The organism is Lactiplantibacillus sp. 30.2.29 (assembly GCF_018991255.1).
In the GTDB taxonomy this organism is placed as follows: Bacteria; Bacillota; Bacilli; order Lactobacillales; family Lactobacillaceae; genus Lactiplantibacillus; species Lactiplantibacillus pentosus.
Genome location: NZ_JAGYGU010000013.1, coordinates 57,672 through 115,342, shown reverse-complemented (window position 1 = coordinate 115,342; position 57,671 = coordinate 57,672). Strand labels below are relative to the sequence as shown.

Here is a 57,671-nt window from a genome sequence, read left to right as displayed (position 1 = left end):
CTTGATGACCCGTTCGTTTTTCACGATAAAATAGGCGCAGCCAAAATTACAATACTCATATAAATAATCTTGGACCGCCCCGATCGTTTGGGCGCGCTGGACATCCTTCGCATCATCACGGAAGAATCCCTTCAACCGCAATTGCTCAAAGCCCCAATCTCCGACGATATAATCATACTTATTCAAAATCGAGCTGTAGCGCTCAACGAATTTATCAAGGTCAAAGCCCTGGCGATAATCATAAACAATTTCAAATGGGTGTTTGCTAACCTCAAAGTGGGTCTTGTCCGTCCGCAAGCCGTGATATAAGTTACGGCGGCGTTCCGCTTGTTGTTCAGCTAGTTCATCAATATGTTCGCGGTTCACATTGACACCACCTTTCTCTTAATGGATTGGCCACTGGCGCGCTAGATAGTCGCCAACGACCGTTCTTAACATTGCTTCAAATAATATTTCAGTTTGACCACTAATATTCAGGGTCGGGAAAAACGGAATAAACAGGTCGTGGTCCAACAAGGCAATCTGATAAGTTGCTTGCCGGTCAACGGGCTGACCATCGACTAATAACTGATGGTCAGCGGCTTGCCAGGCCAATCCTTGATACTGGATATAGCCAAAGACTTGCCCCCGAAAACCCATGCCCTTAATTGGAAACTTGTTTAAAAAAGGACGAACGAGTTCCATCTCGTAAACGAGTCGCCATAAGGCTTCACCAGTCAACGTGACCCGAATAACGTGCATCGCATGCGGCAACATCGTGTGTAAATCGTTGCGATTGACTCGCCCCGCCGGTAGATCTCGCATAAAGAGACCACCATTGAGCATGCCAAGGCCCGTGCCCGCATAATCCGTGATTGCCGCTAAACCGAGCGCCGTTAGCTCACTGGCATGGTGCCAATGCGGCCGCAACTGCTCTGGTACGTTGGCGATGACTTGCTGTTTTAGCAGCATTTCACCACGCGCTTGCCAACCAGCAATCAACGCCTCATCACCCGCAGCAACGGGTAAACTTGCCGTTTGAACTGTGTGGGCATCAGCAGTCGTAACGTGGTGTTGCGCATCAAGCTGGAGTTCGATGCGCCCCACATACTCGCCATATTTGCCGGCTGCAGCAATCAAGACGCCATTTTTGAGCTCACCATTCACTAATAGATGGTGGGTATGACTACCGATGATCACGTCGATTTGTGGAAAATGTTTTGCTAGCCAGCGATCAACGTTGATGCCGAGGTGCGATAAGATGACGAGCACGTCGTACTGACCGGCATACTGCGCCAGTAATTCCGGCAAACGGGTCTTGACACTGGCTGGCGTCCAACCATTTAACGGATAGGTCAACGTGAATGGGGTCGTGAAAGCGAGTAACAAGATGCGGGTGCCGCGTGCGGTCGTGATAATTTTCGCTGGCCGTGCCCATTTTGGTGGTTGGCCATCCGCCGTATTGGTTAAATTATCAAGAATCACATCAAAATTCGCATGCAGATAAAGCTTATCAAGCGCCGCATGCGTCAATCCAAGGCCCTCATTATTGCCAATCGTAACGGCATCGTAGCCAATCGCATTTAATAGGTCTACATTGGCCTGTCCCTCAGTGGCTTCAGACAACGGGTGTGCGCGGTCGACCGCGTCTCCTAAACCGACCGTGAGCACCGTACTACCGGCTTGCTGGCGCTGTGTCCGTTCCGACAACAAATAGCGCTGAACCCGCGGCCAGTTTTCAAAATGCGAATGTAAATCATTAGTATGCAAAATGGTAACTTGCTCTTGCACGGTCCTCGCTCCTTAATCGTTATCTTTGTTAATCCTAAAGCATTCCCGAAACCCGGTCAAGCACCCAATTACTGCCGTTTGGCAAAATCAATGGCCTTCCCCGTCACCATTTGCTCAATTTCCGCTAATGAGAATGGGGTTCCAAACGGCACTGGATGGTCCAAATAGTCCACTTCCGGCGTATCCACACCGACATTAATATTTTCCTTAACATTGACGGCATAGTGATGAATATGCCCATGTAAATTGATGATTTGCTTCACGATGCCCATCATCATCGGATAGTGGGTCATATAATACTGACGGTGATCGTACTTGATCAACACACCGACATCATGAAATTCAAACTTAGGTTGCCCGTTCAACTGCGGATCATGGGCCGCTAAGTATTTGAAAAAGGCCCGTGAATCATGGTTACCCTTAATAAAAATGATTCTACCATGTAGTTGTGTCAGTAATGCACAGACCCGTTCGTATGAGACCTTAGCCGGGCGTGTGAAATACAACGCTACGTCACCAAGATGATAGACCGTGTCCGAATCAGTCACGCGCGCATTCCAATGGTCAACGATGGTTTGGTTCATCGTTTCAACATCCGGAAAGGGCCGCGGCGCAAAATCATTATCGCCCAACAGATCCGCGTGGTAAAAATGTGTATCAGATGTAAAGTATTGCATCAGTTCAACCTCGATTATTAAGTTCTCTTAAATCATAGTTTTGAAACTAGTCAATTAATATTGTACCGCGCACCGCCCTAAAAGACACTAGAACAGTTTTGTCTACGAGCGAATTTATTGAGCTACGCGGATCTGATCTTAGCACCCACCTCAGTTTACGTTTGATGCACAGTGACTAGACGCAATTGCGATGCAAGACAGTCACTCTTGGGCGGCAATCCTCACCTTGACAGACGATACAAGACCTGAGGCGGCGAAGATTCATTTTTTGCTGATAAGATACAAAAATGGCTCTCAAGGTTTGCTTGAAAGCCATTTTTAACGGTGCGATTAAAATCTCACTGCTCGCAAACACTCACTGAGTATTCGCGAGGCAGCTTAGACGGTCATTATGAATTCGTGTGTCGTTGGCGAACGCGATCGCTAAAAATCTTAACGGCATAGAGGCCAAACACCCAGATTGCGGAAACAATCAACGCAATTAACGTCTCAAACTTCAAGCACAGGACAACTGCGATGAAGGCCAAGAACACCAGAATGAAGTAATCTGACAATGGGAATAGTGGCATCTTGAACTTCACTTTATCTCGCGAGCCAGCTTGACGGCGATACTTGATGTGTGCAACCACGATTGCACCCCAGATAAAAATAAAGCAGGTCGTCGATACACTGGCAATTAGTGAAAAGACCTTACCAGGCATTAATAAGTTCAGGATAACTGACAAGCCAATCACCAGGGTTGAAAACCACAAGGCGTTGCGTGGCACTTGGCGCGTGGACAGTTTACCCATCCGCTTAGAAAATTTACTCTGCCCATCATACGTCAATGAGAACAACATCCGTCCGGTACTGAACAGCGCACTATTACAGCTCGAAGCCGCAGCAGTCAGCACCACAAAGTTGATGATGGCGGCGGCGGAACGAATCCCTAAGTTAGTAAAGACTTGGACGAAGGGACTGTGGGCAGCTGAAAAGTATTGCCATGGATACATACACATTAAGAAGAATAATGAACCAACGTAGAATAGAATGATCCGGACTGGAATATCATTGATCGCCTTTGGAATCACCGTCTTCGGGTCGGCCGTTTCGGACGCGGTCATCCCCACCATTTCAATCCCAATAAAACTAAACAGGACCATTTGAAATGAGAGCACTAATCCCTTGAAGCCATTCGGCATGAAACCACCATAATTGACCAAGTTGGTCAGACTGGCATGCCCGACCGGCGTCTTGACGCTAAATAGTACCATCCCGATACCGACAGCAATCAAAGCAATGATTGCCGCAATCTTAATAATTGCAAACCAAAATTCAGTTTCCCCAAAAGCTGAAACGTTGATTGAATTTAAGGCTAATAGCAGAATTAAGATGACCAATCCTGGCAGCCACTGTGGTAACTTCGGCCACCAGAACTGCATATATTCGCCTGCAGCTGTGATTTCGGCCATCGCAATCGTGATCCAGCAGACCCAGTAAGTCCAGCCGGCCACGAAGCCGGTGCGATCGCCTAAGTATTGTTTAATGAAATCAATATATGAATGCGTATGAAGGTCAGACAGCAGTAACTCGCCTAACGCTCGCATCAACAAGAAACAAACGAGTCCAGTCACCAAATAGGCAATCAGAATCGATGGTCCCGCTAAGTGGATGGATTGACCAGCCCCTAAGAAGAGGCCAGTCCCGATGGTGCCACCAATCGCAATCAATTGTACGTGGCGGCTCTTTAACCCGCGCGAAAGTTGTTCCGTCTCGGGCTGTGAATTGTCTTTCGTCATTATTTTTGCACTCCCCTTGCCGTTATTATAGCGGGCAATTTCGTCCCATTCAAAAGGGGGCGCTTGTTAAAATCGTAAAATAGGTCTATACCGTTTTTGAATCGCGTGAGCAATTGGTTGCGACAGTAAGCGTTTGCGTATGCACTCACTCCGCCCTTTTGCTTTGTTAACTGACCAATCTAGCGATTCAGCACGCCAACGTGAATAAAGTGAACGTAACGCATAGCAACATGAATAAATTTCACTTAAATAACCAAAAATCACCCAGGTAGTCGTGGACCCTACCCAGGTGATTTTCGACAAACTTGTCAGTCGCAATGGCCATTATAGAATCAATTGCTCAGTGGGCACCATCAACACCGCACTGAAAACGTGACTTGGTTGAATCTTGACTAATAACTAACGTTTAATGTTTTGGCTGACCCAGGCATCAATTTGAGCCGTGAACGCTTGAAATGCCCGTTGATCTTCAAAGGATGGGAAGTCGCCCAGCAAGACTTTACCAGCCTGCTGTGCTTGTGGCCCATGCTTTTGTAACACAACGATCGATTTGCGTGACTTTTCATCCAAGAACAAATTAGTTGGCAAGTTGAGTAAGCCTTGCAAATAAGCCGCCGTACTCATCCATTTCAACAGGCCTTGTGCTTCTTGCGATTGAAAAATCGTTGTTGGCACGAGGAAGACACCCCAACCACCGGGTAACAGGTGTGACATGGCTTGTTCCATCATCAGATGATGGGTGTAGGAATGGCCATTGGTCGCCTTGGTCTCAAAGTTCTGAACTCGCTCGTCAAGTGGATAATAGCCGACTGGCAAATCGCCAATGGCAATACTCGTTTTAGGCATGACTAGTGGATCAATGGCATCTTGGTGGAACAGTTCCACGGCAGAGCCTTGTAGATCCATACTCATCGCGGCGATGGCTAACTGATTGTCATCGTTATCAACCCCATAGCCTTGAATTGGCTGAGGCCGATCAGTTTGCAGTTGATTAATAACCGTCGTTAATAAGTTCCCAGTTCCAACCGCAATATCTAAAATCGACAGGTCCGTTGTTGGTCCCACCAGTTTGGCAATCAAATATGCCGTCAATAGACCGATTGAATCGGGCGTCATCTGATGATTAGGATCGACACGGTCATTATGAATCGCCTTCAACAAGGCTAGCTGAATTGCACGCCGAATCGTTTCTGCATCGAACTGCTTTAAATCGACACTTTGATACAACTTCTCTAAAGCTTCGACTTGTTGTTGACTCGGCTTGCCATCCTCAACGTGAACCGTCCCACTTAATAAGTTATCACCAGTCTCGATGAGTGCATCTACGTATGAGACGGATAGTTGCTGCATCAAGACCTGCACTGATTGATCTAAGACCTGAAATAGCGTCTCAGTTTCTGCTTGTGCCAGAATACTCACCCCTTCACAAAATCTGTAATCCTTAACCATATTACTGATTTTATGACCCAAGTTCAAGTCACGGGGTTCGACCACCGCTTATCGATGCGGTTTGGCCTGATAAGGATGGTCATAAGATTCCAGTATCAGATAATGCAAGTGTTGTCTGGCCCGAAAATTCATGTAACGTTGCGTCTCGAATGCCCCGCCAATCATCAGTAAACTAATCACTGACAGCAGAATCGTCCCGCGGTGTTTCTTCATCTGGTGCGTGCCTCCTATCGGGTAAAAGTAGTCGGGCTTTAAAATGAATACCATGATCAGTCGTCATGGTTAACGTCATGTCCGGCTCGATGTGAAACTGACTGACGCCTCTCATCATGATTATTCGGCCGCCACCTTTGTGCATTAACACAATCTGATGAAGCACATGAAAATAGGTCAAACGATATTCTTTGTCCTTGGCCTCATTCACAATGACAGCACTGTGGTCCTCGTCGAAGCCAGCTGCATTGGAAATCGCTGTGAATACAAAATGATGATCCGGATTTTCAAGTTCATGGAGCATCAAGTACCAGTCTACGGTCGGTAAATCGACCTGAGTACGGCGGGCAAGATTACGTTGGCCTTGAAACAAAGTCGCCATGACGACCGCCACGATTCCTAATGAAAATACCACTTCAATGAGGGTAAAACCCGCACGCTTAATCATTGGGCACGGCCAACTGTGGCGCGTTCAATAATTCAATGGCATAAGTCTCATACGTGCTACGAGCAGCTTGAATCGCTTGTAACGTCTGAGCCTCACGATGCTGCATCATTATCTCGAGGCTCTCGAACCCAATTAGGCCGCTCATTAACAGGCCCAATGCGGTAATCGTCTCAATCATCATAAAACCACTGTGCGTCTTTAACATTGGTAACTCGATAAGCCCCCCACCCCATTAGTGCGTTTAATTTGATCTTCTGCTTTGGTCGCAGCGCTGATTTAAAAATGACGACCGCTAATTGCGGATGACCATTCTTCCAAATCTGAATATCGCGCCCGCGTTCCGTCTTCAACGTCGCCGGTAATGCTAGGTGCCACTGTTGTTTTGGTATCGGATGACCCTGTTTGCCGGTCCAACTGACGACCTCCGTCCCCCGAAAACTGACGACTTGCGGATGGCCAGTCACACTCGCTTCAAAAGTCTGCTGTTGCCACATCGTCTGTAAATCACGCCAAAACGCTTGTTCATCGGCTACTTGTCGCTGCCGCGTCGGAAACCGATGGACGGTGATCACGGCCATACTGGTCACGATTGCAAGTACGGTGACCGTTTCAATTAACGTGAAACCATGGCGGCTAGCCATTTATGCTTTGGGCTTGGTGGGCCGAATTGGATTAATAGCCTGGTCCGTCGCTTGCTTGGCTTGTTTGTCATTGAGGTAACCAGCCTCCTTCATCTTGTCAATCGTCGCTTCCTCGCCAGTATCGCTGGTGTACATTTCAGCCTGATTTTGAACAACTTCCGTCAGTGCTTCCTGTTGATGACCTGCAGCACGCTGACGTTGATCATTCAAGTTTGGCACCACGATCAACATTAGCAAACTAATAATGGCCAACACGATCACCATTTCAATCAACGTAAACCCGCGTTGCGGCGCAGTCGTTTTCTTCATCAAGCGTTTCATTAATAATGTCATTTTAAAATCTCCCCCATTGATTGGTACATCGGTAGCAACAAACTCAAATACGTGCCCACGACCACGAGCGCAATGACCCCAAACATGATGGGTTGAATCCAACCAATCATCCGATTAAGTTGGCGAATCAGCCGCTCATACTGCATGGTCGCAAAATACAGTAACTCCTGACTCAACTGTTCAGCTGGGCTCTCTTTGCCGACTAATAAAGCTAGTTCATCCGGCAATAAGCGGTCGGCCTGAATAATTGCCATTAGTGACGTTCCCTGCAGCAAAGCCCGCTCCACCACTTTCCCCTGTTGGTGAATAAAAGCTTTGGCCTGAAACTGCTGGCTGACCTCACAAATACCCCGAATCCCTAATCCACCCGCGAGTAGCATCCCAGCATTTAAACTCAAATAGTAGCCACAATAACTCTTGATCAGCTTGCCAATCAAGGGCATTTTGACCAACCAATGATACCGCTGCCTGATTGGTAGCTGCTGAAAGCGCCAGCCACACCAACCGAGTGCAGTAACAACGACCAGTATTCCAATCGAGATTAGTTGCCAGGGTAATGCCGCCTGGTGACCGACACTGGCCTGGGCACCTAAGCTCGGTAGAATTGCAGCCTTCACTAACCCGAGCGTCCCCAATAGCAGGACCAATAATAAACATGGATACTGCAATAACCGTCGAATCTGTCGGCCCTGTTCCGCACGGGCGCGCATCAACTGGCCAGCCTGCGTCAACGTGTGTCGAAGCTCCCCATGCGTCTCCGCAATTAAAAATTGATAATATAGATCGACCGCAATATATGGACGTAACGCCGTGGACAAGTCATCACCCGCAGCTAGGCGCACGAGGACGGGCTGCAGGACTTGAAACGCTGGTCCCTGTACATCCACAGCAAATTGAAAGGCCTGTTGGAATGAAAAGCCGTTGCCCAATAGGTCCGCCACAGTTTCAAATAACGTCGCTTGCATCGCAATTGGAAGTCGCTTACGCTTTCTTAAGTTGATGGGCCGTCGCATGATCAAGGCGACCCGCTGCCAGTTGTTCATCAATTAATTGTCCCCACCTCTCCGTCATCATTTGCGTCGTCTTCGGGCGCTCATGTGGCATAACCACCGTATCAAATAAGGTCGCCATACTGCCATCCGTCACCGGGACTAATCGCTGATACGACATGGCCGTTACGGCTTGTTCGAGAACGGCTGGTTCCACGCCTAATTGTGCTAACCGCGGAATAATCCCATAAACACCCCGTGCATGCAACGTACTCAACACCAGATGGCCACTCAAGGCAGCTTGAATCGCGATTCTGGCGGTTTCCGCATCCCGAATCTCCCCAATGATAAACACATCCGGGTGATGCCTAAGTCCGACCTTTAATAAATCCGCATAGGCCATCTGAGCGGGTGGGTTAACTTGTAACTGCAAAAAATCTGGTTCGTAGATCTCAACTGGATCTTCAATGGTCATCACTAATCGTTGTCCCCGCAGTTGACGCACTAGGTCATACATGGTCGACGTTTTTCCAGCGCCCATCGGTCCAGAAAAGACGATCAACCCAGTATGGTGCATGAGCTGACTCAACTGTTCACGCTGACTGGGAATCAAATATTGGAGGTTCTGGGATTCACCCTCGTACAATATCCGAATGACCAGCGATTCGCGGTCTAAAAAATCACCAACGACTGAGATGCGCAGGTTTAAGGTCTGCTCATCCAGCGTTAGCATCATAGCGCCAAGTTGCGGCCGCCGATGGTCACTAATGGCCATATTACTTCGATATTTGATGTGATTAATGAGCTGTTGCGCGAGTGTGGTACTGATTTGGGCAAGTGCGCGCAATTTTCCGGCGGCTTGAATCAGCACCTGGTAACCTTCTGTTGCTGGCATCCAATAAATATCACTGGCCCGTTGTTCAACAGCGGCTTGAATCATTTGGTTCAACTCAGTTTCAATTGACATGAAGCATTTCACACGGTGATACCAGGCAGATTGTCTGTGGCCCAGTTGCACACACAGACGGTATGACTGGCATACTTCCTTTCTTGATTTCACAGCATCATGCTGCGTCACGCTGGCTAGTTTCTAAGTATCAGTGTTCGCAAAACCGGCTGTATTCGCTACAGTGAAGCATCAGTTTGTTGCGGTTATCCCCAACTATCACGAACAATCAATCCATTCACCCTCTCTGGGATTTATGCTTCATTAAAATCAGTTCCTGAATAGGTTTGCCGGCAATTTGTCGGCGGGTTTCTGGCCAATCGTGACGCCAATTAATCTGAAAACAGCTCGCCTCGGTGCAAAATACGGCTGATAAGGGTGCAGTCACTGTTTTGTACCACTATATTGTTCGTTTGAGATTATTTCAGTATCAAATTGTCACGGCACGATGGCTTGCTCCTTTCATACAAGTAGTTTCGTGAAATAAGGCTCATTTCCACGAAAAAAATAAATTTTTTCAGAACACATTTTGATTGAACGCCAAAAAAGCTATTCCGAAGCGATTGCGCTCCAGAATAGCTTTGAAATTTCGATGCCGATAATAAAGTCGTTGCTTTTGTTACTTAGTTTGATCCGCAGCTACAATTTCCGCCTGAGTTGGAATGGAAGGCTGCGCGCCTAATTTTTGAACTGCCAATGACGAAGCGCGATTGGCAAAACGCACGGCCTCAGCTAAGTTACTGAAATCTGGTTGCAATACAGAGCTTAACGCGCCAATGAACGTATCACCAGCTGCCGTTGTATCCACTGCGTCAACTTTAAAGGCCGGGACAAATCCGTGTTCACCACCGCGCATCCAAAAGGCACCCTTGCTACCGACCGTGATAATGACGTTGGCTACACCTAGTGCTTGTAATTTTTGCGCGCCAGCAACCATCGAAGCTTCATCCGTGATATGAACGCCAGTCAGCGTTTCCGTCTCAGTCTCATTTGGGACGATCAAATCCGTGACCGCTAATAATTCAGCTGGCACCGCGTCCGTTGCCGGTGCTGGATTAAGAATCGTCTTCTGCTTAGCGGCTCGTGCGAGCTCAAATCCGCGTTGGGTCGCAGCAATCGGTGTTTCAAACTGCGCAATTAAAAACGTGCTGTCCGCAATCACTGATTGGGCTTGCTCAACATCTTCCGCCGTGACGAGCTGGTTGGTCCCACCGTCAATTAGAATTCGGTTTTCGCTACTTGCATCCAACAGGATAAATGCGGAGCCGGTCGCAGCCGCATCACTATGCTGAACAAAGCGATCGTCGACCCCGCTCTCTGTCAGTTGTTGGACCATAAAAGTACCTTCCTGATCTTGTCCAACCTTACCAATAAAGGTCGTTTGGGCACCGGCCCGGGCAGCTGCGATTGCTTGATTTGCGCCCTTGCCACCACCTGCAACACTCTTTCCTGTCAGTGGTAAAGTCTCCCCAGGTTTTGGAAAACGTTTGAAGCGTAAAATCGAATCGACATTTAAACTGCCTAACACGGTTACTTTATTCATGATTATTCGTCCCTTCAATGTTCAACTGTCCTAATTTTAGCAAACTGCACCGGGTGATGCATCCGTTTTGCGTCAGTTATCAGCTAAAAACAAGATTTGGATGCAACCAAGACGACTCAGGCAAGTTGCGGGTCACCGCCAAAAATTACCCATCAAAAAAGCGCGGTCCTCTGACTTTCATCAAAGAACCGCGCTAAGACTGATTAGTCTGGGAAGTTAGCAGCTTCGTATACTTCTGATACGTCGTCGTTATCTTCTAATTCATCAATCATGTGTTGTAACTTTTCAACTTTATCGGCTGGAACGTCAGTCAAGTTTTCTGGAATCATGGTCAATTCGGCCGTTTCCAACTTGTAACCACTGGCTTCAAGCGCATCCCGTACAGCAGCTAATTGCTTAGGATCCGTGTAGATTTCGAATGCTTCGTCGCTTGATTGTAAATCATCACCACCAGCATCCAAAACATCCATCAGCATCGTATCTTCATCCGTGTCTAAATCTTCACGACTGATAACGATGTAACCCTTACGATCGAACATGTAGCTAACGGCACCCGTTGCAGCCAATGCACCACCATGATGCGTGAATGCTGAACGAACGGCCGCAGCAGTCCGGTTTTTGTTGTCAGTTAATGCGTGAACCAGAACGGCGATACCACCAGGGCCGTAGCCTTCGTAAGTAACTTCTTCGTAGTTCTCCGCACCGGAGCCACTACCTTTATCAACCGCCCGTTTAATATTATCTTTAGGCATGTTGGCAGCTTTGGCCTTATCCATAACTAACCGCAATTGCGCGTTAGAATCTGGATCAGGACCCCCGGCTTTAACAGCCATATATAGTTCACGGGAAATCTTTTGGAAAACTTTCCCACGTTTAGCATCTTGGGCGTTCTTACGTCCTTGAATGTTATGCCATTTTGAATGTCCTGACATGTGTGACTCCTTCTTTCATATTTATTTTCAGTTTAGTAGATAAACATACGTAAAGTATGATAGCAAAAAAAGCGAGCGATTTCAAGCGCTAGACCCGCCTGTACTCACTTTAATTGAACCTGTATGTTGCTGAGGCTTAAATCAAGGCGCCAAAAGTTTAATAATCGATCAAGGGCGCTGTTTCGATTTTGTCAGTAACATATATTTGCGCCCATTGACCTTTGGTTGCTTTTTCAAAAGTTGATTTAGTTCATCAATTGTTAAATGATGCATGCCACCCCAGTTGGCAGGGTCTATTGATTTCTCTATACTTTTGATCAGTTTCTTCTCTGAGTCAGTGATTTTGCACACTCCAATCTCTTAAACCAATCAGCTTGTCTAACTCCCAGCAGTAACAACACCCATCTCACGATAGATTCTTATCACTCCAAAATCACATTCACCTATGGCCGCAAATAAGCATAGCCCGCATCCTGTAAATCCACCAGGCGCACAACGCCCGCTGGAACCACGGTGACCCCGTCCGGAAGCTGGTCGGCTTGAATATGATGGCTCGCCATCGCGTTATGGCAGGCATCCACCTCAACTTGTGGCAGGTCCTGTAACATGTCATTCCAGGCCGGGGTCGTCAACGTGGTGATGGCGGGCCCGTTGACCACGATCACGACCGTACTGGTTGGACGTAGGTCTAAGAAATTGCGAACGTTACTAATCGCCATCGACACTTTTTCTGGTTCATCGACATGGACGACTAAATTGGTCATTTGATTGGACTCCCTTCAAGTGAACGCACTTCTAACGCCCGTAAATAATGATAACTACTCAACATATTACCGCAAGTGGCATCCGTTTCATCCGGCACTTCATAAATCATCGTTGCGCGGGGGTTCAACACCGGCAGTACACGCTGCCAATCGATTAACCCCTGCCCGAGTGGCAAGCTGTCGTGACGCTGCCCCATCGAATCGACAAGGTGATAGTGCTGAATCAGCGGTGCTAAGCGTTTTAAGGCCAGCATCGTCAGGTCCATATCGCCATGTAAAGCAATGAAAACGTGGCTCAAATCACAGACCAGCGGATAGTGATGCTGAATGATGCGCTCATCGAGCTGTGGATCACCGTACATGAAGCTGGCCGTGACCCCATTTTCAATCATCACGTGCCCACTCCCCTGACGTACCAGCTCGTCTAGGCGTTCAAACACGACATCCCGGGCGACACTTAACGACTCATATTCATTGATCAACGGAACACTGTCGCTGCCGTAGCCGCCATGAACCAGCACCTTGACGTCCAGTTCCGTCGCTAAACCGAGTAAGGCTGCCGTACTGTCATGCAAAAATTGATAGGCCGCAGCTTCGCGCTTGGGGTCCAACAATTGGTCCAAGTGAACGCCATGATAACTCATCGGGTGGTGAATCACGATCTGCTCGGTGACATTTTCTTTCACAAATAACACTGCCGCCTTCAATGCAGCAAACGCCGCTGAGTCAAAATCTGCTTCACTGGTAAAAAATTCAAATACTTGCGGTCGGTATTGTAATCGGTTCATTAATTGTGCCGGTGTTTGGGAAGCTTTCAGACCTAACTGAATCTTCCCAGGACGCCGCCGTAACGCTAATTGGGTCATCTGCACCACTCATCCTTCCAATAAATTCCAGCCAAATAAAAAGGTTTGGAATCAGATTCCAAACCTAGTATACCGCTATCGTTCCGTTGATTGTCAACCAGACTTCCCGACACCGGCGTCTCATTAGTCAGCCGACTTAGTTGAACCACGACGAACGATCCCGTATGGTAATGTGACCGTCTTTTCGTCAAGTTCCTTATCGTTCATCAGCTTAGTGAGCATCCGCATCGCAACGGCACCGATATCATAAAGTGGTTGCGTGATTGAGGTGATGGCTGGACGCGTAATCTGCGTGATGATCGTATCGTTACTCGTAACGACTTCCAAATCATCAGGCACATTGATGCCAGTTTCCATGCTTGCATTGATAATGCCGGCAGCCATTTCATCGTCACCAACAAAGACGGCAGTCGCACCGCTATCAGCAATGACCGGTTGTAACTTACGGCCGGCATCGTATGAGTAGCCCGCTTCATAAACCAGCGCATCATCAAATGGAATCTTAGCCTTCGTCAACGCCCGCTTGTAACCAGTCAACCGGTATTCAGCGTTGATTGATTGTGAGAGTGAACCGAGTGCCAAAGCAATCTTCTTGTGACCACGGCCAATTAAGTTCGTGACCGCTTCTTCAACGGCAGCTGCATAGTCAATGTTAACGCTAGGCGTTTCGTTGTTAGGATCAACTGTCCCAGCCAACACAACGGGTGCCTTAGCCCGTTTGAATTCTGCACGGAGCTTATCATCGATATGGTTCCCCATAAAAATAACCCCATCGACTTGCTTAGCCATCAACGTATTTAACACGTTGACTTCTTGTTCCCCAGCATCGTCTGAGTTGGTCAAAATGATGTTATACTTGTACATCATCGCAATGTCATCGATCCCACGTGCCAGTGAGGCGAAGTAAATGTTCGTGACATCTGGGATAATGACGCCGACCGTCGTTGAGCGCTTACTTGCTAGTCCACGTGCAACGGCATTTGGCCGATAGTCCAACCGTTCAATGACGGCTAAAACTTTCTTCCGCGTTGCTGGTTTAACGTTAGGATTCCCATTAACCACCCGTGAAACCGTGGCCATTGAAACCGCCGCTTCACGCGCCACATCATAAATTGTTACTGTTTGCTTTTCCATATAAAAATAGCCCTTTCTTGCTTGGTATCATATGTTTTCATCCGTTTTCATGCAACATCAACCAATATAGCAAAATTACGGTCTCAATGCAACTTAAGAATGCTATTGAAATCGCTTTCATGAAAATAATACCCTATCTGTTTTCAAAATGCAAGATTTACCACACGGAGATTGTTATTTTTCACTAACGATTCTCAGCTTTTTATCATCAAGAGCGCTATACTAGTATTATCATATCTAAAGGAGTGTTTTGAATTGGCAGATTATACGAAACTGCAACAAGTCCGTCAGTGGACGCAAGATAACCACGTTGACGTGACCTACATTAGTAATTTCCACACCATTTCATATTTGACTGGGTTTGAAAGCAATCCCTACGAACGGACACTGGGATTGTTCGTGTTCGCAGATGCTGAACCGTTCCTCTTCGCCCCTGCGCTGGAAGTTGAAGCCATCAAGGAAATGGGCTGGCCATACAAGGTCTTCGGTTACTTGGATCACGAAGATCCATATGCTTTGATTGCAACGCATATCCAAGAACAGCTCACTGATCCTAAGTCGTGGGCACTTGAAGCGGGCAACTTGACGCTTGACCGGTTTAATGCCCTCAAGGCGCAATTCCCAGCTGCCCACTTCGACAAGGATTTATCACCATATATCCAACAACTGCGGCTCGTCAAAACGGCGGATGAACTCGAAAAGTTGAACATTGCCGGTAAATGGGCTGACTTTGCTTTCGAACAAGGATTTGCCGCTGTCAAAGCTGGTCGGACTGAGCAACAAATTGCCGCTGAACTCCAATACGCCTTGATGAAAAAAGGCATCATGGAAATGAGTTTTGATACTTTGGTCCAAGCTGGTGAACACGCTGCTAATCCACATGGTGCAACCAACGAAACTCAGGTTAAACCTAACGAACTGGTCTTGTTCGACCTCGGTGTGATGTATGAAGGCTACGCATCAGACGCGTCACGGACGATTGCCTATGGTCAGCCAACCGACAAGCAAAAAGAAATCTTCGATGTTTGTCTGGAAGCTAACTTGACCGCCCAAGCAGCCATCAAACCAGGTATGGCCGCTGAAGACGTCGATAAGATTGCACGCGACATCATCACTAAAGCTGGCTATGGCGAATACTTCATTCACCGCCTCGGCCACGGAATCGGTCAAACCGACCACGAATTTCCGTCCATCATGGCTGGAAACCACATGCCTTTAGTTGAAGGAATGTGCTTCTCAGTTGAACCTGGGATTTACATTCCAGGCGTGGCTGGTGTCCGGATTGAAGACTGTGGTGTGGTGACAAAGGAAGGCTTCAAGCCATTCACGCACACACCAAAAGAAATGAAAGTTTTGGATCTCTAGTCTAAACGGCTCGTATTCTCGATTAAATGAATAATCCGCCCCATCGTGCTTATCAGGATGGGGCGGATTTTTTTGTCCCAGTACAAGGAATCGCCAGCAATCTAAAAAAACAGGACTTGACGGTTCTCCCCCAATCTTCCTCGCCAACTTAAAATCATTCGATTAACGCAAGTGACCGCTTTACTAATCGTGGTTGCTTGTCATAGAATAAGTCTACTAGCGCGCTCACCTGATTAGCAGCGCTAAGACCATCTTCAAGGAGGTTTGCCCGCTTGTTTACCCTATTCATCTTACTTTTACAGCGACTCGGGATTATTCTTGCCCTAGCTTTTATTCTCGTGAACGTGCGTTTTTTCCGTCGCCTGATTAACCAAAATACGTGGCAGGCCAAATTCGCACTAATCATCATTTTCGCCATTTTCACGGTCATCTCCAACTTGACCGGTGTTGAAATCACGCATGACAGCGCGCTGATTCAAAGCACTTTTTTGACCACGTTGCCCCAGTCCGATTCCATCGCGAATACGCGCACCCTGACGATTACGGTTGCCGGAATTATCGGCGGACCCTTTGTTGGAACCGCGGTCGGCTTTTTAGGTGGCCTGCACCGGGTCATTCAAGGCAGTCTCTCTGACTTCTTCTACATTCCCAGTTCAATGCTGGTTGGCCTCTTTTCAGGCGTCGCGGGACGATACTTCAAGCGCAACGACACCTATGCCGGTCCTTGGATTACCGCACTGCTTGGCATCTGCTCCGAAGGGATTCAAATGATTTTTATTGGCATTTTCAGCGGTTTGGCGTTATTAAAGCTCATTTTCATTCCAATGATGGGGCTCAATAGTATCGGCGCCTTCGTGTTCGTCTCGATCATTAACGCCTATATTACCAATGAACAACAACTGAAAGCCGTGCAGACGCATGATGTCCTCAATCTGACGGACAAGACCCTGCCCTACTTTCGCCAAGGACTCAACGTTCAGTCCGCTGCTAAGGTCTGCCAGATCATCAAGCAGTATACGAATTTTGATGCAGTCGGAATTACCGACCGGGTCAATGTACTCGCACACGTTGGCGCTGGTCAGGACCACCATCTCCCCAACCAAACGGTGATGACTGACCTCTCCAAGCACGTTATCACCAGTGGCACCGCTCGTTTTGCTTATCACAAAGCCGAAATTGGTTGTCCCAACGCCAACTGTCCACTCGAGTCAGCAATCGTGCTACCACTCAAGGTCAATGACCGAACGATTGGTGCACTCAAGATGTATTTCGTTGAAGCTGAACGGCTCACACCAGTTGAAGAAAACTTAGCACTGGGACTGGCCTCGATTTTTTCAAGTCAATTGGCCTTGGGAATTGCTGAAGAACAATCCAAACTAGCGAGTGATGCCAAGATCAAAGCCTTACAAGCACAAATCAACCCGCACTTCTTCTTCAATGCCATTAATACCATCAGTGCGCTGATGCGAACGAACGTGGAACAGGCCCGCACCGCATTACTGCAACTAAGCACGTTTTTTCGGTCGACATTACAAGGTGTTCGTGAGACTGAAATCCCACTGCAGCAAGAGTGTGAGCATGTCAACTCGTACATTGCCCTTGAGCAGACCCGCTTTCCCGATAAGTATCGCGTCACTTACGATATTGCGCCAGATGCTCAGATCAAGGTTCCACCCTTCTGCCTGCAAGTCTTAGTAGAAAACGCGGTCAAACACGCCTTTACTGGTCGTTCGTCAAATAATCAGATTAATATTAGCGTTCAACAATCGGCCGACACCGTCCTGCTGGAGGTCAGCGATAATGGCAACGGAATCGCACCAGCACTACTTCCCCAGTTGGGTGAGGTCGCAATCGATTCTAAATCAGGAACTGGGACCGCACTCTTTAATCTCAATCAACGCCTAATTGGCTTATACGGTCCGGCAAGTCAACTACAGATTCAGAGTACGACAGCCGGAACCACGATTAAAATGGCGATTCCAAGGCGCTCAGCCAATCACACGAAATAGCTGGCGATGGCCGCCCATCAATCTGCGATAGTCCAAAATAGTTCTCGTATCACCCACGCCGACAGTTGATCGGAAACAGAACTATTTTCGGTTAATCTAAACGCAAAATTGGAACGCTGACCACTCGTTTCTGGCCTGTTCCTTGCAAATCGGTTGCTCAATCACAACCAAGTAACACTCACACGAGGTGAATTTCAATGAATATTTTAGTTCTGGATGACGAGCCACTCGCACGGCAAGAACTCGAGTACTTACTCAAACAAAATCCGCAAGTTGAGGCTGTATTTCAAGCAGCCAGCATCGCTGAAGGCCTTCAGCTACTTATTAGCAAAAAGATCGACCTACTCTTCTTAGATATCGACCTCAACGATGAGAATGGCTTCACGTTGGCCAAAGATCTCGATCAACTGGCGAACCCACCCCTGGTCATTTTTGCCACAGCTTATGACAGTTATGCCGTCGATGCGTTTAATATTGACGCCATCGACTACGTTTTGAAGCCATTCGAACAGGCACGCGTCGATCAAGCGGTCGAGAAAGCCAACTCACTCCTGAAGACGCCGGTTGAACCGTCAACCACCACGCCGACCGCAACGGTGATTACGATTACGCAGGATGAAAAGACTCGGGTTATTCAAATGACTGATATCCGTTATGCGGTAATTAATAATGGCGAACTCACGATTACGACCCACGACGACCAGCTCATGACCCGTGAAACACTCAACTGGCTAAAAGCACGTTTGAATCCTGAACAATTTATTCAGGTCCATCGCAGTGTTTTAGTCAACGTTGCTGACATACACGAAATTCAGCCTTGGTTTAACCATACTTATCAATTAACCATGAGTGATGGGCAAAAACTCCCGGTTGGTCGCTCATTCATCAAGCCTCTCAGAGAGAAACTCCGCATGTAGTTGGTAAACCATTCGGCAGTCAATTAGGGCAGTTTACGGCCAATATTTTGTTATTCGGCTAAAAAAGCGCTTAAACGCGCTTTTTTTCGTTATGATAATCTCGAAAAACAAGGAAAGAAGGATGATTGTCATGTCGAACCCCAACCCAACACCTAAAACAGCCTCAGCACCATTTCTCGTTCAAATCGGAATCTATACGGCAGTCCTATTTATTGCGAATGGCCTCTCGGGACTCTTCCCAGCTAATTTTCCAGTTCCCGCACCAGTGATTGGCCTCATCTTATTATATTTAGCGCTAACATTACACATCGTTAAACTCGAATGGGTCGACTCGGTTGGCAGCTTCCTGATTAGCATTATCGGCTTTCTGTTTGTCCCTTCCGGCATTTCACTAGCTGCTAACTTGAAAATCATGCAGCAACAAGGCCTTCAACTGGCAATTGTCATCATTTGTGCCACGATTATTTTGCTGGTTGTGACGACCTATACTACCAAGGGATTGATTTGGGTGCACCAATTACTCAAAACAGGCTTCAGTCGGCCGACCAGCTCAGCAACCAATCTGACCCGGGCCGTGTCCCCAGAAGATAAGGAGCGTGATTAATATGTCGACACTCATTACGACCCCCTTTTTCGGCATCGTCTTGTCCATTGGGGTTTACCTGATTGGGCAATGGTTATTCAAGAAAAGTCACGGTCTGTTCATTTTTCAACCGCTATTTGTCGCGATGGTTCTGGGAATCGCCATCTTAGTACTACTCGCAACAGTCTTAGGCACCAGCACCGCTAAACTTTACACAACCGCCTATAAGCCAGGCGGCGACCTGATCTTCTGGTTCTTAAGTCCGGCGACGATCGCATTCGCAATCCCACTCTATAAGCGTAATGATATTATCAAAAAATATTGGTTAGACATTCTGGCCTCGCTAGTTATCGGTGCTAATATTTCACTAGTCGCCATCGTTGGCATCTCAAAATTAATGGGCCTCAGCGAAGTGGCGACTAAATCAATGTTACCGCAAGCCGCAACGACCGCGATTGCCTTACCGATTGCAACCTCAATTGGTGGCAACAGCGCTGTGACCGCCATGGCTTGTATTCTAAACGCCGTTATCATCTATGCACTTGGTGACTGGTTGGTCAAAACGTTCCGGCTCAATCGTAATCCAATCGGTGTCGGGCTTGGATTGGGTACTTCAGGCCACACGATTGGTTCGGCTTACGCGCTGAAACTAGGTTCGGTTCAAGGCTCAATGGCCGCGATTGCCGTTGTGATTATCGGTATCGTCATTGACCTGATCGTCCCAATCTTCAGTCGAATCCTGTTCTAATGTTTCCCTCATATCACCTTATCAAACTGAAAAGGCGCCACTAAGCGAACATTGCTTAGTGGCGCCTTTGATATGTCCTAAAATCACAGATTGTGCACGTTAACTTGCTTTTTTCAGTGGCCCAAGCTGGCTACTTTAGCGCTTAAGAACTGGCGCGTGAATCAGCCTCGGTCCAACCTAAGCATGATCACAGTGCGTACGAACTTATCAGTCCCATCTTTTAAACCACGCCCACCTGACGTTATTCTGGCAGTGGATGCGATGCTTCATAATCTGCAACCTCGTGCAGTAATTCACCGGTCTGCTTAAGTGGTAGGACATCGCAGTCCACGGCTGCTTCACTGCCGGCTTGACTCGCGCGCCGATAAACATCGATCTTATGGTTGACCTTTTGGAGATTCAATAAAGATTGGTGAATCTGGGCCTCAACGGCTTCACGCTGTTCCTCAAACATGGCCAGTCGTTGGTCGATGGTTTCGTCGCCGGCCGCACACCAGCTGATAAATTGCCGAATATCTTCCAACGGCATCCCAGTTTGTTTTAAGCAGCGAATGAGGGCTAATGAATCTAAGTCGGCGTCGTTAAAAACCCGCCGTCCCTGCTTATCACGTTTAACAAACGGCGTTAACCCTGCCTTGTCATAATAGCGTAGGGTATAACTTGAAATTCCAGTCTTTTTTGCAACTGCGCCTATTGAATGCAACTTGATTCCCTCCTCAAAACAGATGGGACACCGAGCAACCGCTCCGTGTCCCAATTAATGACCTAACGCTTTATTTTTCTGATGATGGCTTCTCATCAGTTGGCTGTGCTTCTTCAGCTGAAGTTGGCGCTGCTGATTGTTCGTCAGTTGACGCATCGGTCGCAGCCGAATCCGCTTCACTTGTTGCTTCCGACGTTTCATCAGAAGCTGACGATGATTGACTGGCATCTTGATAAGCTGCCCCACCATCAATAACGATGTCCTGTTCGTCGGGGTCGTCATCTTCGACCTTGGCTAGTTCGGAACGCAAACTATCTGTCGCTTGGTCGAGGCTTGAGCCGTAAGTCGCACCAGTTTCTTGCTTAGCGGCTTGGTATTGGTCCGCAAAATCAGCGACCTTTTGCTTAGCATCTTCAAACTGTTGACCGGCTTCGGCTTTGAAATCTTCGGCCGCATCATTGGCATAGAACGCATAGTCAATGGCACGGTCTTTAAAATCTGCAATTCCTTGTTGTGCTTTGGCTTTTAATTCAGCCTTTTTGTCGTCATCTAAACGTTTAACAGCAGTGGCCAAGGCCGCGCCACCTACGATAAGACCTAATAAGAATCCTTTTTTCGACATAATTAAGACTCCTCACTATTATTTTTTGAACGCCGGTTACGATAAACATCAAATGCGGCCTTACCAACCTTGCTAGCACTTGAAAACTTGCTGCGTTTTTCGTTGGATTTGCCGACTTTAGCCGTTAATTCACGCGTTGCTGCATTTAAATCTGAAACACTTTGTCCCAAGTCACCCATTGCTTGGAACGCGGGGTCGATCGTTGCAACCTTACCATTGACATCCTTCAATAATTCATTGGCATTTGCCATGATTTTTTCAGTTTCATGCGACAAGGCGTCAACATCATCAGTAATGTTGCTCAAACTGCGATTAACTTCCCCCATCGTTTTGGTAATCCGCATTAAGAAAATCCCGATAAAGCAAACTAGTAATAAGAATGCAATGGCGGCAATGATGCCCGCAATGTGTGTAATCATCCTAAAATTCCTCCTTCAACAGCCACTATATTAGAACTAGCATAGCATTGTCTTAAGTATACCGCAATTAAAAACCTGCTTACAACCGAGTCTATCGGCCATTTAATCACGCTGGAACGATAATCACTTGGTTGACCAAGTCAAATCTGATAAACTAGTGAACAGACAACAATTAACGAGGGTGAAGATATGTTTAATGCAATTAACTTAGCAGCCGTGGAGAACCCAACCAAACAAGTCTCCGTCTGGATGAAGCTTGCTAAGAAAATTGACTGGCAACAAATTATTATTAATATTGGTGGTAAAATACTCGAAATCATTTTATTTATTTTACTATTTTGGGTCATTGATCGGCTAGGAAAACGCCTGATTCATCACTTATTCATGACCAATGCCAATACGAGCGACACAGCCAACAACCGGATTTCGACCATTTACACGTTATCGCTGAATATTTACCACTACGTCATCATGTTCTTTGGGATTTATGCCGTACTGTCCGTACTGGGCGTTCCCGTTGGCACATTGATCGCCAGTGCCGGAATTTTCAGTGTCGCACTTGGCTTAGGGGCCCAAGGCTTTGTCAGTGATATCGTCACCGGTTTCTTTATTTTATTAGAAGACCAAATTGACGTCGGTGACTATGTCAAAATTGAAACGATCGAGGGCACCGTCTCTGCGATTGGCTTGCGCACTACACAAGTTACTAGTCCAGATGGCACGTTGAACTTCATTCCCAACCGCAAAATTTTGATTATCAGTAACCAATCTCGCAATGACATGCGGGTTCTGATCGACCTGTATATTCTGACCACGACACCCGTTCAAGAGCTGACACAGGTCGTTCGCGATACGAATACGGAACTAGTACCGAAGTACCCAGACATCATTGGGGAACCCGATATTCAAGGTGTTACCACCCAAACTGACGGGACGTTGGTCTTCCGCGTCCAGTTCTACGTGAAAAATGGGATGCAATTTGCCATTCAACGTGACTTCTTGTCCGCCTATCTGGACGCTGCCCGGGCAGCTGGGATTCAACTCCCTTCACCACGATTGAACATTGCACCAACCCATAAATAACTCATTTAATCCCAAAATTCGACTCGCGCTGGTTCTTATTCTTAACCATCACGAGTCGAATTTTTATTTTGATTCACGTCTAACCGCATTGCGAAAGTTAATTTGGCATTGATCATGATTAAATCATGCCAATTGTTAGGCTTACTGTTCGTCTGCCGGTGATCGTCTTAGTCCGACTTCCGGGGCCGGCTGACAATTGCTGGAACGTAAGCCGACGTCGATTTGAACTCACGCAGAAAGTCACTGCGCAATTTCAAATACGAGTCTTATTCTAAGCCGGAAGCAACCCACTTCCAGCTAAGAATAATTTGGCTACTGAGCATTGTCAGCCGGCCCCTCCAGTCGGGAAGCCGCTCGAATGGCGGATGAACAGCCACCTATCTCGGTACAACTGACCACTGAACGTTAGAAGACAGGTCCTTCGAGCAAACTTAAAATCTATCTTGATGATGCTTATGGTATTTTAGCACTGAGAAGATTACCGAATTTTATTGACTAATTTCAATGGCAACTAGTACTGAATTTAGTCAATAAAATTATCCTTGCTTAGAATTCAAAATTTTGCTATCTCAAACGATCAGTGAAGATTCTGACAAGTTGAGTAAAGTTACTTTTCTGAGACCTTGAAACATGGGTCGAAAAATTTAGTGGTTTTTAGAAACTAGTCCGACAGTTGACTATCAAAATTCCCGTGTACCAAGGAATCAACGATTAATTCCACAAAAAGCTAGGTCCGCACATGTCTGCCTTTCGAATACCATCCCGGCTGGAAGGTATTCGGGGCAAGGCCCAGTGGTGAAATTTCACTTAGCAAGCGTTTTTGGCTTGGTTAGTGAAAGACCAGTATTTAAGACGTGCGTTGTTGGCTTAAATCTGTGTCCACCACGTTCCGGCCATTGCACAGAATGCCTGGAAGCCGGCGTAGGACGTCGACATAATAGCCGGTTTACACCAACTCGCTTTGTTTCCAGCGGGTCTCAGCTGGCCGCTTTTGAACTTATAAATTGGCATGATTTAATCATCTTTAATGCTGAAGAATAACTAACACATTGCGGAAGCCAAAATATCCCGCCATAACTGATTGATGCAGACTTTCATCAATCAATCATGGCGGGATATTTATATCAATACAGTCGTCCTTATTTTCGTAATGCGTTTCGATGGGTCAAATAACCAGTCATCGCATTGACGCCACTCATAATGGCCGCAGTATGCGGGACCATATTTTCCGAATGCAAGGAGTATGGACTGTCCACACCTAGCCAGAACATGGTGCCCGGAATCTGATGAATCAGATAACCAAAATCTTCACCCGTCATGGCCGGTGCCGTCTCAATAAAGTTCACGTCGGCATCATCCTGCATGTACTGAATGAAGTCAGACGTGATGGCATCGTTATTCTCAACCGGATAATAGCCACCCTGATTGAGCTTCAAATCGATGTTACAGTCGTAAGCCAGCGCCACGCCTTCAGCAATCGTTCGTACCCGCCGTTGAATATGCAAATTCATCTCTTGCGTCAGGGCCCGAATCGTCCCATCAATTTGTGCTTCACCGGCAATTACATTACCAATCGTCCCGGCGGAGAAGTGACCTAACGTCACGACGCCGCTTTGAATTGGATCAACGTTGCGGGCAACGATCGTCTGTAATTGTGACACGAGGGCTGCACCAGCCACGACCATATCGTTCGCTTGGTGTGGGTAAGCCGCATGACCACTCTTACCGCTAAGATGCGCATGAATCTCGCAAGTGCCGGCAAACAACGTTCCCATCCGGCACCCAATCGCACCGGTTGGTAGATTGGGATTGTCATGGAAGGCAAAGATTTCATCTGGCATCCAATCACCATCAAGAGCGCCACTTTCATACAGCCGTTGCCCACCCGAGGCGTTTTCTTCTGCCGGTTGGAACATAAAAATCATGTCCGTTTCAGGACGATTTTCGGCAAAGTAACTCAAAATGCCTAGCGCCACCGACATATGAATATCATGGCCACAAGCATGCATCACACCCGGATGAGTCGATGCAAACGGCAGGCCAGTGTTCTCAGTAACTGGCAAAGCGTCAATATCCGTCCGGTAACCGATGCGATAATCGTGCCGCTGACCACTAACTTTGACTAGAATCGCGGTATCAAGCGTTGGAATCGTTTTGACCGTCAACCAGTCTTGAGGCATCTTGGCAATGATTGATAGCAAGTATGCCTGTGTTTCGTGTTCCTGTAAGCCGATTTCCGGAATTTGATGTAAGTGTTGATAAATTGGAATTAAATCGGTTTCCCGTAAGACCATGGTTTATCCCCCTCACACTAAAGATTCCGTAATTCAGCCATCAATTCTGTCTTGCTCTTAGTCTTGTCGTCAATGTCTTTCAATTTACGAGCAGGCACCCCACCAACAACGGTGTTTGGCGCAACGTCTTCGATGACGACGGCACCGGCAGCCACAACGGCTCCCTTACCAACGTGCACACCTTCAAGGACAGCCGCATTCGCACCAATCAAGACATCGTCATCGATTTGAACTGGTTTTGCCGAAGGTGGTTCAACCACGCCGGCTAACACAGTGCCGGCACCAATGTGACAATTTTTACCAACGATTGCACGACCACCTAAGATCGCACCCATGTCGATCATGGAGCCTTCACCGATTTCGGCACCAATGTTAATGACCGCACCCATCATGATGACGGCATTGTCGCCAATCAAAACTTGATCCCGAATAACAGCACCAGGTTCGATTCGTGCGTTATATTGCTTCAAGTCCGCCATTGGAACGGCAGAGTTGCGCGCATTGTTTTCTAATTCATAATCTTCGATATTTGCAGCGTTAGCCTTTAAGAACGGTTCAACATCCGCCCAATCACCAAATAAGACCCCAGCGTTGCCGCTGAAGAAAGTTTTGATCGTTGCTGGAACGTTTAATTGGTCCAAAGCACCCTTCACGTATACTTTAACGGGTGTTTTTTTCTTCGCACTGCCAATGTAGTTAATAATTGATTGTGCATCTAATTTTGCCATCGGAGACCCTCCATAAATTTATTTAGCTTTTTCGCTGGTGGAAAAATCCTTCTCAATCATATCATATTGTTTGCCAATTTCATGGGTCAGAAAATTAAAACTCTTCATGAATTCGCGCCGAGTGACGATTCCCTCGAACAGATTATCGTCATCAACGACTGGGACAAACGGATTATCGATCATCAGATGCAAGGTGGCTTCCACGTCGTCAACATCGTGCACCGTCTTGACTTGTGTTTCCATCACATCTTGCACTCGCTGTTGCAATAGGACCTCGGTATTTAATTGATCAAATCCGAGCATCTGTTCAGTAATCAATGGTAATGAGACCAGTCCCTCAAAATGACCACTGTGGTCGAGGACCGGAATTTTGGAATACTTGATCTTGGTCAACACCAAAAATGCGTGATACAAATTATTATCAGTTTGGACATTTGCCACCATGTCGGCCGGAATCAAATAGTGGTCGGCATTGCGCGACAATAAGTCCGCAACTGGTTGAATTAACATACAAGCGCCCCCTTGACTAAGCTTTCATGTCTCTATTGTAACCGGAAACAGGCTCAGTTAAGTCACTAAATGCATTTTTTACCACAATTTAATTTTCAAAATGGAATTTTAGTTCCGGCACAGCTTGCATGCGCCGATTGTAGTATTGGACATCAATCGCAGTCGAACTGGTGGTAACAATGGCGTAGGTCCCACCGATACGTGCAAACTCCCCGCGTGGAAAAGTGATACTACCCGGATTCAAAACGAGCACCCCTTCACGACACTCAACACCTAATTGATGGGTATGACCAAAGAATGCCAAGCGTGCATGGGCTGCCGTGGCATTAGCTAACAGGTGATCCAACCCCATGTTCACGCCAAACACGTGTCCATGGGTCATATAGACTGTCACGTCGTCAACCGTAGTTTGCACTTCAATTGGCATGTGCGTGTCAAAATCCATATTGCCCTGGACGATGTACATGTCTTTCAATAACGGATCATCATCTGATAGCTCGGAATCACCACAATGAAAAATTGCATCCACTTGATCACGATAAGTTTCTAGTAATCGAACGACAATGTCGCGGTCACCGTGACTATCACTTACAACTAAACATTTCATGCTTTTGACCACCATTCGTCGAATTTCGTCATGAGTTGACGTAACGCCGCACCCCGATGACTAATCTGATTTTTTTGTGCCGGCGTCAGTTCTGCCAGCGATTTTTGAAACTGGGTTGACCAAAATAACGGATCGTAACCAAACCCATTATCACCACGCGGCGCAATGAGAATCCGACCCGCTAGTTCGCCGTTAACAACGAGTTTGGACCCACTCGGCTTGAGTGCAACTAACGTCGTATGGAACGTCGCCGTCCGCTTGTCTTCTGGAACACCACCGAGATTTGCTAATAATTTGGCATTATTGGCGGCATCATCGTGATCACCAGCATAACGTGCTGAAAAGACCCCCGGATCACCGTGCAAGGCGTCGACCATCAAGCCAGAATCATCCGCGATTGCGGGTAAACCGGTCGCTTCAACCACGACCGTCGCCTTCTTAGTGGCATTTTCTTCAAACGTAATACCATTTTCCTTAATCTCCGGAATATCAGAAAAGTCTGCCAGCGTCTTGATCTGGATGTCATAAGTGGCAAACATTGCGCTAAATTCTCGCGCTTTGTTCGGATTATTCGTTGCAATAATCAATGTCTGTGGTTTAGTCATTTGTTTCACTCCCTAAATCAACATGTTGTGCGTGAAAATCAGGCTGCTCCAGCCAGTCCCGTGCGATAGCTTCAAACTGCTCCGCCGCACCAGTCGTGTAGTATTCATCAGGATACTGTTTGGTGGCAGCATCATTTGCGATATCTAAGTAATCGAGGACCGCTGAAACATCATCGATCGTCTCAGCACCAGAATCAATCAAGGTGACACCCGGCCCCATCACGTTTTGAATCAATGGCCGTAACAACGGATAATGAGTACAGCCCATTACCAGCGTATCAACTTGTTGCTTCTGCATTTGCTGCAATGATTCCGCAACAACGCGTTTGGCAACAGTTGAATGATATTCGTTCGATTCAACTAATGGGACAAACTTGGGGCAGGCCTCTGGAAAAACGGTCGCAGTCGGATCTTTCTTCAAAATCGCTTGGCGATAGGCATCGCTACGAATCGTCCCCTCGGTCGCAATGACCCCGATGCGATTCGTGTGTGAGGCTTTCAATGCGGCCCGCGACCCCGGTGCAATCACGCCAATCACCGGAATCGGTAGCTTTGCGCGTAAATCTGGTAGAGCCGCAGCAGTCGCCGTATTACAAGCAATGACCAGCATTTTAATTTGCTTAGCCATCAAGAAATCCGCCATTTGCCATGAAAAGTCCCGCACCTGTTCGGTAGGTCGTGGCCCATATGGCAAACGCGCCTGATCGCCAATAAAATAAACTGTTTCACGGGGCAGCTGCTTCAACGCTTGCTTGACAACGGTCAGTCCGCCGACCCCTGAGTCCATGAATCCAATTGCATGTTCATTTGCCATTTTAAAATCTCCGTTCAATGAATTCTGAAACTTTATTATGGTCTTTTTTGAAATTGATTTCAAGCCAGACTAATTGCGACGAAATTGTAAAGTTTCCTTGGTTAAATTTAAAAAATCCGCCACATCATTAAAAACAAGGTATAATATTGATTATACAGTGGCTCAGATACCACGATTTTTGCATGGAAAGGAATTATCATGACGAACGACTTTTATTCTCAATTTGCGGGCAACTCGATCAAAGCTTCTATTCTCAGCGTAGAATTGTTGCGAGATGCCTTAATACCAAAATTATTGGGTGATGACAGTAGTGGCATTCTTTACTGGGCTGGTAAGGACTTGGCGCGCCAATTTCCTGTCGCTAGTGATGATGATCTCGTGATGTTTTTTGAACAAGCTGGCTGGGGCCACCTCATTGTAATGGATACTAGCGATGAGCTCATTACTTACGAATTGACTGGTGAACCAGTTGCACGGCGTAGCGCCGCCATCAAGTCACCGGATTTCATGCTCGAAACGGGCTTTCTAGCCGAACAGTCGGCGCTTCACACTAATTGTGTCAGTGAAGCTAAAATCACTTTTCAAAATCGCATGCGGCTGCGCATTTCAGTGACGATTGACCACAATCAACCAATTATTAATCATGATCCGGCCACCCCAATCGAAATCGTCCGCCCACAAGTTGAGCAAGATGACGAAACTGAAGAAGCACAATAAAACGGTCATTTTGACCGTTTTTTTGGTGTCAAGCGGCTCTGCATAACAAAACAACGACCAGCTCAAGAATGATCATCATTCCTGAACCGGTCGTTGTTTTTAACCAATAAAGTGGCGAATAGGCTATTTCATTGGCCCAACCCTGGACCGCTATTAGCGATTCAGAATCACTTGTTTATAAATACTGATCTAAAGTTTGTTTGATTTGATCCTTGGAATGGTAGCCAACTAATGTATCGACGACTTCGCCATCCTTTTTAACTAATAAAGTTGGGATACTCATGATACCAAAGTTGCTGGCCGTTTCTGGGTTCGCATCGACATCCATTTTGTTGAACGTCACCTTGTCACCCATTTCATCGGCTAACTGTTCGACAACTGGTGATTGCATCCGGCAAGGACCACACCAAGTTGCCCAGAAGTCAGTTAACGTAACCCCTGAAGCAGTATCCGTTGTAAAAGTTTTATCAGTAGTTGCTGCGACCATGTAAATCGGCCTCCTTTTCTTATTCTGTTACTTATAGTAAGTATACCAGTAACGTCCGGGAACACAAACAATTTGCTCACAATTTAAGTGCTATCGGAAGGAATCACTATCATCATTAGCCTGAGTGGCAATTGAGTGCTTAAATATTCTTACTTGAACTGGACTTCAGTCGCCCCGTTGCCACCGTGGTTGGGCGCCGCAAAGTGGAACGACTTGACTTGACGATTCGACTTCAAGTAATTGGTAATTCCCTCGCGGAGGGCACCAGTTCCCTTACCGTGGACGATGGTCACTGACGGATAACCCGCGAGCAGTGCCGCATCAATGTAGCGGTCAACTTGAGTCATCGCGTCCTCATACCGCACGCCCCGCAAATCGAGGTTCGGCGAAACGTGGCTGGCGTTGGCACTCTGGACTGTTGCCCGCGCCCGTTTCGGTTCTGGTTCCGGTGTGACGCGCTCTAAGTCACTGTCACTGATCTTCATCTTCAAGATACCCAGTTGAACTTCCCAGGCGTGCTTGCCCATCCGTTGCATTAAAACGCCCCGTTGTCCGTACGATTTGACGAGGACATCGTCACCTTCATGAAACTCATGTTGGGCTTTAGCCCGGCGCAAAACTCGGTTCTTCTTCAGCTTAGGTTGCTGTTCAAGGGCATTCAAGGCTCCCTTGGCATCAATCAGCTCATTTTCTTTGACATTCGCCGTACCGCTGGCTAATTGCTTTTTACGCAAATCACTGATAATCGCATCGGCCTTGGTCTTACTCTCTTCAACGATCGTATTGGCTTGAACCTTGGCATCTTCAATCAGCTGATCCTTACGTTGTTGATAAGCGTTGAATTCACTCTTCAGTTGCCGGTGCAGTTTTTCTGAATCAGCCACTTGGGCCTTCAAAGCGACTTGCGCATCCTCAACTTGCTTACGTTTAGTGACCAAATCGGCAATCATTGCGTTTAAATCTTGACTATCGGTATCTGTCAGCGAGCGTGCCTGGTCAACGATTGACTGTGGAATCCCCAGCCGTTGTGCAATATCAAGCGCATTACTACGCCCTGGAATCCCGACTAATAATCGATACGTTGGCTTAAGCGTCTGCTCATCAAATTCCATGCTGGCGTTGATCGTATCCGGTCGATTAAACCCGTATGCTTTCAATTCTGGATAGTGGGTCGTTGCGACGACTTGGGTGCTTTTAGCGCCAATCGCATCCAAAATCGCAATCGCGAGTGCGGCCCCTTCTTGTGGGTCGGTCCCGGCACCTAATTCATCGACCAACACTAAGCTGTGTTCATCGATTTGAGCCAGGAAGCTCTCGATATTTTCCATGTGTGACGAGAACGTACTCAAATTCTGTTCGATTGATTGTTCATCACCAATGTCTGCAAAGATTTCATGATAAACGCCGACCCGGCTCCCCGCTTCAACTGGGATAAACAGCCCAGATTGGGCCATTAGCTGCAGTAACCCCAGTGTCTTCAAGGTAATCGTCTTACCACCGGTGTTCGGACCAGTGATCACCATCGCTTGATAATCGATACCTAAACTGATATCGTTGGCGACCACTTTTCGCGGATCGATTAAAGGGTGCCGTGCTTGTCGCAAGTAGACCTCATTGGACGGCGACACTTCTGGTTCAGTTGCGTGCATATCATGGGCATAGCGCGCCTTGGCATTGATAAAATCAAAGTGACCTAAGATGGCCGCGTTGTGAATAATTTCTTCTTGATAAGGTGCAATCAAGTTAGATAATTCTTCCAAGATACGTTGTTCTTCTTGTTTTTCAGCCACTTGGTTTTGCCGCAATCGGTCATTTAAGGCCATAACTGCCTGTGGTTCGATGAAGAGCGTCTGTCCACTGGCACTTTGGTCATGCACGATGCCACCAAACCGCCCCCGATTTTCGGCTTTGACCGGAATCACATAGCGGTCATTACGAATCGTAATAATCGGATCACTCAAATACTTGGCATCATGGCCACGTGTATAGTGTCCCATTTGATTTCGAATTTCAGTCTCTGTCCGGCGAATGCTGCCCCGAATGTGGTTCAATTCTGGGGACGCATCGTCAGTAATATGACCGTCACCTTCAATCGCCGTTGCTAACCGCTTGGTAACCTCTGGCAACGTGACTAATTCATTGACTTCATCGAACAAATGTCGAATGTCATTTTCGGGTGCATCAGCCAACAAATCCGCAAAAAAGCGGGTAATCGCACGGGTTGTCCGTAAAACCCGTGCCACTTGACCCAGCTCACTACCGTTCAAGGTCGCACCAATGGCCAGGCGTTTCATATGTGGTTGGATATCTGCTAAACGGGCGACTGGTATCCCACCCTTTAACCGATAAACTTCCACCCCATCATTGGTTTCGTCCAAGGCGCGCTGAATATCAGCGACCGTGGTCATCGGCTGTAAGTCGTTCAATGCTTGTTGCCCCGTCGCCGAGACGAGGTATGGGGCGAGTTGTTGTTTAACTTGTTGATACTCTAGCGTATTCAATACTTTGGAATTCAATAACATCCCTCCGAAGTTCCAATGAATTACGGAAAGTCGCAAAAAAACGGACAATGCAATTACTTGTCGGCATCATCCGTTTGCATTTTCAATAATTCAGCTTGTTTGTCCACCTGGTCTGAGATTGCGTTAAAAGCGAGTAACGTCGCAATTTCCGTATCAGACATATCAGGTGCTAATTTTTTAAGTTGTGTAATTTGTTCATTCATCATCCGCGTCACCGTTTGCATGTGACGGTCAGATGCCGTGCCGATGATCGTGTAAGTATGACCATCAATTTCCGCTTTGAAGCGGCGCTTATTAGCAGTCATCAACATCCAGCTTCCTTTCAATAACAATAATATTCTAGCATGGTTAGGCCTTTTTTGCGACCGTTAGAATCGCAGCAGGCCCTTCAAAAAGAGCCCGCGGACCTGGGTCCACGAGCTCAACATTACGGGTGACTATTGCATACCACCATCATCGGCTAAGAAGGTGTTCAGCACTTGCTCAACCATATCCCATTCATCATCGGATTCAATGAGTTGCAATTCGCCATTATCGCCATCTTCTGGGTCATAGATGTAGGCTTGAATATCAACTTCATCATCGGCCGGTGCATCTGCCGGGTAAATTAAGATGTAGGAATGACCATAGTCTTCCGAATCAAACGTGAATAAAATATTAAATAGGGTTTCATTACCCTCGTCATCAACTAAGGTGATAACGTCGTTGTCTTTACGATCTTGGTTTTGACTCATGTTAGTTCCTCGCTATTCTTGTGTGAGTTTGCCATGGCGATCCAAGTAATTTTGTAAGATCAAGCTAGCAGCTAGCTTATCGATCACCTTTTTGCGTTTCTTGCGTGAGGTGTTCGCCTCTTCGACGAGCATCCGCTCTGCTTCGACGGTCGTTAACCGTTCATCTTCGAAGTCTACCGGTAAGTGAAACCGAGCCGTCAATAGCTCACCATAATGTTGAGCGGCTTCAGCCCGCGGTCCCAGCGTATTATTCATATTCTTTGGCAAGCCGAGGACAAAGCCCCCAGCATCCAACTCGGTCACCAGTTCAGCGACCCGGTCGATACCGAATTCTTCAGCATCCTCATTAATACGAATAATTTCAACGCCTTGTGCCGTCCAACCAAAAGCATCGCTAATGGCAACGCCCACAGTTCTGGAACCAACATCCAACCCCATTAACTTCATGCATCAACATCCTTATCTGCCTTTAAATAAGACTTGACAAGTTCCTCGATAATCTCGTCACGCTGATGCTTCCGAATTAAGTTCCGAGCATCGTTTAAGCGCGGGATATACGCCGGATCACCAGATAGTAAGTAACCGACAATCTGATTAATCGGGTTATAGCCCTTCTCTTGTAATGCTTCATAAACCGTTGTTAGCGTATCATGGACATCTTTAACGCTATCATTATCGAAGTCAAAGTACATTGTTTTGTCTAATGAACTCATATCAAGCACCTCCCGCTAGTTTCCGCTTCTTGTCTATTTTACTAAATGCCCATATGAAGTACAATCAATCCACTTTGATGTAACACATTCGTAATAATAAACGGCGAAATCGGTTCTTTTCTGCAATAATTACATCATTTACAGGTATTTTTCATTAATAAACCGCTCTGCCAATTGGCGGTCCACGCCACGATAATCTGACATACGCCGTGCTAGTTATTATTTAGCATGAATCATGGTTAAAAGATGCCAGCTGAGCCCCGCTGGAAACAGTGCGAGTTCGCGTAAAACTGCACTGTTTTGCTCGTCCTAGTCCGGCTTCCAGGCATTCTGGGCAATGGCCGGAACGTGGTGGACAGATTTAAGCCGACAACCCACGTCTTAAATACTGGTCTTTCACTAACCAAGCAAAAGACACTTGCTAAGTGAAATTTCACCACTGGGCCTTGCCCAGAATACCTTCCAGCCGGGATCCTATTCGAAAGGCAGATATATGCGGACCCAATTTTTAATGGACTGATTGCTGATTCATATCAAACAGTACAGCTGTTATCTAACTGTCAGATTTGTTTTATCTAAAACTTTTTTCTTGATCATTAGGCTATCGTCTAGTCTCATCAGTACAGGAGTGTGTTGATTACTATCCTTTACTTGATATGTTTTCGAATCAGACTAAATATGAACTACTTAATGCTTTGAAATCAGCAATCCTGTCATTTACTAACAAGGTAGTTTCGATTAGATCCGCTCAACAAAATCTTGGCCTGCAAATTCCAGATGAATTTTATTGCCATCATCGATACCAACTCAAAGTTTGTCTGAAGGACCCGTCACCTAGTATTTAGTGGTCAGTTACACCATGTAAGGTGGCCGTTCATCTGCCATTCGAGCGGCTTCCCGACTGTAGGGGCTGGCTGACAATGCTCAAGGGCGAAATTCTTCTTGTCCGGGTGGGTTTCCCGGGCTAGAAGAAGACTCGTATTTGAAATTGCGCAGTGGGTTTCTGCGTGAGTTCAAATCGATGTCCGCCCTGTTCCAGCGTTGTCAGCCGGCCCCGGAAGTCGGACTAGGATGCTCCCGGCTGACAAACACTAAGCTAACTAAACTGGCATCTTTTAATCATGATTCATGACGAACTAACTAGCAAAATGTATAAGCACCGCATCGGTGTTGATTTCGCGATTGATTACCAAAAATCACGGGCTGGTCGTTAAGCATTACTGTATCAAAAAACGGCTTTTCAAGTCGAATTGAAAAACCGTTTCTCTAATAAATTTATCGTTGTGTCTGCTCAGCTTAATTACCGCCAGCACACACATATTTTGTTAGCAAACTTCCAGGCTTACTAATTACTGTTCAGCTAACCAATCATGAGCAGCTTTCAGTGCAGCAGGTAATCCAGCGGGCTTCTTACCACCAGCTTGGGCCAATGTTGGCCGACCACCACCGCCACCACCAACTTGTGGTGCAATGGCTTTGATCAAATCACCGGCTTTGATGCCTGCTTTGACCTTGTCATCACTCACAGCAACTAACAAGTTGACCTTTTCACCGATTACAGTACCCAAAACCAACACGTCTGAATATTGCTTCGTCTTCCAAGTATCAGCTAACTGCCGTAGTTGATCCATGCCAGAAACTTCAACTTGTTGTGCAATCAAGGTGGTGCCATTGACCGTATCGACCTGGTCAAAGACAGCGCCAGCTTGTTGCTTAGCTAAACGACTTTCGAGACTGGCACGTTTTTGTTGTTCGGCCTTCAAGTCGGCTTGCAACTGGCTGATCTTAGTTGGCGTGTCAGCTAACTTAGGCGCCTTGACTTGTGCAGCCACCTGCTTCAAGGTCTGTTCTTCACCAGCCAATAGTTCAAAGGCTTCCTTCGACGTAACGGCTTCAATCCGACGAGTCCCAGCACCAATCCCGGTTTCGGTAACGATCTTGAACAAGCCAAGTTCGCTACTGTTCTTAACGTGGGTCCCACCATCGAATTCAATTGAGTAATCCCCGATTGAAACGACACGGACAATTTTACCGTATTTTTCAGTAAAGACCGCGATAGCGCCCATCTTATGACCCGTTTCTTGGTCGGTTTGGATGGCAGTTACCGGCAAGGCCGCCCAGATTTTATCGTTAACGATTTGTTCAACCTTGGCGAGTTCTTCATCCGTAACTTGGCCAAAATGGGTAAAGTCGAAACGCAGGTAATCAGGTTCAACCAGTGAACCCGCTTGCTTCGTATGTTCACCTAAGACATCGCGCAGCGCTTGATCCAGTAGGTGGGTCGCCGTATGATTTTTCTCGACCTTGTTATGGAAGGCAAGATCAACGTTCAAGGTGTAGGTGGTATCCTTGTGCATTGGCTTCAGGACTTCCACCGTGTGCAAATGTTGCTTGTTAGGCGCATTTTGAACATCCGTCACTTTGGCCACGGTTGTACCGTCAGCATCTAAAATAACCCCGCGGTCAGCAACTTGGCCACCCATTTCGGCGTAAAATGGCGTTTTACTGAAAATCATTTCAGCTTTACCACCGTCAACATGATCGACTAAGGTCTCGTCCACGATAATATCGTTCAACGTCCCCTGCACATCCGTCAATTCATCGTAACCAACATATTCACTCGGCGTCTTGATGTCAATCAACAAACTGCGTTGCACGCCCATTGATTTGGCCCCACTCCGCGCATTACGGGCACGATCACGTTGGGCCTTCATTTCGACTTCGAAGCCGGCTTCATCAACGGCTAAGTCTTCATCGCCAGCGTATTCCTTCGTCAATTCAAATGGGAAACCGTACGTATCATACAGTTTGAAGGCATCCTTACCTGCTAAGGTCGTTTGACCAGCCTGCTTGGTTTCGGCAATCAAATTATTCAGAAGGTTCAACCCATCATTCAAAGTTTCGTTAAACCGCTTTTCTTCACCGGCCACAACTTTTTCGATATAGTCGCTGTTTTTCAACACGTCGGGATAGTGTGAAACCATGATTTTACCGACAATTGGCACTAATTGATCCAGGAAGGCTTCTTTTAAGCCCAGCTTTTGGCCGTGTAAAATGGCCCGCCGAATCAACCGTCGAATGACATAGCCCCGGCCTTCATTAGAAGGTAAGGCGCCATCACTGATGGCGAACGTAATTGCACGCGCATGGTCAGCAATCACCTTGAACGATACGTCGTCCTGGGCATTGTCACCATAATGCTTGCCATCACTTAATTCTTCCGTCTTGTGAATGATTGGCAGGAATAAGTCGGTTTCAAAGTTCGTTTTGGCATTTTGGAAGACCGAAACGACCCGTTCGAGGCCCATCCCCGTATCAATGTTTTTACGTGGTAATGGTTCATAGGTATCTTCTGGCGTGTGGTTAAATTGTGAGAAAACGATGTTCCAAACTTCCAAGTAGCGTTCGTTTTCGCCACCCGGATAGTTTTCAGGATCATCATCAGCTAGATTATTGAAACTTTCACCACGGTCGTAGAAGATTTCTGAATCGGGGCCGGATGGGCCTTGACCAATATCCCAGAAGTTATCTTCAACCTTAATGATATGGTCAGGTTTAACGCCAGTCTCTTCCCAGAACTTAGCCGCATCGGTATCCTTAGGGTAAACCGTCATGTAAAGCTTCTCAGGATCCCAGCCAAACCATTTTGGTGAGGTCAGAAGTTCCCAAGCCCAGCTGATGGCTTCCTTTTTGAAGTAATCACCAACCGAGAAATTACCGAGCATTTCAAATAAAGTGTGATGCCGTGCGGTCCGCCCAACATTTTCGATATCGTTGGTCCGAATACTCTTTTGTGAACTCGTCATCCGCGGATTATCGGGAACAACTGAGCCATCGAAATATTTCTTCATCGTTGCGACCCCAGAGTTGATCCACAATAATGTTGGGTCATCGACTGGAACCAGTGAAGCACTCGGCACGATGGTATGGCCTTTTTCATGGAAAAAGTCGAGATACATTTGCCGAATCTCACTACTACTTAATTTTTTCATCTAATTCTGGCACCCTTTCTTACGCTCCAAATTAAGGCAAAAAAACACCGTTGCTAGCAAAGACGCTGTTAACGCGGTACCACTTTGCTTGCAACGATGTGTTCGTTTACCTCTTAAGCTCATTAACGCTGAGACGCGGACTAGTTTGCTAGTCATTCATTCTTAGGTAGCATCTAACGTCCACCGCACTTTTTCCAGCAGCCAAAGTGTCTCTAGACCGACATGGGCGTTAAATATGTCCTTACTTTGCAAAGTATAGAAAACTTAGCCGACGTTGTCAATACACGCCCACCAATTTCTCTCGACATCGCTGAAAAATCAGCTTAAGATTTACGATCTTTACGGGCCTTTCGAGCAGCGGCGCGTTGTTCGATTCGCCGATCCATCCGTGCTTTATCACTGATTTTCTTGCGAATACGGCGCTTATAGCCTGGTTTGACCTTTTTCTTCGACTTTTTGACGTAACCAATCAACGTTGGATCGAGCTTTTCCTGCTTCGGCCCCCGCTTGGCCCGCCGATTACGGTCATACGAATCAACGATTTCACCATCGCGGATTGCTTTTGGCTTAAACTTAATGCCCATCGCTTCAACCGCACTGACTTTGTCTTCTTCACCAGGGCTATAGAGCGTAATCGCCGTCCCGGCCATGCCATTGCGACCAGTCCGGCCGACCCGGTGAATGAAGAATTCCAGGTCATTCGGAATATCATCATTGATGACGTGCGAAACGCCTTCAATATCGATCCCACGAGCCGCCAAATCGGTCGCCACAACGAACTGATACTTCAATTGTTGGACGTCGCGCATCACGCGCTTACGTTCCCGGGGTTGAATATCACCATGAATCATGGCAACGGTCAGTCCCTGTTGCCGTAAATAATGCGTCAACTCTTGAACCCGTTCCTTGGTATTCGCAAAAATGAGGACCAAGTACGGTTCACCAATCGTCAGTAAGCGGTAAATGATACTATTCTTGTCATGACTCTTCGTTGAAATCAGCCAATTGTCAATCGTTGGACTAATCACGGATTCAACCGGAATTTCTTCCATAACAGGGTTGTTCATGTACTTTTTCAAGAACGGCGTTAGCTTTTGCGGCATCGTGGCTGAAAAGACTAACATTTGTAAATCGGCAGGCATCCGCCCGGCAATTTGATCAACCACGTTCAAGAACCCTAAGTCAAGGGTCATGTCAGCTTCATCGACGACTAACTGCGTGGCCCGGTGCACGTCAAGCGACTGTGAACGCATCAAATCCAAAATCCGACCTGGTGTCCCAATAATCAGTTGGGGTTGGTGCCGGTGTAACTTTTCGATTTGGTCTTGCTTATCTGTCCCACCGACGTACAGTCCGATGTGAATGGCTTTAGGACTGTGCTGAATCAACTGCTTGGCTGCAGCCTGAATCTGGTAAGCTAATTCCCGACTAGGTGTCGTAATAACGGCTTGAACGTAGCGCTCATCCGCATTTAACTGATTGATCATCGGCAACAGGAAGGTATGGGTTTTCCCACTCCCGGTTGCTGATTGCCCAATCACACTGCGTCCAGCGGCAATCACTGGAATCAGCTTTTCTTGCACCGCAGTTGGTTTGCGGAAGTTGATTTCAGTCAACGCCTGCATCAAGAACGGCTGCAATTTAAAATCTTCAAAACTTGCGGTCATAGTTAAACCTCTTTCTCATAATCAGTTGCGACTTGGTCAAGTTCCCGAACCACTGTCTCAATCTCTTGTTGGTCTGCTGCCTTGGCGCCACTGGCCAGCGCGTGGCCCCCACCGTCATGCAGTTTGGCAACGCCATTGATCGACGGCCCCTTTGAACGAAGCCGAATCCGGAAGTTGCCCTCTTTTTGTTGGACGAAAATAGCCCAGCATTTAACGGTATCGATTCGGCCTGGTAGCGGAACGACCCCAGCCGTACTAGCATCGCCAATTTCGAATGATTTTAGAATATCATTGGTTAAAATCACGTAAGCGGCACCGGAATCGAGCTGAGTCAGATGCTCGTAGACATAGGCAGAGAGCCGAGCAACGGGTAAGGTAATCGTATCTTCAATGCGGTTGACCGCTTCGGCATCAGCGCCAGCCTCCATCAATGCAGCAGCTGCCCGCATGGTGCTAGGCTTCGTGGCTGAATATAAGAACCGGCCGGTGTCACCAACGATGCCCGCATAGAGTAGCCGGGCAGCATTGGCGGATAGTGTTAATTCCGTCGTGAACTCGGCGTACCAGTTGTAAATCATCTCACTGGTACTCGAGGCGTCCACGTCGACCCACTGGGGATCGCCAAAAGCGTCATCGTTGGGATGATGGTCAATTTTGACACAGGTTGCCCCGTGATTCCAGAATTCACCATCAACCCGGGGCTGATTAGCCGTATCTAGAACTAAAACTAAGGCATCCTGATAGTCAGCCTCCGTCACTTCGTCCATCTGACCTAGCCAGTCAAAGCCATGGTACTGCTTGCCAGGCGTCAAGACCCGTTTGTCAGGGAAACTAGTGGTAATAATGTCAGCTAATCCAAGCTGGCTCCCAATGGCATCGGGATCTGGGCGTTGATGCCGATGGATAATGATTGTTTTTGCTTGTTTAATTAAGTCTAAAATTGCTGTTTGGACGGTCATATATGAACCTTCTTACTCTCATAATTTACTGGTGGCGAATCAAACTGTCACAGTACTCCAGTATACCGAAGAATGGGCGGCGCGCCAAATAAATTAATTATCATTTGGATATAACGGTAAAGTCAGGTTCTCAAAAGCCAGTGGGGCTAACCCAGTCAACGTGATGCCTAATAGCCGGATGCCAGAGGAAAAGTGTTCATCAACAACGTCCTCAAAAATTTCTTCGGCGTACTGGTCGAACAGTACCGGGTCGTTCGGAATAAATTCAGAAAATGTCCGCCGCTTGGTAATCGTGACAAAATCACCATACCGAAGCTTTAAAACCAGTGTTTTTCCATGCCGTTGATGGGACTGCATGCTAGCCGCAACTAATTTGGCAATTGCCTTAAGATGTGTCGTGACCTCCGCCGTGGACTGTAGGAATGGGCCAAACGTGCGCTCCTTGCCAATCGACTTTCGTTCCCGCAAATATTCCACTGGCCGGTCATCGCTCCCCCGAACGCGCCGATACAAGATGTACCCCAACTTACCAAACTGCTGAATCAAATCTAGCTCCGAGCGTTCATACAAGTCTTGACCAGTCATAATTCCTAAATCATGCATCTTGGGCACTGTCTTTTTACCGACCCCGCGAAATTTTTCGATCGGTTCCCGTAATAAAAATGATTCCGCGTCCTGAGGCAACACGATGGTAACACCAGCTGGTTTCCGGTAATCTGACGCTAATTTTGCGATGAACTTGTTATATGAAATTCCCGTCGAACAAGTCAAATGAGTCTGATGCCAAATTTCTTGTTGTAATTGATGGGCGAGCGCCACCGCACTATGCATTTGTTTCTTATTGACCGTCACATCTAAATAAGCCTCATCAAAAGCGATTGGCTCGATCATATCGGTATACTCATGGAAGATTCGATGAATCTGAGCAGAAACCTCTCGATATAACGGAAAATTAGGCGTCTTAAAAACAGCTTTGGGGCACAATTCCAACGCCTTAGCTGCTGGCATCGCCGAGTGGACGCCAAATTGACGGGCAACGTAATTAGCCGTTGTGACCACCCCACGACCACCAGTCTGACGCGGATCATGTGCAATCACCAATGGTTGTGTCTTATACGCCGGATTTTCCCGTTCTTCAATTGACGCGTAAAACGCATCCATATCCACGTGAATAATTTTCCGACTCGTATCAACCCGAATCGGTGCTTCAATTATCGACTGTGCCACTGGTATCGCCCTCCATCCTTGGTCGTTTATTTGGTTATGTATGTGCCAAAACTCAAAGTTAAGTGCAGCCAGCTTATGCTCACTTGGCAGCACCGCATGTTTGTGCCAGCTTGCATAAGCACCTGATTGTTCCGCTGTGGGGACACCTCTTTGGCCTTAACCACCATCGCTGACCAACAAAACTAGTACTCACTTTTGAAACCTGACAAACTTTCGACTAAGCTAGTCCCTTCATTATACACGAACGTACGTTCAGGCGGGTGCTAAATGTCTCAGAAAAGCAAAAAAATAAGGGCAGCCATTACTGACCACCCTTACCTCATCATACTTATTTAGCTTCAGAATCGCTTGCTTCGTCCGTTGCACTGGCAGCAGATTCAGCTTCGGAAGTTGCTTCAGATTCCGCAGCAGCGCCGGATGCGGGTGCAACCGTCTTAGCTTGTGCATCTTCAGCTGGTGAAATTTTAGCAATTGCATTCAAATCGAATACCAAGTAAATTCCGTCACAGTCTAACGTAACCGTCTTTTCAGTTTCGTTAACTTCATCAACGACCCCGTGTAAACGACCAATCGTTGTGACCTTGTCACCACGTTTGATTTTGTTGAGCATCTGTTGATGTTGTTGTTGCTGTTTCTTTTGTGGACGGATCATGAAGAAGTACAGAAATGCAAACATGACCACGATGAACAAAATTGATGCCATTGATCCCATTTAATATCGCTCCTAATCTTAGTAAAAGTTTGACTATCTTTAACTTTAACAAATTACAGGTTGAAATACCAGTATCGCTAGAAGTTTTTCGGATTTTTCTCGTTAAATCCGTACATTTCAAAGAAGTTCTGCCGGAACTCTAGTAAATTATCGTCCATGATGGCTTGGCGAACCTGTTGCATCAGATGCAATAAGAAATACAGGTTGTGATAACTCGTCAACCGAAGTCCAAAGGTCTCGTCAGCCTTAATCAAGTGTCGGATATATGCCCGTGTGAAGTTACGACAAGTATAGCAATCGCAGTTATCATCCAGTGGCGTAAAGTCGTGAGCGTACGCCGCATTTTTGACAACCAGGCGGCCATGTGACGTCATGCAGGTCCCATTACGCGCAATCCGCGTTGGCAAGACACAGTCGAACATGTCAACCCCACGAATGGCCCCGTCAATCAAGGCATCCGCTGAACCAACGCCCATCAAGTAGCGTGGCTTGTTTTCAGGCAGCAGTGGCGTCGTAAAGTCGAGCACGTGGTTCATTTCGGCTTTGGATTCCCCAACGGATAGACCACCGATGGAATAACCTGGGAAATCCAGGCTGACTAAGTCCTTAGCACTTTGTTCCCGTAGATCCTTGAACCCAGCACCTTGAACGATACCGAATAAGCCTTGGTAATCAGGATGTTGATGAACCTTCAAGCCTCGTTCAGCCCAACGACTCGTCCGGGCGACGGATTTGCTGACATAGTCATAACTTTCGAAAAATGGCGGACACTCGTCCAAGCTCATCATAATGTCGGGGCCAAGATCGTTTTCGATTTGAATCGCTTTTTCAGGTGACAAGAACATCTTGGAGCCATTCAAATGATTCTTGAAATGCACCCCTTCTTCTGTAATATCACGGTTCTTGGCCAGTGAGAAGACTTGGAAGCCCCCTGAATCGGTCAAAATCCCCTTCTTCCAGTTCATAAACTGGTGTAATCCGCCCGCTTCCTTGACGATTTGTTCGCCAGGACGTAGCCAGAGATGGTACGTGTTGGATAAAATCACGCCCGCCCCCATCGCATCCAGTTCTTCGGGTGCAAGGGACTTGACACTTGCCTGAGTCCCGACTGGCATGAACATTGGGGTCGGGAAAGTCCCGTGGGGTGTAATCAATTCACCTAAACGGGCCCCAGTGTGTTTTTCTTTCTTAATCAATCGGTATTTAATTGCCGGTTCCATAGTTGTTCCTCCGTATCAAAATGTTGCTAAACTCAAATAATGATAGCACGAAATCCAGCCGTGAACCAGTCACAACGATCAACAGCAGCCAACCATCTCATGATGAGCGCCCCCATGCAGAGATAAAATAACAGCACTATACTGGCCGTTTCGAAAATTCACAACTCAACTTCGAAACAGCCGTCACAGTGCTGTCACTATCATTTAATCATTGTAATCAGCTGGAACGTGCCGCGTGGTGCACCATTTTGCGGTGTCGCTCACAGACACAACCGCTATCTTAGCAAGTTACACTCACTCACTAGTGAATAAACATCGCATCGCCGAAGCTAAAGAACCGGTACTTCTCGTCAATGGCATGTTGGTAGGCTTTCAAAATCATATCGCGTCCTGTGAACGCCGCCACCAGCATCACTAAGGTTGACTTTGGTAAGTGGAAGTTGGTGATGAAGGCATCCACGACTTTCCATTGATAGCCGGGTTTGATGAAAATATCCGTCCAACCAGAATCTGGCTTAATTTCACCATCAAACTTGCTCCCAATCGTCTCCAAAGTCCGAATCGACGTCGTCCCAGTGGCGATGATCCGACCACCATTTTGGCGAACTTCATTCAACGTCTTCGCAGCGTCTTCGTCCAATCGGTAGAATTCGCTGTGCATCTTGTGATCATCGATATTATCCTCTTCAACTGGTCGGAATGTGCCCAGCCCAACGTGTAGCGTCAAATAAACGAGCTTGACGCCCTTATCTTGGACTTTTTGTAACAATTCTTTTGTCCAATGAAGCCCAGCAGTTGGTGCCGCGGCAGAACCGTTTTCCTTGGCATAAACCGTTTGGTAACGGTCAGGATCATCGAGTTTTTCCTTGATATATGGTGGTAAAGGCGTCTCGCCCAAGCTTTCGAGGATTTCCATGAAGATCCCATCATAGTGGAATTCAATCATCCGAATGCCGTCTTCTTTTTCAGCCGTGACGGTCGCCGTTAACTTACCATCGCCAAATGAAATCACGGTACCGACTTTGGCGCGTTTGGCAGGCTTCATTAGGGTTTCCCATTCATCACCCTCAGTGTTGTGAAGTAAGAGTACTTCAGCATGACCACCGGTTTCAGGCTTAACGCCGTACAAACGAGCTGGCATGACCCGCGAATTGTTCATAACAACCGCGTCGCCAGGATTAAGTTGGTCGATAATATCGTAGAAATGCTTATCTTGCATTTCACCCGTTTTCCGATCCAACTCTAATAACCGTGAACTGTCTCGTTTTTTGATCGGTGTCTGAGCGATTAGTTCGTGTGGTAAATCATAATCAAAATCTTCAAGTGTTAAACTCATGTTGTGACCTCTTATCCTAATTTATTTTGCGGGTATGGGAACCCTAAGTGTTGATAACCCTTGATCGTGACGACCCGACCGCGTTGCGTGCGTTTTAAAAACCCAATCTGTAATAAATAGGGTTCGACAACTTCAGCAATGGTATCCGTTTCTTCACCAATATTGGCCGCAATCGTCGCCAGTCCAACTGGGCCGCCATCGTAATACTCTAGCATCGTCCGTAACAGTTTGTTATCCGTCTCATCTAAACCAGCATCATCGACACGTAAATAAGTCAACGAGCGATCCACGATGGCTTCATCAATAGCGTCCTGATCGGCAACCTCCGCAAAGTCTCGAATCCGTTTGAACAACCGGTTGGCAATCCGTGGCGTTCCACGTGAGCGCCGCGCAATTTCGTGCGCACCAGAAGGCTTGATACTCGTTTGAAAAATGTCAGCTGTTCGCTTCACAATGTCCGTCAGATCAGCAACTTCGTAATAGGCCATATGTTCAACGATTCCAAACCGATCCCGTAACGGCGCGGACAACATTCCAGCACGAGTCGTTGCACCAATCAACGTGAATGGTGGTAACGGAAAGTGGACCGGATGTGCGGTGGGCCCTTGACCGACAACGATGTCGACAAAAAAGTCTTCCATCGCAGAGTACAGCATTTCTTCCACGATTTTAGGCAATCGATGAATCTCATCAATAAATAAGATATCACCAGGTTGTAATTCGTTCAAGAGTGCGACTAAATCACCTGGTTTTTCAATAGCTGGGCCGCTGGTCGTCCGAATATTGACCTGCATTTCATTAGCAATCACCATCGCTAACGTTGTCTTTCCAAGACCGGGCGGGCCATATAGTAGGACGTGGTCTAATGATTCTTCACGCTTACGAGCAGCCTCAATATATACGCTCAACTCATGTTTGACGCGGTCCTGACCAATATACTGGGCTAACGTTTGCGGACGTAGCGATTTTTCTAACGACGCTTCTTCGTCATTGGCCTTATCACCAGATAATAACTTGTCATCGTCCATTCGTTACCCCTCCTATCTACTTCTTCATCAACAATCGTAACCCTTCACTCAACAAGGCATTCGTATCGGATGCGTGAGTTTGGCTGAAGGTTTCTAACTTCTTCGTCACTTTTTTGACGTCCGCTTTGGAGTAGCCGAGTGCTTCCAGTGCAGCCAAGGCATCCGCCAGCGCGCCGTCAACTGCCGGCGCTTCAACATCTAACGCAGTTTGACCCGTCACATCAACGTTCAAGTCATTTAATTTACCTTTTAAATCTAAAACAATTTGTTGGGCGGTCTTCTTGCCGACCCCTGGGAAACTCGTTAAATAAGTCACGTTCTCTTGATTGATGGCTTGAATCAGGCCAGCATGGTCATTATTGGCTAAAATCGCCAAGGCCGACTTTGGGCCAATTCCGGAAACACCGAGTAGCTTCTCGAATAAGGCTTTTTCGTCCGCGTCAAAGAAGCCAAACAGGCTCATGCCATTATCACTCACGGCTTGATGGATATACATTTTAACGTCAGTTTGCCCCACTTGGTAACGGTAAGGATTAGCCGTCAACACCTTGTAACCGATGCCGCTAACTTCAATTACCACATACCCGGGGGTCACATCGGTCACTTGACCGAGAAAATATTCATACACAGGGAAAACTCCTTTAAATAAAACGTATGTTTGCTTGCTAAATTGTACCACATTACACGTTCTAACGTGTAGTATTAGTTGGGTTGATGTGGCTCAACCCACTGGCAGTTCCTCATTTCTGTATTTTACTAGCAATCTAATCGTTAGTGTCCTGACGCTTTGTGCTAATAATTATTTGTCATGAATTATGATTAAAGCATGCCAGTTTTTAAGTTCAAGGGCTACCAGCAGAGGCCCGCTGGAAACAGTGCGAATTAGCGTAAACTTTCAGTTGTAGCTGCGTCCTATTCCGGCTTCCAGACATTTCTGACAACGCTGGAACGCGATGGACACAGATTTAAGCCGACAACCCACGTCTTAAATGCTGGTCTTCCACTAACCAAGCAAAAAACGCTTGCTAAGTGGAATTTCATCGCTGAGCATTGTCAGAAGCGCCTTCCAGCCGGGGATGGTATTCGAAAGGCAGACATGTGCGGACTCAACTTTTTGTTGGATTAGTTGTTGGTTCCTTAGTACACGTTCATTTTGATATTCAACTGTCAGACTGGTTCTAATAATTGCTATACTTTTTACCCATACTTTAAGTCATCTGACCAGTAGCTTGATTGAACTTGTAAGAATCTTCTCTAGTCGTTTTAGATAGCAAAGTCTCGAATTATAAACGAAAGCAATGGTTTTCAGACAATCTTTTCATTACTCTGACGACGTAAAGCATCATCAATATCGACTAAAAGCTTGCTCGAAGGACCTGTCTCCTAATATGCTGTAATCAATTGTACCCAGATAGGTGGCCGTTCATCCGCCATTCGAGCGGGTTCCCGACTGGAGGGGCCGGCTGACAATGCTCAGTAGCCAAATTATTCTTAGTCGGAAGTGGGCTTCTTCCGGCTTAGAATAAGACTCGTATTTGAAATTGCGCAGTGGTTTTCTGCGTGAGTTCAAATCGACGTCGGCTTACGTTCCAGCAATTGTCAGCCGGCCCCGGAAGTCGGAATAAGGCGCGCATCGGCTGACGAACAGTAGGCCAACCAACTGGCATGTTTTAATCATAATTCACGACAGCTCAACTCACACAATCTATTTTCGCACCCTTACACCATGCATAAATGCTTGCCGGCATTCGGTCATCGTGCTATGCTCAGAACCTTAGGAGGAATTATCGATATGCAAATCAAGCCATTTACGGCGCTATTGCCGACCGCATCCGGTCTAACTAAAATTCAAACCGCTACCACTGACTGGAACGCTGATGATCAGCACGTTCAACCTGGTGAAAGCTATTACTGGTATGAATTGACGCACAATGGTATTCACCAGTGGCGGTTAATCGCAAGCTGGCCAGTTGACCAAACAGTGACAACAATGGTGCCCGGTACCATCAATACCGTCCTGTACCAGCAACAACCAGTTATCGAGATGCTCATTGATGACTGGGTCGGTCATTTCGCACCAGTTGTTGAAGTCACCGACCCCCAAAACGTGACGCACCGGTTGTGGCAGATTACCGAGTCCGAAGTGAACGCTGACATTACCGCTGCAATGGCCCCAGTCACACCACAAAAGACCTGGTTGACCACAGTGAGCACGCCGCTCGTCATGTTGGTGGCGACCACGGAATGGCAGAAATTCCCAGAGGCACCCACAATCCCTGAGCAGCTAATTGCGATGGCAACCGCTTAAGTTATCTTAGCCACGATTCGCTTCATTTATCCAAATACAACTGGCCTAAGTATCTTTGACTGGGCCACCTGAACGGCCTGCGCTGGAATCTTGCTGAATTCCAGCGCAGGCCGTTTTTATGAATTCTCGTCGCAATCCATCATTCAATCAATAAATCCCCCAAAAATAAAAGAGTGGGTGGCTACCCAACACACTGTTCAAAACATGTGTCAGTCATGCCACCCACTTGCTTAAATTACAAAATTAATTATTCACGCATTCGTGGTCGTCGCCGTACCCACAGCCAGACGCTGCCAATCAGCCACAACAGGCCTGCAACTAGACTCAACCAGGCTCCTAGCTTCAGCCCGGGTGTGCGATAAGTGAGTTCGATGCGATGACTGCCAGCCGACAACCGCGCGCCGACAAACCCTTTATTGACAACTTGGGTCTGCACTAAGCGACCGTCAACACGTAACTGCCAACCAGTCGAATATGGAATCGACGTGGTTAGTACGGTCGCGTGCTTAGTCATTGTCGTCCCCGTAATGCGATTGTTCGTCACACACTGATGCTTCAACCCACTTTTCTGTAAGCGGCGCGTCTCTCGATGCGTCGTCTTACCAAGTGGTACCGCCACTAATTTGGCAGATTTAAAACGCAAACTCCGAATGCTCGTGAAGTTTAATGTGATCAGTTGACGGGCATGCTTGCTGTAGCCCAGGTTGATGACTGCCGAAGTCCGTGGTTCATAATCAGACATATTGGTCGTTCCCAGCTGACTAAAAGTCGTTTGGTTGTCGGTCGTTTGAGCGGTCAGCGAATAGCCACTGGCACTCAAATTCCCCTTGAGGCCATCACGCAAATCGTTGAGTCGATCCACTTTGCTATAGGGCCGCGACGTAAAGACGGTCGTATTTTGACTCGTCTTCAACGCGTGTTTGATTGATGAACGCCGGTAGCTAATCCCATCAAGGACCAAGTACAATTCCATGTTGCGATAACGCTTGGGATGTTTGATTGTCAATTGGTACGGAAGCTGATGGCCCTGAACGTCACTAACCATGTGCGTCAGACCCTTGGCGTTATCTTCTTGATTTTTCTGAACCAGCTTTTGATTGGCCGCAATCAGATTCAGTAACCGATTAGATGGCTTCGTTAACCCAGTCGCAGGTGTCAAACTTTCCCGCTGTTCCGGTGTCAGCGTAATCGTATCAGCGGGCAACTTGGTCAACGCGTTATTGGAAGACCCCGTTGCATGCTGATTCCGATAAATGACGACTTTGTCCAACGTATCCAAGACATTGGTCGTATCCGCCTGAACGGTGTAATCGACCGTTTTGCCGCTCACAGTTGGGTTGACCGATTTCACGCCGGTTGCATGGGTCGTCGTAACGGCACCCTGAAGCATCGCCTGTTCACGGTCAACGGCACTGAGCTGGTCAAAGGCGTGCTGGCTGATTTGACGCCGTTGCGTATAAACTAATGGCAAGGCATTCTTGGACTTCAATAAAATCGTCCCTGTATGATTACTCATGCCATAAATAAATTTATCTGCAAAAATCTTCGGCTCACCAGTCTTCATTTTAACGACTTCGTAACCAGCTGGTAGCGCCTGCTTCTTCAGCTGATCTTCACGGGAAAACAGATACTTGACGCCCAACAAATTGTACATCGTCGTGCGGCCATCCAGTGACCCTAATGGTGAATTCATGGCATATTCCGAATTGCCTAGCGCTTGGCTGAAGGCGCCAACGTAGCCATTTTGTACTGAGAAATAGGAGCCAACCGTGTGCGTGCCCAAGACCGTCGGCACGTCGCTTTCAGCGGAACGCATCGTGTAATAATTAGGTGCGAGTGCCGTGCGATAAAACTGACCACTCGTTGACAGTCCCTTTTGTGCACCATCGAAGTAATTTTTGACCCACTTCATCGCGGCTCCCTGCCGCAATTGCTCGGTACTGTTAGAATTCGTGTTGATACTCAACCATCCGAGCCCATTGTTCGCGAGGTTTAACGTCACGACGCCAAGCAAGAGCACGTAAAATTGCCGTTTGGACAAATTCAACGCGCGATACGCCAGCAGCACCCCGATTAGCGCCAGTAGAATCAAGTAGGTCGCAATGTCATGTTTACGAATATTGAGATAAAAGCCATTGATCAGCCAGATCAGAATCAGTAAACCACCACTGACACCCGCCAACCATTTTAAATCCGTCGCAGTTAGGTCAGTCACCTGATCCATAAAGGCCATCGTCGCGTATGCAAACACCAGCGTCGCCATTAACAACCAGCGATTCGATGGCGTGGAAAAGACGTTGAAGACCGCGGCAAACTGTGGCAACAGAATGCCGACCATCATTGCCAAAATAACCCAGTTCAGTACCCAATAACGTTTGAAATGCCGCAATGTATAAATGACCGCAATAAAGCTGATGCTGCTCAGCCCTAATGTGACCCAGTACTGCACGCTACCACCGTTGGTCAGGAGCCGATTAGGCAAATTAACATAATAATTAATCGGATAACTCGTGAGGCCGTTGGCAAAGTTAAAACTGGCGCGAGTCGCATTCAGCATCGCTAATAAGGTCGGCACCAGTAGCACCCCGGCCATCGCAACGCCGAGCGTCACTGCGACCAGCAATCGCCAAAATAATTGCCAAAACGAGCGCATCACTAATTTAGCCCGTCGCCGTGACCAAAAACGAACTAACGCGTAAATCATACCGCCGAGTGCTAGTAAGTATGCAAAATAAAAATTGCTCAAAATGACCACGGCGGTAATCAAACTGAGTGGCAACCAGTGTCGTCCCCGCAGGACGCGTTCAATGGCCCAGCAGAGCAACGGAAACCAAATCATTGGTAATAAAAAGAACGGATGGTGCATGCCCACGTAGAACGTATACGCCGTAAACGTATACGTCAGTGCGCCGACAAGTTGGCTGACTTTTTTGAAATTAAACTGGCGACTAAAACCTAGAAACGCCAGGCCAACAAAATACAGTCGCAACAAAATCAAGGCTTGGTACGCCCATTCTAGGTGAGACGGCGATACCAACGCCACTAAATAATTGAACGGATCGCCGACGACATAGTAAGCAAATGTCGTTAATTGGTCGGCCCCCAAGCCGAGATTCCACGACCAGCTAAATAATTGCTGGGGGTGGTGTTGTAAGATTCGTTGAAATTCCAACAAAATTGGGAAGTGTTGGGCAATCCCATCTACTTCCCAAATCAGCGTTCGGCCTGCTAAAAAAAGCCCGCTGTAGGTTATCATGGCAATCACCACAAACATCGCAGTATACCAGACGGCTAGTGGTATTTTTCGTGCTATCTTCAAATCAGGTTCCCCTATCTTGTCATTACGTTGTAATCGTAATCCCCATATTTTGCCGTTAAGAACAATGCTCTTATTTTACCATGAACCCATCTTGACTGTGGCGATGCCTTAAAATCTTAATAAAATTCATGGCTGGTTGACACCTGCGACAGGCAATCATTGAATTGCTCAATTAAAGGTTTCAAGTGAAGGTTTCAAGCGAAGCGCCCACTCACAATCACGCCCGAGCATCCGTTTTACCGCCAGTCCCAATTGTCTAGCGTTTCAATCGTGGTGGTCGGTGGATAGCTTTCAAATAGGCGGACCAACAGCTGTAGCGCTTCAGTTGCATTATCAATCTGGTGACTGATAACGGCGATTTCGGTCGCATCATGCTGTTCCGTCGCCATTTCAAAGGCAGCGACTTGTTCATACAAATCTAAAACGATGCCTTTGGCTTTTGCAGCACTTGGATGCGCGTTTAATTGCCAAAGTGTCGGCCGCGCAGCGATAAAAGGCGCCGATGCTTCTGGCAAATCCGCTAAAAAACAATAGGCAGAATAGGTCTGCCGATAATATAATTTCGTCATATCCATCATATCAACTCCCATTTCATCATCGTTGCTCACTGACGGGTGGCTGAGCCAACGACTTTTTTACCATCATAGCGAATCATTTAGGCCCTTTCAGTGACGCGTGACAACCCGTCTCTCAATTGTGGCTATCTTCACTGCCTATACGTCAAAATCGGCTTGGATTCATCCATACCAATCAGACCAATTGCGTGCGGGTCACTTCACATCCCATACCTAATCGTTATCACGCGTTAAGCACCGCGGTGGACCATTTAATCGTGATCACTAGACCAAACTGGACTTGCCAAGAAAGCTCTAGTCGCAGAGTTCTGGCAAGTCCAGTTTAGTTGATCAATACTTGACGTTGTTATCTTGAAATCCGCTCAAGTCAGAACGCGATTAGTCGCGCGCTTCATGGCTATCTTGAATCCGTTTGAACATCCGCTCCATGTCAGAATTCGTGAAGTGAACGGTGACCGGACGACCATGGGGGCAATTAAATGGATTCTCACAGGTCGGCAACTTTTCAAGTAAGGCCCGTGCCTGTTGGTCATCCAGATGATGATTGGCTTTGATCGCGCGTTTACACGACATCATAATGGCCGTTTTTTCTCGGAATTGGGCCACCGTCAACTTATCATCTTGTAGGATCCAATCAATCATTTCTCGAATCGTATCCTCTTCTTGACCGGCTTTAAACCAGGTCGGATGGGCATGGACGATAAAGCTGTTACCGCCAAACGATTCCAAATGCAGCCCTAATTCTGCCAACAACGGCAACTTTTCCTTGATTTTCAGGACATCACTGGTGGGATAATCGAGAATAATTGGCACCAACAGATTTTGCTGGTCAGCACTCACCTCACCAATGGCTTGACGATAATATTCATAATTGATACGTTCTTGAGCGGCATGTTGGTCCAAGATATACATGCCATCGTCCGCTTCAGCCAGCAAATAAGTGCCGTGCATTTGCCCCAAGTAACGTAATTGTGGAAAACGTTCTGTTCCGGGCGCCTCACTCGTTGGTGCGGGTGCGGTCGAATCGGCCACTTCAGGCTCAGCGGTCTTACCAAAGGGCTGTGCAGCCGCTTCAGATTGGTACCGCTGGTCAAAAGCTTGGACAGACGGTGTTGCTAGCTCATCAGCCCGACTAATCATGATTGGTTCAGCGGAGGTTGAAGCTGATTCAGTCTCGACCGCTGAAGTCGCGGCTTCAGACGGAACATCCGATGCGACTGGCACACTAATCGTTGCTGCTGAAGTCGAGGTGGCCGTCGTTGCGGCCGCAATTGAAGCCGCAAATTGTTCAGCTGAAGCCGAAGTGGCCGCACTAGCTTTCAATTTGGGCGTCGCAACTTGATATTGTGAAGACGCGGCGTTTAAGTCCATCGCCAATTGATCTGTCTTGAGATGCTCACGGCGGTGGCTACCCAGGTTGGTCAAGGCGGAAGGAATCAAATTGACATCCACCAGTCGCGCCGTAATCGTTTCACTGATCAACTTCGACAACTCTGGTTCCTTGCTTAACCGCACTTCCTGCTTTGTCGGATGAACGTTGACATCGACTAGTAACGGATCCATGGTTAATGCAATCACCGCGATCGGATAGCGACCTACCATCAACTTTGAGCCGTAACCCTTGATAACTGCTTTGGTCAACTGCTGATTTTTGATAGCCCGCCCATTAATGAGCACCGTGATATATTGGCGATTGGCACGCGTCAATTCCGGTAACGCGACAAAACCAGCTAGCTTGAAATCTGGCGTTTCACCAGCAATTGCCACCATCTTACGGGCATTCTGTACACCATAGATGCCGGCAATCACTTGTTGTAGGTCACCGCGCCCCGCCGTTTTTAGGAGCTCCTTGGCATTGTGCACGAGTCGAAACGCAACGCTCGGATAACTCAGTGCAATCCGGTTGACCACGTCTAAAATATTGGCCAGTTCCGTCTGGGGCGACTTTAAATATTTCAGGCGGGCCGGTGTGTTGAAAAACAAATCGGTCACGGTAATATCCGTCCCCTGTCGCAGCGGTGCTGGGGCCTGTTGCAACAATTTGCCACCGCGGTAGTGAATACTTGTCCCAGTCGTGCCGGTACTGGTATTCATCACCACGTCCGCGACTGACGCGATACTTGGCAAGGCTTCACCTCGAAATCCTAGCGAATGCACGCGAAACAAATTTTCACGCGAGGTGATTTTGCTGGTGGCATGCCGTTTAAAGGCCGTCAACACTTCTGAATCATCAATCCCATCACCATCATCAATCACCCGAATCGACTGGACCCCCGACTCTTGGACTAAAATATCCACTTGGGTGGCGTGGGCATCGACGGCATTTTCAACTAGTTCTTTTACGACCGAGGCAGGCCGCTCCACAACTTCACCCGCAGCGATTTGATCCGCTAACACGGAAGATAATTCATGAATTTTTCCCATTACCATCGGTCCTTTCTGCTTGATTTAATACTGGTGCTGTTCACGACAAAAGCGTTCGCCGCCGATTAGCCAGTAGCTGCAACCTGCCGACGAGCTCAGCCGCAAACGTGTTGCACGTTTACTTCCCTAATTTTTGTTGCCACTTGTACAATTGGTTCATGACATCCATTGGCGTCATTGCCATTAAGTTCAGATTCTTCAATTGTTGTAAAACTTTCTCACTCTTCGGATCAGTGACCGTTGGTTCGGCAAATAGTGACAGCTGTTCATCAGTAGGTTCGCCAGTTGCTACCGCCTTGGCAGTACCGTCATTGCCCCGACTGTCTGCTACGACCACATCATCAGCGGGGGCTGCCGCTTGTTTCTTTGGCTCGCTGTCGGTCGTTGCGGGGGCACTAGCTGATTGCACTGTTGCCGCCGAATGGTCCCCATCACTAGCCGCGAGTGATGCAGCCGTGGTTGAGACCGTGCTGGTTTGATTTTCCAAACTCGTTAAGATTTTATTTGCACGCTTCAACAAACTATCTGGCATTCCGGCCAGCTTGGCCACGTGGACCCCATATGACTTGTCAGCCGCGCCGGGTTCGACTTTATGCAGGAAGACTAATTCGCCGTTCTGTTCGGTCGCGCCAACGTGAACGTTACGCAGGTCACTTAACTCTTGGTCCAGCGCTGTCAGCTCATGATAATGCGTGGAAAAGAGCGTTTTGGCATGAATATGGTTATGCACGAATTCGATGATTGCCTGGGCCAATGCCATCCCATCGTATGTCGCGGTTCCACGACCAATTTCGTCAAACAAGACCAGACTATTGGCCGTTGCGTGTTGTAACGCGTTGTTAGCTTCCTGCATTTCGACCATGAAGGTACTCTGACCTGAAATCAAATCATCAGTTGCGCCAATCCGCGTAAAAATCTGATCAAAAATCGGGAGCTGCGCCGATTTTGCGGGGACAAAGCAACCGATTTGGGCCATGATGACCGTCAACGCTAACTGACGCATGTAAGTACTCTTCCCGGACATGTTCGGCCCGGTAATCAATAAAACCGTCTCATCGGGCGCCATGGTAACGTCGTTTGGCACATAGCTTTGATTGCCCATGACCTTTTCAACGACCGGATGGCGGCCATCGACGATTTTTAAATCATGGTCTTTAGTCAAAGTTGGCCGGACGAAGTGGTAATCTTCACTGACCACCGCAAAGCTTTGCAAGACATCAATCGCAGCCACCGCTTTAGCTAACGTTTGAAGCCGCTGAATTGCCTTTTTAACCGTTTCTCGTACCGTTGTGAATAATTGGTACTCCAAGTCGGTAGAATGGCTCTCAGCCTCTAAAATCAAGCTCTCGTGTTCTTTGAGCTCGGGAGTGCTAAACCGTTCTGCATTGGTTAGGGTTTGCTTACGTTCGTACCGATCAGCCGGTAACTGCGCTAAATTGGCCTTTGTCACTTCAATATAATAACCGAAAACGCGGTTAAAGCCGATTTTGAGGTTCTTGATACCGGTCGCCTCGCGCTCCTGAGCTTCGAGTGCCGCGATCCACTTCTTCCCATTGTTCATCGCATCGCGATACTGATCCAACTGTTGATTGTAACCGTCCTTAATAACGCCACCATCCGTAACGGACAACGGTGCATCCTCGACAATAGCTTCTTCAATCAAGTCAGCGACATCTTCGACGGGGTCCAGCTGATTGACTTCATCATTGAAAACTTGCGTGTCTAATTCAGATAAGATATAGCGAATCTTTGGAATCTGACGTAACGACGTTTTTAACTGAATCAAATCCCGGCCGTTGACACTACCGAATGCGACTTGTCCGGCCAGACGTTCTAAGTCATAGACTTTGACCAGTTCTTCTTGTAAATTACTGCGTTCAAAATAATGGTCTAAAAGTGCCGCAACTTTATTTTGACGCGTTTTAATATCGTCCTGCACAATCAATGGTCGATCGATCCACTGTTTGAGTAACCGACCACCCATCGCCGTCTTAGTCTCATCAAGCAACCACAGCAGGGTCCCCTGCTTCTTACCAGTCCGAATCGACTTCATTAGTTCCAAATTATATTTAGAATTATGATCTAACTTCAAGAAGTACGACGGTTCGTACGCAACTGCTTTTTGCAAATGCGCCAGACTCCGCTTTTGCGTCACGGTAATATACATCAACAACCGTTCTACAACCTGCTTTTCTAAATCAACCGTCAAATCTTGCGTCAAATAACTGAGTGTCGCTTGAGGGGTCACTTGATTTTGTTCTGAGATTAGAATACCGAGTTTCTGAATCTGGTCGCGTAATTCGGCTGGCACCGACTCATCGACCACAATTTCTTTGGTCTGCAAACTCGTTAATTCATTGACGAGTGCTTCGTTGGTCGTCAGGACACTGGTCTTCAATTCACCAGTCGATAAATCCGCATACGCGAAGCCATATTGCTTGTCGACTTGAATCAAAGCGGTCAGGTAATTATTCGACTTCGCCTGTTCCGCCCCACGTTCTAACGTGGTCCCCGGTGTGACCAGCTGAATCACTTCTCGTTTGACCATTCCTTTTGCCAGCTTTGGGTCTTCCATCTGCTCACAAATGGCCACTTTATAGCCCTTATCGACTAAAATATCAATATAATTTTGCACTGCACGATGCGGGACCCCACACATTGGAATCGGATTTTCCGCTGAGTGGTTCCGCGTCGTCAGCGTCAATTCTAATAACTGGGCACCTTTAATGGCGTCATCAAAAAACATTTCATAAAAATCACCGAGTCGATAAAATAAGAACGCATCGGGATATTGATTTTTAACTGCTAAGTACTGACGCATCATCGGCGTATCTTTCGTTTTTTGTGGCACGCTTAATCCTACTTTCTATCTTTAAGGCTTAATCATCAAAATATGGGTGGTCCGGATTGATTAAAATCCGGGCAATCTTTTTTGCTCGCCCGCTCTGGCCATCCAGGTCAATGACACACCCTGATAACACTGCTGGACTATCTTCTTGGACGTTGAAACGGGTCGGCATCTGTTCAAGGAAGCGCTGAATCACATTTTCACGCGTCATTCCCAAGATTCCATTATACGGGCCCGTAAAACCGACGTCACTTAAAAAGGCCGTTCCATTAGGCAGCACCCGCTCATCACTCGTTTGCACATGGGTATGGGTGCCCACGACTGCACTCACTTGGCCATCTAGGTACCAAGCCATCGCTTCCTTTTCACTCGTCGTTTCGGCGTGAAAATCAA

General features: G+C 47.2%; 54 protein-coding genes (2 of these 54 cut by a window edge). 8 read left to right on the top strand and 46 right to left on the bottom strand.

Annotation, left to right across the window (positions count from 1 at the left end):
- The 17 genes from KGF65_RS09065 to ccpA form a co-directional block, all read right to left on the bottom strand.
- A protein-coding gene (locus KGF65_RS09065) for a YutD family protein (protein ID WP_101873265.1) crosses the window boundary here: on the bottom strand, positions 1-366 show its 5' portion. It extends 264 nt beyond the left edge of the window; the window shows 366 of its 630 coding nt (coding positions 1-366); it begins with the start codon at positions 364-366; its stop codon lies off the left edge, out of view.
- Positions 367-384: 18 nt separating this feature from the next.
- Positions 385-1,770 (bottom strand): bifunctional UDP-sugar hydrolase/5'-nucleotidase, encoded by a 1,386-nt coding sequence (locus KGF65_RS09060; protein WP_101873264.1) that lies wholly within the window; start codon positions 1,768-1,770, stop codon positions 385-387.
- Between the two features lie 68 nt (positions 1,771-1,838).
- Complete coding sequence (locus tag KGF65_RS09055; RefSeq protein WP_101873263.1) at positions 1,839-2,447, bottom strand: metallophosphoesterase; 609 nt, start codon at positions 2,445-2,447, stop codon at positions 1,839-1,841.
- A gap of 389 nt (positions 2,448-2,836) precedes the next feature.
- Positions 2,837-4,225 (bottom strand): amino acid permease, encoded by a 1,389-nt coding sequence (locus tag KGF65_RS09050; protein WP_088771076.1) that lies wholly within the window; start codon positions 4,223-4,225, stop codon positions 2,837-2,839.
- 399 nt (positions 4,226-4,624) lie between these two features.
- Positions 4,625-5,674, bottom strand: a complete 1,050-nt coding sequence (locus KGF65_RS09045) for a class I SAM-dependent methyltransferase (protein WP_162937026.1) — start codon at positions 5,672-5,674, stop codon at positions 4,625-4,627.
- 48 nt (positions 5,675-5,722) lie between these two features.
- On the bottom strand, positions 5,723-5,887 hold the full coding sequence (locus tag KGF65_RS09040) for a hypothetical protein (protein ID WP_162937027.1): 165 nt from the start codon (positions 5,885-5,887) through the stop codon (positions 5,723-5,725).
- Positions 5,847-6,335 carry a prepilin-type N-terminal cleavage/methylation domain-containing protein gene (locus KGF65_RS09035; RefSeq protein ID WP_216748348.1) on the bottom strand — a complete coding sequence of 163 codons (489 nt, stop codon included), beginning with the start codon at positions 6,333-6,335 and terminating at the stop codon, positions 5,847-5,849. Before KGF65_RS09035 ends, KGF65_RS09040 begins: the two co-directional genes overlap by 41 nt.
- On the bottom strand, positions 6,328-6,540 hold the full coding sequence (locus KGF65_RS09030) for a histidine kinase (protein WP_101873261.1): 213 nt from the start codon (positions 6,538-6,540) through the stop codon (positions 6,328-6,330). Before KGF65_RS09030 ends, KGF65_RS09035 begins: the two co-directional genes overlap by 8 nt.
- A complete protein-coding gene (locus tag KGF65_RS09025) occupies positions 6,506-6,976 on the bottom strand; it encodes a prepilin-type N-terminal cleavage/methylation domain-containing protein (protein WP_101873260.1) in 471 nt (156 codons plus the stop codon). The genes KGF65_RS09030 and KGF65_RS09025 overlap by 35 nt, the downstream gene beginning before the upstream one ends.
- Entirely contained in the window at positions 6,977-7,309 is a 333-nt protein-coding gene (comGC, locus tag KGF65_RS09020) for a competence type IV pilus major pilin ComGC (RefSeq protein WP_101873259.1), read from the bottom strand.
- Positions 7,306-8,352: a type II secretion system F family protein gene (locus KGF65_RS09015; protein WP_225083314.1), complete on the bottom strand. Its 1,047-nt coding sequence runs from the start codon at positions 8,350-8,352 to the stop codon at positions 7,306-7,308. Before KGF65_RS09015 ends, comGC begins: the two co-directional genes overlap by 4 nt.
- Positions 8,291-9,265 (bottom strand): competence type IV pilus ATPase ComGA, encoded by a 975-nt coding sequence (gene comGA, locus KGF65_RS09010; RefSeq protein ID WP_101873257.1) that lies wholly within the window; start codon positions 9,263-9,265, stop codon positions 8,291-8,293. The genes KGF65_RS09015 and comGA overlap by 62 nt, the downstream gene beginning before the upstream one ends.
- Before the next feature lie 598 nt (positions 9,266-9,863).
- On the bottom strand, positions 9,864-10,787 hold the full coding sequence (gene rbsK, locus KGF65_RS09005; protein WP_101873256.1) for a ribokinase: 924 nt from the start codon (positions 10,785-10,787) through the stop codon (positions 9,864-9,866).
- A 203-nt stretch (positions 10,788-10,990) separates the two neighbouring features.
- Positions 10,991-11,719 (bottom strand): YebC/PmpR family DNA-binding transcriptional regulator, encoded by a 729-nt coding sequence (locus KGF65_RS09000; RefSeq protein ID WP_050339319.1) that lies wholly within the window; start codon positions 11,717-11,719, stop codon positions 10,991-10,993.
- A gap of 443 nt (positions 11,720-12,162) precedes the next feature.
- Positions 12,163-12,483: a DsrE family protein gene (locus KGF65_RS08995; RefSeq protein ID WP_101873254.1), complete on the bottom strand. Its 321-nt coding sequence runs from the start codon at positions 12,481-12,483 to the stop codon at positions 12,163-12,165.
- On the bottom strand, positions 12,480-13,349 hold the full coding sequence (locus tag KGF65_RS08990) for a sugar phosphate isomerase/epimerase (RefSeq protein WP_101874300.1): 870 nt from the start codon (positions 13,347-13,349) through the stop codon (positions 12,480-12,482). The genes KGF65_RS08995 and KGF65_RS08990 overlap by 4 nt, the downstream gene beginning before the upstream one ends.
- A gap of 123 nt (positions 13,350-13,472) precedes the next feature.
- Positions 13,473-14,483 carry a catabolite control protein A gene (gene ccpA / locus KGF65_RS08985; RefSeq protein ID WP_050339321.1) on the bottom strand — a complete coding sequence of 337 codons (1,011 nt, stop codon included), beginning with the start codon at positions 14,481-14,483 and terminating at the stop codon, positions 13,473-13,475.
- 255 nt (positions 14,484-14,738) lie between these two features.
- Here ccpA and KGF65_RS08980 point away from each other — a divergent pair, with 255 nt between their 5' ends.
- The 5 genes from KGF65_RS08980 to lrgB all read left to right on the top strand — a co-directional run bounded on the left by KGF65_RS08980 (position 14,739) and on the right by lrgB (position 20,105).
- Positions 14,739-15,848 carry a Xaa-Pro peptidase family protein gene (locus tag KGF65_RS08980; protein ID WP_105923984.1) on the top strand — a complete coding sequence of 370 codons (1,110 nt, stop codon included), beginning with the start codon at positions 14,739-14,741 and terminating at the stop codon, positions 15,846-15,848.
- Between the two features lie 272 nt (positions 15,849-16,120).
- Positions 16,121-17,857 (top strand): sensor histidine kinase, encoded by a 1,737-nt coding sequence (locus tag KGF65_RS08975; RefSeq protein ID WP_101873251.1) that lies wholly within the window; start codon positions 16,121-16,123, stop codon positions 17,855-17,857.
- Between the two features lie 197 nt (positions 17,858-18,054).
- Positions 18,055-18,774, top strand: coding sequence for a LytTR family DNA-binding domain-containing protein (locus KGF65_RS08970; RefSeq protein WP_105919772.1), 720 nt, complete (start codon positions 18,055-18,057; stop codon positions 18,772-18,774).
- A 130-nt stretch (positions 18,775-18,904) separates the two neighbouring features.
- Positions 18,905-19,378, top strand: coding sequence for a CidA/LrgA family protein (locus KGF65_RS08965; RefSeq protein WP_216748349.1), 474 nt, complete (start codon positions 18,905-18,907; stop codon positions 19,376-19,378).
- A gap of 1 nt (position 19,379) precedes the next feature.
- Positions 19,380-20,105 carry an antiholin-like protein LrgB gene (gene lrgB, locus KGF65_RS08960; RefSeq protein ID WP_216748350.1) on the top strand — a complete coding sequence of 242 codons (726 nt, stop codon included), beginning with the start codon at positions 19,380-19,382 and terminating at the stop codon, positions 20,103-20,105.
- A gap of 241 nt (positions 20,106-20,346) precedes the next feature.
- Here the strand turns inward: lrgB and KGF65_RS08955 are convergent, their stop codons facing one another.
- From KGF65_RS08955 to KGF65_RS08945, 3 genes are all read right to left on the bottom strand, one after another.
- Complete coding sequence (locus KGF65_RS08955; protein WP_216748351.1) at positions 20,347-20,808, bottom strand: MerR family transcriptional regulator; 462 nt, start codon at positions 20,806-20,808, stop codon at positions 20,347-20,349.
- Between the two features lie 70 nt (positions 20,809-20,878).
- Positions 20,879-21,430 carry a YtxH domain-containing protein gene (locus KGF65_RS08950; RefSeq protein WP_050339328.1) on the bottom strand — a complete coding sequence of 184 codons (552 nt, stop codon included), beginning with the start codon at positions 21,428-21,430 and terminating at the stop codon, positions 20,879-20,881.
- A 2-nt stretch (positions 21,431-21,432) separates the two neighbouring features.
- Positions 21,433-21,849: a DUF948 domain-containing protein gene (locus KGF65_RS08945; RefSeq protein WP_003639138.1), complete on the bottom strand. Its 417-nt coding sequence runs from the start codon at positions 21,847-21,849 to the stop codon at positions 21,433-21,435.
- Between the two features lie 189 nt (positions 21,850-22,038).
- Between KGF65_RS08945 and KGF65_RS08940 the strand changes: the two genes are divergently transcribed.
- Positions 22,039-22,932 (top strand): mechanosensitive ion channel family protein, encoded by an 894-nt coding sequence (locus KGF65_RS08940; RefSeq protein WP_050339329.1) that lies wholly within the window; start codon positions 22,039-22,041, stop codon positions 22,930-22,932.
- Between the two features lie 1,139 nt (positions 22,933-24,071).
- Here KGF65_RS08940 and KGF65_RS08935 read toward each other — a convergent pair.
- From KGF65_RS08935 to racE, 6 genes are all read right to left on the bottom strand, one after another.
- Complete coding sequence (locus tag KGF65_RS08935) at positions 24,072-25,226, bottom strand: N-acetyldiaminopimelate deacetylase (RefSeq protein WP_088771067.1); 1,155 nt, start codon at positions 25,224-25,226, stop codon at positions 24,072-24,074.
- A gap of 17 nt (positions 25,227-25,243) precedes the next feature.
- On the bottom strand, positions 25,244-25,954 hold the full coding sequence (dapD, locus tag KGF65_RS08930) for a 2,3,4,5-tetrahydropyridine-2,6-dicarboxylate N-acetyltransferase (protein ID WP_050339331.1): 711 nt from the start codon (positions 25,952-25,954) through the stop codon (positions 25,244-25,246).
- An 18-nt stretch (positions 25,955-25,972) separates the two neighbouring features.
- Positions 25,973-26,464: a cyclic-di-AMP-binding protein CbpB gene (cbpB, locus tag KGF65_RS08925; RefSeq protein WP_050339332.1), complete on the bottom strand. Its 492-nt coding sequence runs from the start codon at positions 26,462-26,464 to the stop codon at positions 25,973-25,975.
- Positions 26,465-26,552: 88 nt separating this feature from the next.
- Entirely contained in the window at positions 26,553-27,071 is a 519-nt protein-coding gene (locus KGF65_RS08920; protein ID WP_216748352.1) for a metallophosphoesterase, read from the bottom strand.
- Entirely contained in the window at positions 27,068-27,676 is a 609-nt protein-coding gene (locus KGF65_RS08915) for an XTP/dITP diphosphatase (protein ID WP_088771065.1), read from the bottom strand. Before KGF65_RS08915 ends, KGF65_RS08920 begins: the two co-directional genes overlap by 4 nt.
- Positions 27,669-28,490, bottom strand: a complete 822-nt coding sequence (gene racE / locus KGF65_RS08910; RefSeq protein ID WP_216748353.1) for a glutamate racemase — start codon at positions 28,488-28,490, stop codon at positions 27,669-27,671. The genes KGF65_RS08915 and racE overlap by 8 nt, the downstream gene beginning before the upstream one ends.
- Before the next feature lie 198 nt (positions 28,491-28,688).
- On the opposite strand from racE, the gene KGF65_RS08905 reads away from it, so the two are divergent.
- On the top strand, positions 28,689-29,207 hold the full coding sequence (locus KGF65_RS08905) for a YslB family protein (protein WP_003639146.1): 519 nt from the start codon (positions 28,689-28,691) through the stop codon (positions 29,205-29,207).
- A gap of 175 nt (positions 29,208-29,382) precedes the next feature.
- Here the strand turns inward: KGF65_RS08905 and trxA are convergent, their stop codons facing one another.
- The 15 genes from trxA to ruvA all read right to left on the bottom strand — a co-directional run bounded on the left by trxA (position 29,383) and on the right by ruvA (position 46,432).
- Positions 29,383-29,694, bottom strand: coding sequence for a thioredoxin (gene trxA / locus KGF65_RS08900; protein ID WP_003639147.1), 312 nt, complete (start codon positions 29,692-29,694; stop codon positions 29,383-29,385).
- 149 nt (positions 29,695-29,843) lie between these two features.
- Positions 29,844-32,210, bottom strand: a complete 2,367-nt coding sequence (locus KGF65_RS08895) for an endonuclease MutS2 (protein WP_101873244.1) — start codon at positions 32,208-32,210, stop codon at positions 29,844-29,846.
- Positions 32,211-32,269: 59 nt separating this feature from the next.
- The gene (gene zapA / locus KGF65_RS08890; RefSeq protein ID WP_050339752.1) at positions 32,270-32,521 is read right to left on the bottom strand and encodes a cell division protein ZapA; all 252 of its coding nucleotides are present in this window, start codon (positions 32,519-32,521) and stop codon (positions 32,270-32,272) included.
- A 132-nt stretch (positions 32,522-32,653) separates the two neighbouring features.
- The gene (locus KGF65_RS08885; RefSeq protein ID WP_050339336.1) at positions 32,654-32,950 is read right to left on the bottom strand and encodes a DUF1292 domain-containing protein; all 297 of its coding nucleotides are present in this window, start codon (positions 32,948-32,950) and stop codon (positions 32,654-32,656) included.
- Positions 32,951-32,962: 12 nt separating this feature from the next.
- Positions 32,963-33,397, bottom strand: a complete 435-nt coding sequence (ruvX, locus tag KGF65_RS08880) for a Holliday junction resolvase RuvX (protein WP_003639151.1) — start codon at positions 33,395-33,397, stop codon at positions 32,963-32,965.
- Positions 33,394-33,663 (bottom strand): IreB family regulatory phosphoprotein, encoded by a 270-nt coding sequence (locus KGF65_RS08875; RefSeq protein WP_003639152.1) that lies wholly within the window; start codon positions 33,661-33,663, stop codon positions 33,394-33,396. Before KGF65_RS08875 ends, ruvX begins: the two co-directional genes overlap by 4 nt.
- Positions 33,664-35,012: 1,349 nt before the next feature.
- Positions 35,013-37,655: an alanine--tRNA ligase gene (gene alaS / locus KGF65_RS08870; protein WP_101873243.1), complete on the bottom strand. Its 2,643-nt coding sequence runs from the start codon at positions 37,653-37,655 to the stop codon at positions 35,013-35,015.
- A gap of 323 nt (positions 37,656-37,978) precedes the next feature.
- Positions 37,979-39,322, bottom strand: a complete 1,344-nt coding sequence (locus KGF65_RS08865; protein ID WP_088771063.1) for a DEAD/DEAH box helicase — start codon at positions 39,320-39,322, stop codon at positions 37,979-37,981.
- A 2-nt stretch (positions 39,323-39,324) separates the two neighbouring features.
- Positions 39,325-40,281: a bifunctional oligoribonuclease/PAP phosphatase NrnA gene (locus KGF65_RS08860; protein ID WP_050339338.1), complete on the bottom strand. Its 957-nt coding sequence runs from the start codon at positions 40,279-40,281 to the stop codon at positions 39,325-39,327.
- Positions 40,282-40,374: 93 nt separating this feature from the next.
- Positions 40,375-41,508, bottom strand: a complete 1,134-nt coding sequence (gene dinB, locus KGF65_RS08855) for a DNA polymerase IV (protein WP_088771061.1) — start codon at positions 41,506-41,508, stop codon at positions 40,375-40,377.
- 328 nt (positions 41,509-41,836) lie between these two features.
- Complete coding sequence (gene yajC, locus KGF65_RS08850; protein ID WP_050339340.1) at positions 41,837-42,220, bottom strand: preprotein translocase subunit YajC; 384 nt, start codon at positions 42,218-42,220, stop codon at positions 41,837-41,839.
- A 77-nt stretch (positions 42,221-42,297) separates the two neighbouring features.
- Positions 42,298-43,440 (bottom strand): tRNA guanosine(34) transglycosylase Tgt, encoded by a 1,143-nt coding sequence (gene tgt, locus KGF65_RS08845; RefSeq protein WP_003639158.1) that lies wholly within the window; start codon positions 43,438-43,440, stop codon positions 42,298-42,300.
- A gap of 301 nt (positions 43,441-43,741) precedes the next feature.
- Positions 43,742-44,776, bottom strand: coding sequence for a tRNA preQ1(34) S-adenosylmethionine ribosyltransferase-isomerase QueA (gene queA, locus KGF65_RS08840; RefSeq protein ID WP_003639159.1), 1,035 nt, complete (start codon positions 44,774-44,776; stop codon positions 43,742-43,744).
- 11 nt (positions 44,777-44,787) lie between these two features.
- Positions 44,788-45,804: a Holliday junction branch migration DNA helicase RuvB gene (gene ruvB / locus KGF65_RS08835; protein ID WP_088771060.1), complete on the bottom strand. Its 1,017-nt coding sequence runs from the start codon at positions 45,802-45,804 to the stop codon at positions 44,788-44,790.
- Between the two features lie 16 nt (positions 45,805-45,820).
- On the bottom strand, positions 45,821-46,432 hold the full coding sequence (gene ruvA, locus KGF65_RS08830; RefSeq protein WP_216748354.1) for a Holliday junction branch migration protein RuvA: 612 nt from the start codon (positions 46,430-46,432) through the stop codon (positions 45,821-45,823).
- Between the two features lie 1,164 nt (positions 46,433-47,596).
- Here ruvA and KGF65_RS08825 point away from each other — a divergent pair.
- On the top strand, positions 47,597-48,112 hold the full coding sequence (locus KGF65_RS08825) for a DUF1015 family protein (RefSeq protein WP_050339343.1): 516 nt from the start codon (positions 47,597-47,599) through the stop codon (positions 48,110-48,112).
- 247 nt (positions 48,113-48,359) lie between these two features.
- Here KGF65_RS08825 and KGF65_RS08820 read toward each other — a convergent pair whose 3' ends face one another.
- From KGF65_RS08820 to KGF65_RS08800, 5 genes are all read right to left on the bottom strand, one after another.
- On the bottom strand, positions 48,360-51,431 hold the full coding sequence (locus KGF65_RS08820; RefSeq protein WP_216770656.1) for a YfhO family protein: 3,072 nt from the start codon (positions 51,429-51,431) through the stop codon (positions 48,360-48,362).
- A gap of 236 nt (positions 51,432-51,667) precedes the next feature.
- The gene (locus KGF65_RS08815) at positions 51,668-52,006 is read right to left on the bottom strand and encodes a hypothetical protein (protein WP_050339345.1); all 339 of its coding nucleotides are present in this window, start codon (positions 52,004-52,006) and stop codon (positions 51,668-51,670) included.
- Positions 52,007-52,384: 378 nt separating this feature from the next.
- Positions 52,385-54,430: a DNA mismatch repair endonuclease MutL gene (mutL, locus tag KGF65_RS08810; RefSeq protein ID WP_216748356.1), complete on the bottom strand. Its 2,046-nt coding sequence runs from the start codon at positions 54,428-54,430 to the stop codon at positions 52,385-52,387.
- A gap of 118 nt (positions 54,431-54,548) precedes the next feature.
- Entirely contained in the window at positions 54,549-57,281 is a 2,733-nt protein-coding gene (mutS, locus tag KGF65_RS08805) for a DNA mismatch repair protein MutS (protein ID WP_216788195.1), read from the bottom strand.
- A 28-nt stretch (positions 57,282-57,309) separates the two neighbouring features.
- On the bottom strand, positions 57,310-57,671 hold the final stretch of the coding sequence (locus tag KGF65_RS08800) for a TIGR00282 family metallophosphoesterase (protein WP_101873237.1). 445 nt of this gene lie beyond the right edge of the window; the window shows 362 of its 807 coding nt (coding positions 446-807); its start codon lies beyond the right edge, outside the window; the stop codon is at positions 57,310-57,312.

Coding starts and splice junctions, on each gene's coding strand:
- KGF65_RS09055 (WP_101873263.1), bottom strand. CDS start 2,447: ATGCAATACTTTACATCTGATACACATTTTTACCACGCGGATCTGTTG.
- KGF65_RS09050 (WP_088771076.1), bottom strand. CDS start 4,225: ATGACGAAAGACAATTCACAGCCCGAGACGGAACAACTTTCGCGCGGG.
- KGF65_RS09045 (WP_162937026.1), bottom strand. CDS start 5,674: ATGGTTAAGGATTACAGATTTTGTGAAGGGGTGAGTATTCTGGCACAA.
- KGF65_RS09040 (WP_162937027.1), bottom strand. CDS start 5,887: ATGAAGAAACACCGCGGGACGATTCTGCTGTCAGTGATTAGTTTACTG.
- KGF65_RS09035 (WP_216748348.1), bottom strand. CDS start 6,335: ATGATTAAGCGTGCGGGTTTTACCCTCATTGAAGTGGTATTTTCATTA.
- KGF65_RS09030 (WP_101873261.1), bottom strand. CDS start 6,540: ATGTTAAAGACGCACAGTGGTTTTATGATGATTGAGACGATTACCGCA.
- KGF65_RS09025 (WP_101873260.1), bottom strand. CDS start 6,976: ATGGCTAGCCGCCATGGTTTCACGTTAATTGAAACGGTCACCGTACTT.
- comGC (WP_101873259.1), bottom strand. CDS start 7,309: ATGACATTATTAATGAAACGCTTGATGAAGAAAACGACTGCGCCGCAA.
- KGF65_RS09015 (WP_225083314.1), bottom strand. CDS start 8,352: ATGAACAACTGGCAGCGGGTCGCCTTGATCATGCGACGGCCCATCAAC.
- comGA (WP_101873257.1), bottom strand. CDS start 9,265: ATGTCAATTGAAACTGAGTTGAACCAAATGATTCAAGCCGCTGTTGAA.
- rbsK (WP_101873256.1), bottom strand. CDS start 10,787: ATGAATAAAGTAACCGTGTTAGGCAGTTTAAATGTCGATTCGATTTTA.
- KGF65_RS09000 (WP_050339319.1), bottom strand. CDS start 11,719: ATGTCAGGACATTCAAAATGGCATAACATTCAAGGACGTAAGAACGCC.
- KGF65_RS08995 (WP_101873254.1), bottom strand. CDS start 12,483: ATGACCAATTTAGTCGTCCATGTCGATGAACCAGAAAAAGTGTCGATG.
- KGF65_RS08990 (WP_101874300.1), bottom strand. CDS start 13,349: ATGACCCAATTAGCGTTACGGCGGCGTCCTGGGAAGATTCAGTTAGGT.
- ccpA (WP_050339321.1), bottom strand. CDS start 14,483: ATGGAAAAGCAAACAGTAACAATTTATGATGTGGCGCGTGAAGCGGCG.
- KGF65_RS08970 (WP_105919772.1), top strand. CDS start 18,055: ATGAATATTTTAGTTCTGGATGACGAGCCACTCGCACGGCAAGAACTC.
- KGF65_RS08965 (WP_216748349.1), top strand. CDS start 18,905: ATGTCGAACCCCAACCCAACACCTAAAACAGCCTCAGCACCATTTCTC.
- lrgB (WP_216748350.1), top strand. CDS start 19,380: ATGTCGACACTCATTACGACCCCCTTTTTCGGCATCGTCTTGTCCATT.
- KGF65_RS08950 (WP_050339328.1), bottom strand. CDS start 21,430: ATGTCGAAAAAAGGATTCTTATTAGGTCTTATCGTAGGTGGCGCGGCC.
- KGF65_RS08945 (WP_003639138.1), bottom strand. CDS start 21,849: ATGATTACACACATTGCGGGCATCATTGCCGCCATTGCATTCTTATTA.
- KGF65_RS08940 (WP_050339329.1), top strand. CDS start 22,039: ATGTTTAATGCAATTAACTTAGCAGCCGTGGAGAACCCAACCAAACAA.
- KGF65_RS08935 (WP_088771067.1), bottom strand. CDS start 25,226: ATGGTCTTACGGGAAACCGATTTAATTCCAATTTATCAACACTTACAT.
- dapD (WP_050339331.1), bottom strand. CDS start 25,954: ATGGCAAAATTAGATGCACAATCAATTATTAACTACATTGGCAGTGCG.
- cbpB (WP_050339332.1), bottom strand. CDS start 26,464: ATGTTAATTCAACCAGTTGCGGACTTATTGTCGCGCAATGCCGACCAC.
- KGF65_RS08920 (WP_216748352.1), bottom strand. CDS start 27,071: ATGAAATGTTTAGTTGTAAGTGATAGTCACGGTGACCGCGACATTGTC.
- KGF65_RS08915 (WP_088771065.1), bottom strand. CDS start 27,676: ATGACTAAACCACAGACATTGATTATTGCAACGAATAATCCGAACAAA.
- racE (WP_216748353.1), bottom strand. CDS start 28,490: ATGGCAAATGAACATGCAATTGGATTCATGGACTCAGGGGTCGGCGGA.
- KGF65_RS08905 (WP_003639146.1), top strand. CDS start 28,689: ATGACGAACGACTTTTATTCTCAATTTGCGGGCAACTCGATCAAAGCT.
- trxA (WP_003639147.1), bottom strand. CDS start 29,694: ATGGTCGCAGCAACTACTGATAAAACTTTTACAACGGATACTGCTTCA.
- zapA (WP_050339752.1), bottom strand. CDS start 32,521: ATGACTGCTAATAAGCGCCGCTTCAAAGCGGAAATTGATGGTCATACT.
- KGF65_RS08885 (WP_050339336.1), bottom strand. CDS start 32,950: ATGAGTCAAAACCAAGATCGTAAAGACAACGACGTTATCACCTTAGTT.
- ruvX (WP_003639151.1), bottom strand. CDS start 33,397: ATGAAGTTAATGGGGTTGGATGTTGGTTCCAGAACTGTGGGCGTTGCC.
- KGF65_RS08875 (WP_003639152.1), bottom strand. CDS start 33,663: ATGAGTTCATTAGACAAAACAATGTACTTTGACTTCGATAATGATAGC.
- alaS (WP_101873243.1), bottom strand. CDS start 37,655: ATGAAAAAATTAAGTAGTAGTGAGATTCGGCAAATGTATCTCGACTTT.
- KGF65_RS08865 (WP_088771063.1), bottom strand. CDS start 39,322: ATGACCGCAAGTTTTGAAGATTTTAAATTGCAGCCGTTCTTGATGCAG.
- KGF65_RS08860 (WP_050339338.1), bottom strand. CDS start 40,281: ATGACCGTCCAAACAGCAATTTTAGACTTAATTAAACAAGCAAAAACA.
- yajC (WP_050339340.1), bottom strand. CDS start 42,220: ATGGGATCAATGGCATCAATTTTGTTCATCGTGGTCATGTTTGCATTT.
- tgt (WP_003639158.1), bottom strand. CDS start 43,440: ATGGAACCGGCAATTAAATACCGATTGATTAAGAAAGAAAAACACACT.
- queA (WP_003639159.1), bottom strand. CDS start 44,776: ATGAGTTTAACACTTGAAGATTTTGATTATGATTTACCACACGAACTA.
- ruvB (WP_088771060.1), bottom strand. CDS start 45,804: ATGGACGATGACAAGTTATTATCTGGTGATAAGGCCAATGACGAAGAA.
- KGF65_RS08825 (WP_050339343.1), top strand. CDS start 47,597: ATGCAAATCAAGCCATTTACGGCGCTATTGCCGACCGCATCCGGTCTA.
- KGF65_RS08815 (WP_050339345.1), bottom strand. CDS start 52,006: ATGGATATGACGAAATTATATTATCGGCAGACCTATTCTGCCTATTGT.
- mutL (WP_216748356.1), bottom strand. CDS start 54,430: ATGGGAAAAATTCATGAATTATCTTCCGTGTTAGCGGATCAAATCGCT.